The following is a 57,671-nucleotide window of genomic DNA, read 5'->3' as shown; positions in this document are numbered from 1 at the left end:
ATGTTTTCATGGGTGCGGGAAGACTGGATGGAGATGCGACAGCTGCGCTCCGATCAGCAGTGGATTTCGGTGCAGGACAATTATGTGCTGGAGCGCCACAATCCGAAGAAACTGCCGCTTGGCAACGGATTGGAGGCGTCAGTGCCTGTCGATTCCGCATCGATGGCCTATCGCGACTGGCTGCTTTCGAAGGATGTGCGCTACGGCGCGCTTCACGGAGGCGCATCATGAACCTGGTGAAAAAAACCACCATGTGGCCGGTTGCCCTGGAGCGCGAGGTTCTTCCGGCAAGCCTTGCGCGTGCCGGTTTTTTTGGCAAGGAGTTGGTCGTTTGGCGAGGCGACGACGATGTCATCAGGGTTTGGGAAGACCACTGCCCGCATCGCAGCGTGCGCCTCAGCGCCGGACGCAATCTGGGCGACAGTATTCAATGCATCTATCACGGCTGGCGTTATGGAAAAGATGGCACTGTTATCGAAATTCCCGCGCTGAACCATGAAGCGCGATCCGACATATCGGTGAATGTCATGTCCAGTGCCGTTGCAGGCGGGCTGGTCTGGGTCACGAAGAACGGCGGCAACTGTACTCCGGACAATGTGCAGGCTGGGAACGGTGCCGTTCTCCTCAGACCACTGCCGATCAATGTCGATGCCGATGCAGCACGGGCCGGACTTCAAGACGCATCCGACGGGCAGTTGTTCATCACGCCCGCGGACGAGAATGCCTGTACGGTGTTCGGCTATGCAATGGCGCGGGGCAAAGAGAGCGAAATCGAAACTGCGCGGCGGTGCAACGCACAGCTTTCAAGGTTACGACGACGATTGGAAGCTGGAGGGACAACATGATCCGGCTTTATGACTACGCCCTTTCGGGAAACTGCTACAAGGTCCGGCTGCTCCTGCGCTGGCTTGAACTCGAATACGAGACGGTGTGTGTGGATTTTTATCCGGGCTTCGAACATCGCGGCGAAGCATTTCTCGAGGTCAATCCGCTGGGTCAGATACCTGTCATCGAAGATGAGGGTGTGACCATTCGCGATGCCCAGGCGATCCTTGTTCATCTGGCGGGGAATTACGACAAAAGCGGTAAATGGTATCCGCTGAAACAGCCAAATCTGCTTGGTCCGATACACAGCTGGCTTGCATTTGCCGACGGGTTGACCGCCACATGTTCGGCAGCCCGGTTGCACGACGCCATGTTCATGGATGTCGATATAGACAAGGCGCGCAACGGTGCGGAGCGTCTATTACGTATTCTTGACGAGCATTTGTGGTTTCGCGAGCGGGACGGTGCCGACTGGCTGTGCGGCTCCGATCATCCGACTATTGCTGATATCGCGTGCTTTCCCTATGTGGCGTTGTCGGAGGAGGGCGGCATACCGCAGCTTCCGTATCCGGCCATTCAGCGGTGGATGGAACGGTTCCAGAGGATCGAGAAGTTTGAACCGATGGCCGGGATGATGCCACTGGCTATGCCGGCATCAGACAGGATTGCAGGAAATACTGGAGGTTGATCATGACGCTGACGGTCAGGATTGAGAAGATCTGGGACGAAACGGAGGAAATCCGCTGTTTTGAGTTGCGTTCCAACAACGGCATCGCGCTTCCACCTGCAGAGCCAGGCGCTCACATCGATATTCAGATCAGCGAAGGGCTGACGAGGCAGTATTCGCTGTGGAATGGACCCGAGGACACCGGGCGCTATTTCATCGGAGTTAAGCGGGAACCGGAGTCGCGCGGCGGGTCTTCCGCCATGCACGCCCTTGCTCAGGGGCAAAGTGTAACCATAAGCCCGCCACGCAATCATTTTCCACTGGCCGGTGGCGAGGGGCCGCACATCCTTCTGGCCGGCGGTATCGGAATTACGCCTCTCTTTGCCATGACGCAGCGGCTGGAGGCCGAAGGGCGGGATCATCATCTGCATCTTTTTGCCCGCAGCATCGATCACGCGCCCTTTGCTCAAAAGCTGCTGGCCAGTCCTGCCGCAACCATCCATCCCGGACTGGTGCCGCCGAAACTGAACACCGTTCTTGCGGACATTCTCAACAACGGGCAGGGCGGTGGGCATCTTTACCTGTGCGGGCCGGGACCTTTCATGGATCTCGTGCGAGAAACGGCGGCAAACAGCGGATGGCCGGAGAGCCGGGTGCATCTTGAGTACTTTTCCGCGGACCCGGATGCACTGCAGCTCGACGGCGACGCGTTCGAAGTTGTGCTGGAGAAGTCCGGAACGACGCTGGTGGTCGGAAGCGACCAGACGATCATCGAAGCGATGGAGGAGGCGGGGCTTGAAGTGCTGACCTCGTGTGAGCAGGGCGTTTGCGGAACGTGCGTCACAAATGTCATAGAAGGCGAGCCGGACCATCGCGATCTCTATTTCAATGCCGGTGAACATGCTTCCGGCAAGGTGATCACCCCATGCGTCTCGCGCTGCAAGGGCAAACGCCTTGTGCTTGATCTGTGACACGGGTGATGCCTTGACCACCCATGCGACCGTTCTGGCCATTCACGGACAGCTACAAAAAGGCGACTTTCCTGAATTCGCCGGGCTTTACGCGTCCCGACTGAACCTTTCGGGGCGCTTTTCCTTTGTCGCTGAAAATCAGATAGAGATCGTGCTCTCAGGCCCGCCCGAGTTGATCGATATGTTCGAGGTTGCCTGCTGGCTTGGTCCGAAGGAGACAATTGTCGATCGTATCGATGTCCGGCCGAGTGTTCCGTTGAACACGCCAATGAACGGATTCCGAATTTCTCCTGTTCAGCATCAATAGCAGGTTACTTGTCCGGGCTGATAAGCGAGTAACCCGGGTGCGTGATGAAATTGTTGAACTGGTTGCACAGTATGTCGACGACGACCATCACCCGCATGTTGCGATGCCGGTATGACGGATAAAGCGCATAAACGCTGGTCTCTTCAGACCGCCAGTCCGGCAACACCGGAACAAGCGCGCCAAGTTCCACTTCGTAGTGGACGAAAAAATCCGGCAGATAGGCAATAGTGTTGCCGGCGACGGCAAAATATTTTGCCATCCAATAGTCGTGGACGCTGAAGCGCGGATAGAAGTCCACCACAATGTCCTGTTTGCCGTTGGACAAACACCAGTCTTCCGCTATGCCGTGGCGGGTGTAGAGCACACCTGGAAGCTCGCGGATGGCTTCAACCGTGTCCGGTCTGCCGTATTTTTCATAGGTGCCGGGCGTGGCGTAAAGCCCGTAGGAAACCGTGCCCAGCTTGCGGCACATCAGGTTTGAATCGGGCGGCGTGCCCACATAGATGACGCAGTCGAAATCGGCGTCCTCGACGATCAGCGCGTCACTTGGATACATGTGAAGATCGAAATCAATCTGCGGATAGGCTTCCGATATGTAATAGGCCGCCGCGCCGATGATGCTGGTGCCAAACTCCGCGCTGGCTGCAATCTTGACTTTGCCGCTGATGGCAGAATGCGCACGCTGGGCGGCGCTGGCAGCGGATTCGCAGGTGTCGAAAATTCTCGAACAGGACTCCAGATAGGCAACACCGGCATCCGTCAGCGTCAGCCCTTTCGAGCCGCGCACAAACAATTCGACATTGAGCGCGTCCTCCAGCCGTCTGAGGTTGTGGCTGAGTGTAGCCTTTGGAATATTCGTCGCCGCAGCAGCTCTCGTCAGGCTCCCGGCCCGGGCAACCTGGACGAAGCAGTGGATATCTTTGAGTTCGTATGGATATTGCATGTAGTGTCCAAGATTTTGAACAAAGCGTCTTATCCATAAGTCTATTTTGAACCACTTAAATTTGCTAGTTCTTTTGAAACAAACAAATAAAAACATTTGAGGGAGCGTGCCCCATGGCACAGGGAGGAGCTTTGGACCGATGGGTCGCCATCGGTCTGAGTAGCGGTATTGCGCCGGAATCCGCGTCCGGTATCACGGTTGGTGCCTATGATCTCGCCCTTTGGAGAGGTGCAGACGGCAAAGCGCGTGTTTGGGAAAACCGCTGCCCGCATCGAGGTATGCGTCTTTCTTATGGTTTTGTTCGCGAGAACCGGCTTTCATGCATCTATCATGGCTGGTCCTATGACGGCGATGGCTCGTGTGCGGCGATCCCCGCACATCCCGGCCTCACACCCCCGAAGACAATCAAGACGCAAATCTTCGAATGCGTCGAGCAGGCCGACATGATCTGGGCTGCCGTTAAGGGAACAGACGATCCCGAGCCGGCAATTCCGGGCGACTGGACCGGTTGCCGCTCGATCGCGATCGATGCACCTTTTGACACCGTTGCCGGTCTCTTTACCCAGGTGGATTTCCAACTCACTCTCCCCGCGGGTAACGGTGCGGCAGGACCCTTAACCTGTGAGCTGCAAACGCTCGGCGACGGTGTCTACCTGATCCGGCCCGATGATGTGCGAACCTGCGATGCGCTTTTGTGTGCTGTGCAACCGGTCGCTACCTGCAAGGTCATGCTGCATGTTTCCGCCCTATTGACCGGTGCCACCGGCGAGCTGGGCGAAAACCTCAAGCTAATCAGCAATTGGGCAATATCCCTGCGCCGCATGGCCGAGGCGGAAACCTCATCTGCGGCCGCCTGAATCGGTCGCCTGAACAACTGGCAAACAAGGAAGAGAACGAATGGCAATGGATCCATTCACATGGTCGCACTGGTACGCGATTGGCAGGCTCGAAGATGTGCCTGAGGGCGGGACCCGCAAAACGCGCCTTCTGGGGATCGACATCGTTGCCCACCGAAGCAGCGGCGAAGTGACTGTCGAACGGGTAGAGGATCATGCGCCGCTTGCCGTTCAGGAACGATACGGCCACGTGTGGACAACGTTCAGCGACGAACCAAAGCCGCTCTACGACATGCCGGAATTCGATGAAGACGGGCGGCGGCTGGTGACGGCCGGTTGTGTGACGGTGCGCTGCTCGGGTCTGCGGGCAGTCGAGAACTTTCTCGATATGGCCCATTTCCCCTTCGTCCACACCGGCATCCTCGGCGAGGAAGATCATGCGGAGGTGGAACAGTACTGTGTGGAGATGCGCGCGGACGTCAACGAAGTCTGGGCGACCAAATGCAGGTTCTACCAGCCCAAGGCTGCAGCGACCGCGGAGGGCGGTCAGATGACGCATTATAAGTATCGCGTCCCGCATCCATTCTCAACGATCCTTTACAAGACCTGCCCGATCCGCGAGGGCGCATGGGATCTAGTCGGCCTTTTCATCCAGCCGCGCGATGAGGATCTGTGCGACGTGCATTCCTTTGTGCTTGTCTTCGATGAGGAAAACACAGACACCGGTCTCTTGCACTTCCAGCAAACGATCTTCCTTCAGGACCGGATGATCCTTGAAAACCAGGTGCCCGCTCTGCTTCCGCTGGATCCCCGGCGGGAACTGCCGACCCGGGCAGATGCTTCATCCATCGCCTATCGCCGCTGGCTGAAGGAAAACGGCCAGAGCTTTGGCGTGCTGGCTGAAGAAGCAGTCGGTTAGAAAGGCAGATCACGATGAAGCTATACGATTACGTTCTTTCCGGAAATTGTTATAAAATCAGGCTCTTGGCAGCCTTTTTAAAGCTGGATTACCAAACTGAGCCCGTCGATTTCTACCCAGGAAAACAGCACAAGAACGAGGAGTTTTTAACAATCAACCCGCTTGGGCAACTTCCAGTTCTTCGCGATGGCGATCTCGTGATCCGCGATGCACAGGCGATACTGCTCTATCTGGCCAACAAATACGATTCCGAACGGAGCTGGTGGCCGGCAAATAACGCCTTGCGTGTCGGAGAAGTTGCGATGTGGCTTTCCTTCGCGGATCAGATCACATCCACCGCATCGGCAGCACGATTGCACGACATGCTCGGTTACGAACTTGATGTCGATGCAGCGCGTTCGGGCGCCAATACACTGTTCCGGGTGCTGGAGGATCATCTGACCGACCGCGAATTCGATGGCGACGACTGGATTGCCGGCGACTGTCCGACCATCGCTGACATAGCCTGCTTTCCTTACACGGCGCTTTGCGGCGACGGTGGCATCAGTCTGCAGCCATTTCCGGCCATCCAGCGATGGGTCAGGCGGTTTACGGCCCTTCCGGGTTTTGTCGCTATGCCAGGGATCAACTGCATAAAATGATGAAGCACAACACATCATACCCTGCGCCTGTCGCAATCGAGAACCCCATGAGCGAGATGGCCACGCCACTATTGCAGCTCTCCGGCATCACCAAGCGGTATCCTTCGGTGGTCGCCAATGACGGCATCGACCTGACTATCCAGCCGGGCGAAATCCACGCGATCCTCGGGGAAAACGGCGCCGGCAAGTCGACGCTGATGAAGATCATCTTCGGTGTCGCCCATCCTGACGAGGGACGGATCCACTGGTGTGGCGAGGAAGTACGGATCGAAAATCCCGCGAGCGCCCGAACGCTCGGTATCGGCATGGTGTTTCAGCATTTCTCCCTGTTCGAGACGGTGTCGGTGGTGGAGAACATTTCGCTGACTGTGCCCGGGTCACTTGAGGAACTTGCAGATCGGATCCGGCAAAAGAGCGATGAGTTCGGGCTGCCTGTCAATCCGGGCGCGCTGGTTCACAACCTTTCTGTCGGCGAGCGACAGCGGGTCGAAATCATCCGCTGTCTGCTGCAGGAGCCACGTCTTTTAATTCTTGACGAGCCGACCTCCGTTCTGCCGCCACCCAATGTGGAGCAGCTATTTGCAACTCTGAGAAAGCTCGCCGAAAGCGGTGTTGCGATTTTGTACATCAGCCACAAGATGGACGAAATCAAAGCCCTTTGCAGCTCTGCGACCATATTGCGTCTCGGCCAGGTGACTGGCCGCATCGACCCGCGCACCACCGATGCGTCGGAACTGGCGCGGCTTATGATTGGTCGTGAGATACCGCATGCGACGCATGCTGAAGCCAATGGGGATGGGGAGGACCGTCTCGTCGTCTCGGGGCTTTCCTACGCCGACCCTGATCCTCATTCAGTCGATCTGCACAATATTTCGTTTTCTGTAAAATCCGGCGAAATCCTCGGTGTTGCCGGTGTGTCGGGCAATGGTCAACAAACCATGGCCCGGCTTTTTTCCGGGGAAGAGATATTGCCGCCGCAATTCCGCGAAGCCATTCAGATGATGGGACAGCCTGTTGCCCATATGAATGCGGAAAAACGTCGCCGTCTGGGGCTTTCGTTCGTGCCGGAAGAACGCCTCGGCCGTGGTGCGGCGCCCGGACTGGAATTGAAAAACAACGGACTTTTGACGGCGCACCGGCTTGGCATGGTACGGCGTGGCTTTGTGCGAAGGCCACAACGGGACCAATTCACCGATAAATGTATTACCGATATGGACGTGCGCTGCTCGGGCCGCAATGCGGCAGCCGCCAGCCTTTCGGGGGGCAATCTGCAGAAGTTTATAATCGGCCGCGAGATGATGCTCGAGCCGAAATTACTGATCGTGTCGCAGCCGACATGGGGCATCGATGTGGGCGCCGCTGCCATGATCCGGCAGCGGCTCGTGGACCTGCGCGAGACGGGCGCGGCCATTCTGGTGATCTCCGAGGAACTTGAAGAGTTGTTCGAGATCTCAGACCGGCTGATTGTCATGTATGACGGTCGGATGTCCGATCCGGTGCCGACCCGTGCAACGCATCCTGAAGAGATCGGCCGCATGATGATTGGTGATTTCGACGCCGTAGGCAAAAGCGGGGTGGATCAATCATGGGTGATCTGATTCCCTGGCGGATTGTTCCGCGTGAACATGCTTCGAGACAGGCAGTCATCCTGGTCCCGGCTATGACGATCGTTCTGACAATCCTGTGCAGCATCGTGCTGTTTACAGCACTGGGCGCGTCACCGGGCCTTGCTCTCTACGCTTTCTTCGTCGATCCGTTCAGCTCGGCCTATTCGATCAGCGAAATCCTGGTCAAGGCAAGCCCGCTGATCCTGATTGCGCAGGGACTGGCGATCGGTTTTCGTGCCAAGGTGTGGAATATCGGCGCGGAAGGCCAACTGATTATCGGGGCGATCAGCGCCAGCCTGATACCAATCACGTGGCCGCAGAGCACCTCGGTGCTGATGCTGCCGGCGATGATCTTGATGGGCGTTGTTGCAGGCATGGCGTGGGCCTCCATCGCCGCGTTCTTCAGGACGCGCTACAATGCCAGCGAAATCATCGTCACTCTTATGCTCAATCAGATCGCCTTCCAGATCCTCTATTATCTGGTGACCGGTCCGTTGCGTGACCCGCGGGGGTACAATTTCCCGCAATCCGTGCCTTTTCCCGATGCTGCGCTCTATCCGACGCTGTTCGGCGGAGCTGATATTCGCGCCAATCTGTCACTTGCAATCACTATCGCTGCGTCATTTGCCGCCTGGCTCTACGTGTCGCGCAGTTTTTCCGGATTCCGGCTACTGGTGGGCGGCATTGCACCGGCGGCGGCGCGCTATGCCGGATTTTCCCAGAAGCGGGCTATCTGGATTTCGCTTTTGGTCGGAGGCGCGGCTGCAGGTCTGGTGGGCGTTGGCGAGATAGCCGGTCCGATCGGCAAATTGCAGCCGATCCTGTCGCCGGGATACGGTTTTGCCGGGATCATCGTTGCCTTCCTCGGCGGTCTCAATCCCATCGGCATCGTCTTTGCGGGGCTCTTCATGGCGGTCATCTATGTTGGCAGTGACAGCGCGCTGCTGCTGGCCGATATCCCGTCATCGGCGCCCATCGTGTTCCAGGGTTTCATCCTGGTCTTTTACCTGGCGGCATCGCTTCTCATTCACTATGAAATCCGAGGCAAGGCTGCCGTCAAGAGCGGAGGGGCTGCTTGATGGATACCTTCGTTTTTGTCTTTGCCGGCGCATTTGCCACTGCCACGCCGCTGCTTCTTGCAGCTATGGGCGAATTGGTCGTTGAAAGGACCGGTGTCCTTAATCTTAGTGTTGAGGGGATGATGGCGATTTCGGCTGCGATTGCCTTCATGGTGGTTTACACAACGGGTTCGCACAGCCTGGGATTTTTGATTGGCGCGGTCTCGGCAGCGGCGCTTTCCGTGATCTTTGCAGTTCTGGTGCTGGTCTTCCTTGCCAATCAGGTAGCGGCAGGACTTGCCGTCGGCATTCTTGGTCTCGGCCTTTCTGCGCTGCTTGCTCGCTCGTTCGAAAGCGAGACCCTGATTCCACTGCGGGACATCAACTTACCTGTCCTTTCCGATCTGCCTGTGGTCGGTCCGATTCTGTTTACGCATGATCCGGTTGTCTATCTGACCATTGCGATCGGTCTTGTTCTTGCGTGGATGTTCACGAAGACACGGCTTGGGCTGATCCTGAGGGTGGTTGGTGAAAATCCCGAAGCTGCGCACAATCTAGGATTTTCGGTTTTAAGGACGCGGTTCTGGGCCATCGTCTTCGGTGGCTGCATGGCCGGCCTTGCCGGCGCCTATGCCTCGACCGTGCTGACGCCCGTGTGGTCGCAGGGCATGATCGCCGGCCGTGGCTGGATCGCTGTGGCGCTCGTGGTCTTCGGCACGTGGAAGCCATTGCGCGTGATGTTCGGGGCCTATTTTTTTGGCGCGGCGCTGCTTGCCGAACTTGCTGTGCAGTCGCTCGGCATCGATATCCCGTCGCAGATCATGTCCAGCATGCCCTACGCGCTGACGATCCTGGTTCTGGCGGCGGTTTCCAAAGACACAGTTCGCATCCGGCTGAATGCGCCGGTTTCACTGGGCGAAAACTACCGGCCCAGCGCCTGAGCCGGCAAAATATAAAACGGAGGAGATACTATGAAAACACCGCTGAAGGTCATTTTGACGGCTGCCATGCTGTCAATGGGCGCTTTGTCGGCCGCTATTGCCGATGACGCTTTCAAGATCGGTTTCATTGTGCCCAATCCCATTGGTGATGTCGGCTGGGACCATGAGCTCGACCGCGGCCGACAGGCGGTCGCTGAGCACTTTGGCGACAAGGTGAGCATTCAGGCGATCGACAGCGTCGGGGAGGGGCCTGATTCCACCCGGGTGATGAACAAAATGGCATCCCAGGGTGTCGACATGATCTTTCTGGGGTCGTTCGGCCACATGAATGACGGTTTGAAGCTGGCCAAGCAATATCCGGATCTGGCCGTTGTCCATGCCGGCGGGTATCAGCAGGCCGACAATTTCGCCACCTATGCCGTGCGCCACTATGAGGGTGCCTATCTGGCCGGCATGGCCGCGGGTTATGCAACCAAGTCCAATACGCTTGGCGTCATAGCCGCCTTTCCGCTGCCCGAGGTGGTCGGCATCATGAATGCCTATGTTCTTGGCGCGCAGAGCGTTAATCCGAACCTCAACGATGTGAAGGTCATCTGGATGAATTCCTGGTTCGATCCTGCCAAGAACAAGGCGTCGGCAGAATCGCTGGTTTCCCAGGGCGCAGATGTTGTGTTCTCGCTCTTTCCGGGAACCCCGTCGGCCGTTGCCGCATCCGAAGAGCTTGGCGTGTATACGACGGTGACGCTCAGCGACAACAGCGCATTTGCTCCGACCCGCCACCTCGCAGCCATCCAGGTTGACTTCGGGCCGATCATGATTGCCAAGGTTCAGGAAGCCATGGACGGCAAGTTTGTCGGCAATGACACATTTGCCGGCATTGGCGAAAACTCCGTCAGTGTGGCGGGCCTCAGCAAGGACCTGTCAGAAGAGCAGAAGTCCGCCATTCTTGCAAAGCAGGACGAAATCCGCAGCGGCGGTTTCCATCCCTTCCAGGGTCCGATCACCGACAACAAAGGCAAGGAAGCGGTGGCTGCCGGTAGCAAACTCGATGATGGTGCCGTCAAGGGTATGAACTTCCTGGTTCAGGGCATCGATACGAGCCTGCCGAACTGAGAACAAACATCCGGCCCGCCGTTCAGCATAGCGGCGGGTCGATCCTCAACTGTACGCAAATCAGGCCGTCGTCAAAAATCTGGTAAAGGTACTCAACCTGGAAGCGTGGAGCGCTTCGATGGTTTGCCAGACAGCTTCGCTCTTTTCCTCGCCGATAAGCGTGGCCGATTTTTTGCGGACTTTTGCTTCCCGGATAGGCGCGGGCAGTGGTTGTTCGAGGTCGTATTCGCCGTTCAGTGTGGCGCCGGATTGCAGGTTCACAGTGACACGGCTTGCCGTATCGGCGAGATTTTCATCGGTTTCGACACGAACCTTGTCTCGCAGGGCAGTGAGTGCGGGATCCCGGCAAATTTCATCCGTATAGGTCGTCAGTGCGCCCGTATTGATGCCGTGAAGTGCCATTGCCGCCGTCAGGCGATAGCTGAATTTGGCTTCAAGACCGGTCTCCGGCTCGGCAATGTTGCACACTTTCAGCCATTGAGGGTTGGTTGTGATCATCACACGCCCGATTGCGTCCGGTTCCGGCCGGCCGTTCCTGCGAATTACCTCCAGGGCCTCCAACGATGCGTGCAGCCCGTGGCAGCAGGCGTGGAATTTGTGCTGCACGTTTTCGAAGGTGAATGCCTCTCCGAGGCCGGCAAGCGCATTCGCGGGATCGCCGTATTCTGCGGCATGCGTATCGGCAAAGCCCTGCAGGCACTCAAGCCCGTCAGGGCGTGAGACAAATCCCGCCGCTGCAAGGAGCGCCGCTTCCACGCCGTTGGAGGCCGCTATGCCAGCATTGTAAGGTTTTCCCATGGTTCCGAACTGCGATTTCAGACCGGAAGCGCGGGTCGAGACGATGCCGAGTGCATGCTGTGCTTTTTCCCGGTCCAGTCCGAGCAGGCGGGCGCATGCCATCGCAGCGCCGAAAGCGCCGGACGTTGCAGTTTGGTGAAATCCTGCCTGATAATGCGACCGGCCCAGCCAGTCGCCAATCCGGCAGGCCGTTTCCACCCCAATGAGCGATGCGTCAAGAAAATCTGAGCCGCTTGCGCCGAGTTTCTGCGCTACGGCCAGTGCAGCCGACACGACGACGACACTTGTGTGTCCGATATGGATGAAATGGGTGTCGTCATAATCGAGTGCATGCGACGTCGCACCATTGGCAAGGGCCGCGCCGCGGGCAGGCGCCCTGGTATTCGATCCGACAATTGTCGCTTCAGCGTTGCCGCCTTCACTTTCGACAAGTGCCTGGACCTTGCGGGAAACCGGCTCGTTTCCGCCGGCAATCGCAACCGAAGCCCAGTCGAGCAGCGACAGGCGCATGATATGGCCGGCGCTCGCCGGAATTTTGCCTGTCGGCATTGCGGTGGCGAATTCGGCGATTTCAGCGGAGATGGAGGCGTGATCCGACATTTTTGCCTCTTTTCAAAACGAGCGCGGCAGATCCAGAACGTGCTCGGAAAGATAGCTCAGGATCAGGTTTGTCGATATCGGCGCCACCTGGTAGAGCCGCGTCTCACGGAACTTCCGTTCGACATCGTATTCTTCCGCAAAACCGAAGCCACCGTGGGTCTGCAGGCACATTTCCGCTGCCGCCCAGGATGCATCCGCTGACAGCATCTTGGCGAGGTTCGCCTCCTGGCCCGGGTTTTCGCCCGCCTCGTAGAGCCGGATTGCCTCTCGCAACATCAATTCGGCGGCGCGCATTTGCGCATAGGCCTTGGCAATTGGAAACTGGATGCCCTGGTTTTGTGCGATGGGCCGGTCGAATACGACCCGCTCCCTGGCATAGTTCGAGGCCGTTTCAATGAACCATTTTGCATCACCTATGCACTCGGCGGAGATGAGGATGCGTTCGGCATTCATGCCCGACAGGATGTAGCGGAAACCCTTGCCTTCCTCTCCGATGAGATTTTCGGCGGGTACCGGCATGTTGTCGAAAAAGATCTCGGTGGTTGAGTGGTTCATCATGGTGCGGATCGGGCGGATTGTCAGCGACTTGTCGCGTACCTCGCGCATGTCGACGAGGAAGACCGAGAGGCCTTCGGTTTTCTTGGTGACCTGATCGAGCGGCGTCGTGCGGCACAAGAGCACCATCAGGTCGGAATGTTCGGCGCGCGAAGTCCAGATTTTCTGCCCGTTGACAAAATATGTGTTGCCCTCGCGCTTTGCGGTGGTGCGCAGGGAACCTGTATCCGTGCCGCTGGTCGGTTCGGTCACGCCGAAGGCCTGCAGGCGCAACTCGCCTGAAGCAATGGCGGGCAGGTATTTCTGTTTCTGCTCGTCGGAGCCGTGCCGCAGGATCGTACCCATCGTATACATCTGCGCATGGCAGGCTGCGGCGTTGCCGCCTGTGCGGTGGATTTCTTCCAGAATGGCCGCAGCCGCTGAAATGGTGAGGCCGGAGCCGCCATATTCTTCCGGTATAAGGGCGGCCAGATATCCCGAACCGGTCAGAGCGTCGACGAATTCGGTCGGGTAGGCCTGTTCCCGATCGCATTTGCGCCAATAGGTTCCGGGAAATTCCGAACACAGGCGGTGAACACCCTCGCGGATATCTTCATTGCCGACTTCATATTTCATGGTTCACCTGTTGAATATTTCCCACTATCTATTTGCAAATTCGCGACGGATGGCCGAGCCGTGCGCATCTAACTTGGGCACGACGGAATTACGCGGCCCCGCTGTCAGCACCGGCAGGTCGGCAGCCATCAGCTCAGCACTGCCAAATCGAATGTCCGTCTGGCGCAGAAATTCATGGTTTGAGAGGTCCTCGACGCTAGAGAGCCTTGAACAGGCGATATGATGTTGGCGTAATATCGCCATCAGTTCATCCCTGCTTTTTTTTGAGAAAACGGCGTTGATTTCCTCGTCCATGGCCGTGCGGTTTTCGACACGGCTTGTGTTGTCGGCAAATCTTGGGTCGGTGCCGAGTTCGGCGTGGCCGAGCACCGTCTCGCAGAAGTTTTGCCATTCGCGGTTGTTTTGTATGGCGATCATGATCTGGTTGTCGTCGCCGGTCGCATACGGGCCGTAGGGCGCAATCACCGGATGGGTCAGCCCGGTACGGCCCGGCGTTCGGCCACAGTATCTATGGACAAGCAATGGCATGTTCATCCAGTCCGCCATGACGTCGAACATGGAGATGGACAGATCGAGGCCCGTGCCGGTTTTTCCGCGCTGAATAAGCGCGCGCAAGATTGCGGAAAATGCAGTGAGGCCGGTTGCGATATCGCACAGAGAAACACCGGCTCTTGAAGGTTGTTCTTCAGTCCCCGTGACCGAGCAGATGCCGCTTTCGGCCTGGACCAGCGTGTCATAGGCTTTCAGCTTTTGTGCCGGTCCGTGGTCGCCGTAGCCGGTGATCTGGCATGTGACGAGACCAGTGTTCGACGACCGCAAAGCCTCGCCGCCGAAACCGCGCCGTTCGAGCGAGCCGGGTGCCAGATTGTGCACGAACACATCGGCCTTTTTGAGCAGTCGGCGGAGCAAAGCCACATCTTCCGGCTGGTTGAGATCGATCGCAATCGATTCCTTGCCGCGATTGAGCCAGGCGAACCAGACGCTCTCGCCGTCGGCACTGTGATCGTAGATGCGTGCGAAATCGCCTTCCGGGCGCTCCACCTTGATTACTCTTGCTCCGGCATCGGCCAGCAGCAGGCCGCAATAGGGTGCCGCGACCGCCTGCTCCATCGACACGACCAGATGGCCATCCAGTTCCCGGTCCAGCATCGTCTTGCCCGTCATGTGTTGTTCCCTGTGATTGGAGATATTGGCGGTGGTGTTGGCGGCTCGCCGAACGGTTGAGTACTGTACTCTTATATGGGGTTTTCGAAACGTCAAAAAACTGCCATTTCTCGTTGGAGACTTCGAGCGAAGACAAGGCAAGGACAGGCTGTGGAATTGGATCTGGAATATTACCGAACATGGATTGGTCGTGAGGAAAGTGCTTCAGAACTTGTAACCCCGGAACTCGTGCAACGCTTCAACGCGACCCTTGATATTGCGTCCGGGGACCCGCAGCCCGGTGACGCTGTTGCACCACTTATTCATCTGTGTCTTGCACCCTCCGCTTCGCCGACAGCGGAGCTTGGACCGGACGGGAGTGCGGCGCGGGGCGAATATTTTCCGCCGGTTCCGCTGCCGCGCCGCATGTGGGCGGGCGGTGAACTGGTTTTTGAGCGCGATATATGCGTCGGTGATCAGGTGAAGCGAACCTCGCGCATAGAAGATGTTGTCTTGAAGGAAGGGCGGACCGGTACGCTTTGTTTTTTGACCGTGAATCACACGATGAGTGTTACCGGCGACATTGTGGTTCGGGAAAAGCAGGTTCTTGTCTATCGAGGCATGGAGGATGCGTCGCGCCTAGCCGCAGAGCCTTCTGCAGCAGAGCCCGGCAAACATCAGCGCCGCATTGCAGTTTCGACGCCGCTGCTGTTTCGTTATTCGGCGCTGACATTCAATGGACACCGCATTCACTACGACCGGCCCTATACAACCGGGGAAGAGGGCTATCCCGGTCTTATTGTGCACGGGCCGCTCCAGGCCACGCTGCTTGTGCAGTTTGCGGCAAAGCTCCGAGATGGGCGAACACCACGCCGGTTTGACTACAAAAGTCATACGCCACTGTTTGATGATCGTGACTTCAGTCTGCATGCCACTGATGACGGGGATCGGCTGAAGCTATGGACAGCATGTGAGGGCGGGCCTGTGGCAATGGCCGCAGAAGCATCGTGGTAATTGACGGCAGTAATGCGCCGACGGAGTTGAGAATGTCAGACGAAGCAAATCCGGATGAAAAAGGCGGCGCGGACATCATGTTCACACCGGCAGTGCGCGACGTTCAGGACCGGCTTGGAAGTCGTCAGAAGATGGAGAAGCTTGCCTCTCATGGCCGCTTCAGGACAAAGATCACCGACGATCTGGTGGAGTTCATCTCAGTGCGCAATTCGATCTATCTGGGTACCGCCAGCGCCGACGGGCAGCCCTATATTCAGCATCGCGGCGGGGAGCCCGGCTTCGTTAAAGTGGTGGATGAAAACCATCTTGAATTTCCGGATCTTCCCGGAAACCAGCAATATATCAGCCTCGGAAACCTTTCTGAAAACAACAGGGCCTTCATATTCGCAATGAATTACGAGGACCGGGTGCGCGTCAAGCTGTGGGGTAATCTCAGCGTTGTTGAACAGGAAGGCCCAACCCGACGGTTCAGGTTCCGCGTCACAGCATGGGATGTGAACTGTCCCAGGAATATTCCGAACCTTTATGCGATGCCTGCCGTTACCCGCCGCGTCGAAGAGCTGCAGAGCCGCATCCGCTTGCTGGAAGCAGAGATTGAACGGCTGAAATCCGCTGCTGAATAAACCGCGCTCAGCGCCAGTCCGGCGCCGGTATCGGATCGCTCAATGTGCTGAGCAATCGGGCAATGGCAAGCAGACGCCGGTCGTGATGCGGCCGGGCCTCGACAAGCAATCCCACCGGCAGGCCGTCGGGGGTGCATCCGATCGGAATTGTGATTGAGGGAACGCCGGCAACGCTTGCCGGGCTGGTGTTGCGTGCAAAAGTGGGAAATGTCGGTACCATCCTGCCATTCAGCTCGACTTCATTGTCCTCGCCGATACGCGCAGCGGCCCGCGGTGTCGTCGGCATCAGGATTGCGTCAACGCCGGCGCTGAAAACCGCATCGTAGGCACGCTGAAGGGCAGGGCGGGTGATATTCTTGGCGCGCTCATATGCGGAGCGGTCCTCCATGTCTGAGAGGCCCGCGAGAATGCCCCGAACGTCTGCGCTCGCAACACGGGCGACAAAGTCCTCGACATCCAATCCGATTCTCCCGGCCAGTTTACCGATTTCGCCTCTTGCCTCGGTGAGCGCTATCGTAAAGCCGCATTCGGCCTCCAGATCGTGGATCTGGCTGCTGCTCTCTTCGGTGACCGCCGCACCGGTCCGCCGGAGCTTGGCCAGGGAATCAGTCACGATCTGACGAACATCCGGGTCGATATCGGTCATATAGGGCTCTGTCAGCAGTGCGAAATGCAGTTTCGACAACTCCGGTACAGCCGGTTCTTCGCTGTCGCCGGTGAGAACCGCATCGACCAGCAGGGCGTCCTCGGCATGTCGGACAATGACCCCTAGTGAATCGCGGGTAGGGGAAACCTTGATCAGACCGTCATCCGGCCAGCGTCCGGTGGTGGGGCGAAAGCCGATGAGACCGCAAAGCGCTGCGGGGATGCGGGCTGAGCCGCCCGTATCGGCAGCCATTGCAAAGGCAACAATTCCGGCTGCAACGGCTGCGGCACTGCCGCCGGAGGAGCCGCCCGCAATGCGGTCCGGCGCATACGGATTGCGGACCGGACCGAAGGCGGCATTGTTGCTTGTCACGCCAAAGGAGAGCTCATGCATATTTGTTTTGCCGATCAGCCTCGCACCGGCGCTGTTGAGAAGCGTTATTGCCGCGGCATCTTCCGATACCTGAAGCGTTTGAAGCGCGGGAGATGCACCACAGGTCGGCAGGGATGCCGTTTTGATGGCGTCCTTGACGGCATAGGGTATGCCGGCGAGCGGGCCTTCAGAAAGTGAGTCCGCAGGCGTTGATAACGCTGTAAATATATTCAGTTTTTCCGCATCGTGCGCACGGCTCACGGCCTGTTCGAATAACGCTCCAGACTGGACGTTTCCGTTCTGCACGAGGGTTGCGATCTCCCGAAGCGGGCGCAAAAGGGTGTTGTCGGTCACGATTTGAAGGCATCCAGGTTCGAGGTGAGGAACATCTCAAGTGATTTCGGCGCCTTGCCGGTTATGTCTTCGATATCGGAGCTGCTGTTTTCCTGAGCTCCGGCGCGCAGGGCGGAAAGAAGATCAACCACCAGGTTCGATTTCCAGCGCGGCATTCCGGTGACGAAGGGCAGCACCAGGCGCGCCGCAAAAGCCGGCGGGCTGGTGTAGCCGACTTTTTTGACAAGAAGCTCGGAAAGCCGGCTCGTTACATCGGCGAAACTATGGGCCGATGGCCCCGTCAGCGTGTAGGTGCGGCCGAAATGTTCCTCGTTCGCAAGAACGACCGATGCCGCCTCAGCCACGTCGTCGACATTGACCATGGCAACCTTTCCCGAGCCGACCGGTGCGGTGATCTTGCCTTTGCTGGCGACGTCTTCGGCAAAAAGCAGCAACGATTGCTGGAAGAATGTCGGACGCAGGATCGTGTAGGGCAGGCCGCTTTCCTCCAGCACCTCCTCGGCGCGGCGATGGTAAGCCCCGAAGCTGACCGGTGGATTGAGCCCAGCGGACTGGGCCGAGAGCTTAACGACATGCGGGTTACCGTTTTGCGCGAACATGCCGACCAGGCCGCGTTCCATTGCGTCCTGCCGCGGATCGTCCGGAGTGGCGAGAAAGACGGCATCGACAGTTCCCATATGCAGCTCCAGCGATTGCGGAGTGCCTAAATCCGCAAGCACCGGCTCGACACCGCTTTGCCTGAGTGCCTGAACACCGTCCTGCCGGCTTGTGACTGCGAGAACTTCGTGTCCCGCCGCTGTGAGGCGCGGTATCAGTGCGGTGCCGACCCGCCCGGTGGCGGCTGTGACCAGTATACAAGCCATGTTATGACCTCCCGGTGCGGCTAACGCTGCCTGAGCGCTGCCTTGGCTTCTTCGGTCATGCGGGCGATGATTTCGCCGGCGGTCGGCAGATCGTCGATCAGTCCCAGCCCTTCGCCGGCAAGCAGGGGCATTTCGTCGAAGTCGCCGGTGGCGCCGGTCATCGGCACCATGTTGGTGAATTTGTGGAGCGGCGTCGGCTCGCCAAGCAGATCCATGTGGCCGATCACGGGTTCACCCGAATTGTCGACCGGGATATCGGCGACCCGGTCCTGCCATTCCGAGACGATCCGGTTGTTGATAACGCGGATCGGATTGAACTCGGGATGGTGGCGGCCAAAAACGTGCGTGACAACCGTCTCATCAGTGCCGGATGAAACAACGCGCCTCTTGTATTCGTCGGCGACGGCGCTCTCGGCAGTGGCGACGAAACGCGTCCCCATCCACACGCCATCCGCCCCCAGCATCAGCGCCGCCGCCAGTCCCCGGCCGTCAGCTATGCCGCCGGAAGCCAGTACAAGTGCCTGTTCGCCGACCGCGTCGACGACGGCCGGCGTCAGCGCAATGGTACCTGCGGTCCCGTAATTATGACCGCCGGCTTCGGTTCCCTGCGCCACAATGACGTCGACGCCATCTGCCACGGCAGCTTTCGCTTCGGCAACGGAGCCGATCTGTTCGATGACATCGATACCGGCCCCATGCAATTGCCCGATCCATTGCGCTGATGGATGTCCCCAATGGAAGGAAACTGCCCGGGGCCGCATTTCGCACATCAGATCGATGTGTGCCTGCGAGGTGTAGCAGGTGATGAAATTGACGTGGAAAGGGCGGGACGTTCCGGCCTGAACGCCGCCGACAAGGTGGCGCACGCCCTCCGGCGTGATGATGCCGACGCCGGCAATCGAGCCGAAAGCGCCGGCTTCGCTGACGGCAATGCAGAGCGGCGGCGTCATGCCGGCAAATGCCATGCCCGCCTGAACGATGGGGGTGGACAGCTCGTATTTTTCCGTCAGACGTGTTGCAATCTCGTTCGCCATGTTCTCCTCCCGTCTAAACCGATCCGACGACAGTAGGTGAAATCGCACGAGCTGCCTTGCCTCAGCGTGTTCCGGGTTTGCCCGAGAGTGCACTTTGGACGCCCGCCATTGCCCGCGTGGCCGTTCGGTGCCATATTTTTTCAATGGGAGTGATGCCAGCAGGATCGAATGTCTGGTCGACCGTGGGAAGCGGGGATGCCTTCGCCCATTGGCGCGAGGTGGTCTGTCAGGCCTTCACGAAACTGTCGCCGGAGCGGACCGGCGATCATCCGTTCGCCGGTGAAATACGCTTGTCCGAATTCGGCAGGATGGGCACGTTTTCGCAGATCACCGCCAGTCCGCAACTGGTCCAAAGACGCAAGCGGGACGTCAAAGATCGGCCTTGTGATGCTGTTTTCGTCAACATCCAGATATCCGGCACGAGTGTCGTTCGTCAGCGCGGCATGGAAACGCGATTGGGTCCGGGCACATTCGTCATGCTGGATGCACGCCAGCCTTTCGACATGCGGTTCGACGAGAGCTTCAAACAGGTCTGCATGCATCTGCCGTTGGCGCTGCTGGACGAGCACGATTTTGATCCGGCAGGTGCGGTTGCGCGCGCCGTCGGACGCGATCAGGTCTTTGGCGCAACGCTGCTGGATTGCGTGGGCTCGATCCTGGCGGGCGAGGATGCTGAGGGCTCGCCCGACCATCTGGTGCATCTGTTGCGGCTCAGCTACGAAAACGGCCGTTCCGACACGCTTGCCGACCGGCATTTGAAGCACATCAAGCAATTCATTGCGCAAAATTGCGCCGATCCGGCGACGTCACCGGCAGCGGTGGCCGGACATTTCCGCATTTCGGTGCGCCATCTGCATAAGCTCTTTGCCCGCTCGGGCATCACCTTCGGGCAGTTTCTTTTGCGCTGCCGTTTGCGCAAAGCCCGCATCGCTATTTTGTTGCATCCGAACCGGTCAATCCTGGAAATCGGTCTCGAGGCGGGGTTCCAGAGCTCCAGCCATTTTTCCCGCAGCTTTGCCCGCGAATTCGGCATGACGCCGTCGGCGATGCGGCGTTTGTGTTGAGGGGGCACCGGTGACTTGCACCGAACGCCGGTAAGCCTGCTCGGAAATGTGGATATCGTCCATCAGCTATTATGAATTTGGCGTGTTCCCGTGTCGTTCACGCTACGCGGATCACACCGATCAACACCTCGACCGACGAAAAACGACAAACTTTTCATGTACTCCCAACCTCTTTATTTTTCTGAGAATTCCTTCGGTTCTCCATTTGATTCGGTCTATTTTTGAACAGTCAGTTTGACCGATCGGTCATGTCGTATTAACCTAATGAAAAACAAGAGCCAGGGGATACTGAATGTCAGCGCGCGACGACCTCGCGACGTTGAAGGACCTTGAGCGCAAGGTTCTTTGGCTGAGTGCATGGACTATCCACAATGCCAACCACATCCGTCCCAACGATGACGGATTGAAGGTCGGTGGTCATCAGGCCTCCTGCGCCTCGATCTCCTCGCTGATGACAGCGCTCTATTTCTCGATCCTGCGCCCGCAAGACCGCGTTGCGGTCAAGCCCCATGCAGCACCCGTCTTCCACGCAATCCAGTATCTCCTCGGCAAGCAGCCGAAGGACAAGCTGATCGATTTCCGCGGCTATGGCGGCGCGCAATCCTATCCGAGCCGCACCAAGGATACCGACGATGTCGATTTCTCGACGGGCTCCGTCGGACTTGGCGTCGCAATCACCGCATTTGCGTCGATGGTGCAGGACTATGTCCGTGCCCGCGGCTGGGGGCAGGGCTCCGAAGGCCGAATGATCGCGCTTGTCGGGGACGCCGAGCTCGATGAAGGCAATATTTACGAGTGCCTCCAGGAAGGCTGGAAACAGGGCCTGCGCAACACCTGGTGGATCATCGACTACAACCGGCAGAGCCTTGACGGTGTCGTGCGCGAAGGGCTTTCCAAGCGGGTCGGCGGCATTTTCAGCGCCTTCGGCTGGGACGTGGTTCTGATGAAATACGGCGTTTTGCAGCGCGCAGCTTTCAAGGAGACGGGCGGTGAGGCGCTGCGGCGCTGGATCGATGACTGCCCGAACCAGCTCTATTCAGCGCTGACCTATCAGGGCGGCAAGGCCTGGCGCGAGCGGCTGTCGGCCGATATCGGCGGTGAGCCCGGCATTGCCGAACTGCTTTCGCGGCGCTCGGACGATGCGCTGGCGGAACTCATGGAAAATCTAGGCGGTCACTGCCTCTCGACCATCCTTGAGACTCTTGGCGGTATCGATCACGACCGGCCGGTCGCCTTCATCGCCTATACGGTCAAGGGATGGGGAACGCCGCTCGCCGGTCACAAGGACAATCACGCGGGGCTGATGACCGCCGCACAGATGGAAACGTTCCAGGCGGCGATGAACATCCGCAGCGGTCATGAATGGGATCATTTCGAGGGGCTGGCAACGCCGCCTGCCGACCTCAAGGCATTCCTGCAGGGAGTCCCGTTCAACAGCCCGGCGCGGCGCTATAAGGCTAACGAAGTTCCCGTTCCGCAGATCACGCTACCGGCAGATAAGGCGATGGCGACGCAGACCGCCTTCGGCAAGATCCTGAACGACATTGCAGCTTCGGGCAGCGCGCTTGCCGACCGCATCGTGACGACGTCGCCGGACGTGACCGTGTCGACCAATCTCGGTCCGTGGGTGAACCGGCGCAATCTCTTCTCGCGCACCGAAATCGCCGATACGTTCCAGGAGCAGCGTGTCCCATCCGCCCAGAAATGGCGGTTTTCGCCGGACGGGCAGCACATCGAGCTCGGCATTGCCGAAATGAACCTCTTCCTGCTGCTTGGCGCGGCGGGTCTCAGCCATTCGCTGTTCGGCGAGCGGCTGCTTCCGATCGGCACGCTCTACGATCCGTTCATTGCGCGCGGTCTCGATGCGCTGAACTACGCCTGTTACCAGGATGCGCGCTTCATGCTGGTGGCAACGCCGTCGGGCGTGTCGCTTGCGCCGGAGGGCGGTGCCCACCAGTCCGTCGGCTCGCCACTGATCGGCATGAGCCAGGATGGCATCGCCGCCTTCGAGCCTGCCTTTGCCGATGAGTTGGCGGTAATCATGGAATGGGCCTTTGCCTATATGCAGCGCGACGGCGATGCGGTGCTCAACGAGCGGACCTGGCTGCGTGACGAAACCGGCGGTTCGGTCTATCTGCGCCTTTCGACCCGCGCCATCGAGCAGCCGCCGCAGCGATACGACGATGATTTTCGGCAGAGCGTTATCGATGGCGCCTACTGGCTGCGCGAACCGGGACCCGGATGCGACGTCGTCATTGCCTATCAGGGCGTCGTGGCAACTGAAGCTATAGCCGCCGCCGGGACCATCGGCGATGCGCGCCGCAATGTAGGGGTGCTCGCGGTCACCTCCGCCGACCGGTTGAATGCCGGCTGGCAGGCGGCACAGCGCGAACGCATCCGTGGAAACGGAGCGGCGGCGAGCCATATCGAGCGGCTCCTGCAGCCCGTGTCGCGGGATGCAACAATCGTGACCGTGATAGATGGGCATCCGGCCACGCTGAGCTGGTTGGGTGGGGTCAGCGGGCACCGCACGGCCGGACTCGGGGTCGAGCATTTCGGCCAAACCGGAACTGTCGCCGACCTTTATGCGCACTACGGCATTGATGCCCATTCCATAGCCGCAACGGCGGCTCGGCTGCTTCCCGGCCGACCGGTGCGGCTGGCCATTTGAGCAGGGGACTTGGGACGAAGACCGAATTCGAGGCGGAACGGATGAAACTGCGATGAAACGATACTGGTCCGATTACACAAGTGAAGCTTTTTCCAGGCTCGATCATGAGAACCTGATTGCCGTTCTGCCGGTCGGGGCAACCGAGCAGCACGGTCCGCATTTGCCGCTCAGTGTCGATGCGGCGATCGCCGATGGCCTGGTTCGGGCGGTGGTTGAAAAACTGCCGGAAGATAACCCGGCGCTGTTTCTTCCAACCCAGGCCATCGGCAAGAGCGACGAGCACAGGCGCTATCCCGGCACGCTGACCCTCAGCGCCGAAACGCTGATACGGAACTGGCTGGAGATCGGCGACTGCGTTGCCGCAAGCGGCGTACGCAAGCTGGTGCTGCTCAACAGCCATGGCGGGCAGATATCGACGATGGATATCGTCGCAAGGGAGCTGCGCATTCGCCACTCCATGCTGGTTTTCTCGGTCAACTGGTTTGCCCTTGGCCTGCCGGACGGCCTTTACAGTGAGGAGGAACAGCGCTTCGGCGTTCATGCCGGCGACATGGAAACCTCGATGATGCTGGCGCTGGCCCCGGAACTGGTCGAGATGGAAATGGCGCGCGACTTCCGCCCGCTGATCGAGACGTTCGAGCGCGATTACAAACATATCGGCCTGTCTCGCGGGGCAAAGCCCGGGTGGCAGGCGCAGGATCTGCATCCGGCGGGCGCTGCCGGCAATGCCGCAGCCGCGACCGCGGAAAAGGGCAGGGCGACCATCGACCATGCGGCGGAGCGGATTGTCGAAGTGCTGGAAGACGTTCATAGGGCGCCGCTCTCATGGCTTGAAAACGAACCGGAATGGTAGGGATGGAACAGCAAAGAAACACGGATACCGGCAGTCCGCTGATTGAAATGGACGGCGTCCACAAGCGTTTCGGCAACGGAACACTGGCGGTGGAGGGCATGTCCGTTTCCATCCAGCCCGGCGAATTTGTCAGCTTTCTCGGACCGTCCGGGTGCGGCAAGAGCACGGCGCTTCGCATGATCGCCGGCCTTCTGTCTGCATCCGCCGGCTCGATCACCGTGAACGGCCATCCGGCGGGCGAGGGCGGTGACGGGCGTGACGTCGGGTTTGTCTTTCAGGAGGCGACGCTGATGCCGTGGGCGAATGTCTTCGACAATGTCTACCTGCCGCTGCGGCTTGCCGGAACGTCGAAGAAAGCCGCGACGCCCGAGGTCGAAGAGGCGCTCGCCATGGTCGGGCTGTCGAATTTCCGCAGTTCCTATCCGCGCGAGCTTTCCGGCGGCATGAAGATGCGCGTTTCCATCGCCCGCGCCATGGTTACGCGGCCGGCGCTGTTGCTGATGGACGAGCCCTTTGCGGCGCTCGACGAAATGACGCGCTTCAAGCTCAACAATGATGTGCTGAAACTATGGGAAGAGCACAATCTGACCGTCGTCTTCGTCACCCACAGCGTCTTTGAATCCGTCTACTTGTCGAACCGCGTGATGGTGATGGCGGCCCGGCCCGGCCGGGTCGTCAACGATATTGCGCTGCCGGGCGGCTATCCGCGCACCGACGCTTACCGGACATCGCAGGAATTTGCCGAGAACACGCGCCTTGTAACGAAGGCGCTGGAAGGAACGCTGAGCCATGCTGAAATCGATCACTGAAGACGACGATCAGGACGGCGTCGTTCTGAATGCCGAACTGATAAAGCGGGAACAGCGGGAACGCCGACTGCGCATCATCATGCCCGCGACCGCCCTTGCCCTGGCACTTTTGATCTGGGAGGCGCTGGTCATCTATTACGAGGTGCCGCACTACCTCATTCCTGCGCCGAGCCGTATCGGCGAGACGCTGATCACCGACGGGCCGTCGCTGATGACGTCGGCCTGGTTCACGGTCAAGCTGACACTGTTTTCGTTGGCGCTCGCCATTATCGGCGGCGTGGCGCTGGGCATGTTGTTCGCCCTGTCGCGCACCGTCGAGATGAGCCTTTTCCCCTTTGCCGTCATCCTGCAGGTCACACCCATCGTGGCGATCGCGCCGCTGATCCTCATCTATGTGCACAGCACATTTGCTGCGCTTTTGATCTGCGCCTGGATTGTTGCCTTTTTCCCGATCCTGTCCAACACGGTGATCGGACTGCGCAGCGCCGACCACAATCTGCGTGACCTTTTCACGCTCTACAAGGCAACGCCGTGGCAGCGTCTGCGCTATCTGCTGGCGCCGAGTGCGCTGCCTTATTTCATGGCGGCGCTGAAGATCGCCGGCGGTCTCGCGCTGATCGGTGCGGTGGTCGCGGAATTCGTCGCCGGCACGGCGGGCCAGAATTCGGGTCTTGCCTCGCGCATCCTTGAATCGAGCTTCCGCAACGAGATCCCGCGCATGTTCGCTGCACTCTTCCTGGTCTCGCTTTTGGGCATCGCGATTTTCCTCGCCACCAGCTGGCTTTCGAAACTCGTTCTCGGCAGCTGGCACGAGAGCGAAATCAAGAGGGAAAGATGAACACGCCGGTCAGACCAGCGGATGATCGCTCGGCGGGCTTTGGAACGGTCCTGCGGGGTGTGCAGATTGGCGGCGCGGCCGAGCCGGTCGACATCCTGATTTCTGGTGCGCACATCAAGGCAATCGAGCACTCGGCGGAAAATGGCGGCGGTGTTGTCCTGCCGCTGATGAGCGATATCCATGTCCATCTCGACAAGACATACACCGTGGACCGCACCGGCAGCGATGCATCGTCGCTGTTCGACGCGATCGACCGGATGGACGCAGACAAGGCGCACTGGACGCCACAGGATATCCGCAAGCGCGCCACACGGGCTCTGGAAAAGGCCTATGCGCACGGCGTCAGCGTCATGCGCACCCATGTGGACTGGACCGAGCCGGACGTGCCGCTGGCATGGAGCGTGCTCAACGAACTGGCTCAGGAATGGCGCGGGCGTATTCATCTTCAGCTCGTGGCGCTGTGCCCGCTTGACCTGATCGCCGAAGCGGGCGAGCCGATTGCGGTGCGCACCAGCGCGGATGGCGGTGTTTTGGGCGCTTTCGTTTACCGAAACGACGACCTCGTGGAAAAAATGCGACAGACGTTCGCACTCGCCGACCACAATGATCTGGCTCTCGATTTTCATGTCGACGAGGGGCTGGAGGACGAGGCGCGCGGTTTCGAGGCTATTGTTGCCGAGGCTGAAAAGCGCGGCGGCGACCGCCAGGTACTTTGCGGTCATGTCTGTTCGCTGTCGCTGCGCCCGCCTGACGAAGCCGCCAGACTGCTTGCCCGTGCGGCAAGGGCGAAAGTGGGGCTGGTGTGCCTTCCGACAACCAACAGCTACCTGCAGGACCGCAATGACGGACGCACGCCGCGGCTTCGCGGCCTTGCCCCGGTCAGGGAAGCGCGCGCTGCCGGAATGGATGTGTTCCTTGCGTCCGACAATGTGGCGGACGTGTTTTACCCCTATGGCGACTATGACCCGTTCGATGTGTTGCGGGCGGGTGTCATGGCCGCCCATCTGGAACCGAAAGACTGGCTTGACGCCATATCCGGTTCTGCCGCGCGCTGGTGCGGCGCTGAAACCGGCGATCTGGCCGTGGGCGCGAAGGCGGATTTCCTCCGCTTCGACGCAACGGATCTCCGCGATCTGATTTCCCGGCCAGGTACACCGCGCGAAGTGTGGCGCGATGGAAAAATAGATTTTGAAAGGACGAATCCATGAGTGAGGCGGCGACTGCAAATCGCACGATTGACTGGGACGCATTCCGGGCCGATCTGAACGGCATCTCGGTCGTCGACGACGAAAAAACGATCAAGGTGCGTTCCGGGGACTATTTCTGGTACAGCCCGATCCTCAACGACATGCTGAAGGACAAACGCGGCGAGCTGCTTGTCATTCCCAAAACCCAGGAAGAGGTACGGACCGTCGCTTCGGCGGTTGCGCGGCACCGCGTGCCCGTCACCATTCGCGGCGGCGGGACGGGCAATTACGGTCAGTGCGTGCCGCTTGAAGGCGGTATTGTTCTCGACCTCACCAAGCTCAACCGCATTATCGAGATCAAACCCGGCAGCGTCCGGGTTGAAGCCGGCGCCCGTATCGCCGTGCTTGACGACGCCTGCACCGAAACCGGCCAGCAACTCCTCATGTATCCGTCCACGCGGCGCATCGCCACGATCGGCGGTTTCCTGTCGGGCGGATCGGGCGGCATTGGATCGCTGCGCCATGGCATGCTGCGCGATCACGGCAATGTCCGCTACGTCAAGGTTATGACCGTCGAGGCGGAGCCGAGGATCATCGAGCTCTACGCCGACGACATTCAGAAGGTACACCATGCCTACGGGACCAACGGCATCATCCTCGAACTTGAACTGGCGCTGACGGCGGCGACCGACTGGATACACTGCGCGGTGCTGTTCGATGGTTACGATACGGCGCTGCGCTTTGCCATGAATGCACAGGAAAGCGGGCTCGACTGCTATCTGCTGACGACGGTGGAACGACGTTTTGCGCCCTATTACACCAAGTTCGGCGATCTGTTTCCGGACGATCGCGATGCGGTCTTTGCCATGGTCGCGCCGGATGAAATGTCCAAATTCGAGGCGCTGGCATCCGATTTTGGCGGGTCGGTTTCCTTTGCAATGAAAAAACCGGACCTACGGCAGGCCGGATTGCAGCCTGCCTATGAGTGCGGCTGGAACCACACGACGCTGCAGGCGCTGAAGGTCGACAAGAGCTGGACCTATCTTCAGGTCGCCTATCCGCATCCCTTCGATCCGGAGCTCGTCATGGAGCAGATGCAGCGCTACGGCGATGACGTCTACTGGCACCACGAGATGGCCCGCATGGATGGGCGCATTCAGATATTCGCGCTGCCGCTCGTCAAATATCGCGGGCGCGATGCGATCTACGCCATGATCGGCGAACTGGAAGACCGGGACGGTTGTACGATCTACGACCCGCATGTCGTCACCATCGAAGATGGCGGCATGAAGGAGATCGACACGGCGCAAATCGATTTCAAGAAACTGGCCGATCCGCACGGCCTCATGAATCCGGGAAAAACCCGGGGATGGACCGCCGATATGGCGGTTCAAGGCGAATAACAAAAACAAAAAACAGAGGGCAACAGGAGATAGAAACATGAAGGATACTCTGAAACTTGCAGCCGCTGCCGCATTGCTTGCAGCAAGCACCGGCCTGGCAGCCGCCGCCGACAAGGTGGTGATGGGAACGAACTGGCTGGCCCAGGGCGGCCACGGCGGGTTCTACCAGGCGCTCGCCGACGGCACTTACGAGAAATACGGGCTCGACGTCGAAATCAAGATGGGCGGGCCGCAGGTCAACAACCGGCCAATGCTTCCGGCCGGGCGTCTCGATTTTCTCATGGCGGGCAACCTGCTCTTGTCCTTCGACAATGTGCGCAACGACATTCCGACCGTTGTGGTGGCAGCCTTCTTCCAGAAGGACCCGCAAGTCCTGATGGCGCATGAGGGTGCCTATTCAAACTTCGGCGATCTGAAGAATGCGCCGACGATCCTGATTTCGAAGGACGGCCAGTTCAGTTTCTGGAAGTGGCTGGTGACCGATCACGGTTTCGCCAATGAGCAGTTGCGGCCATACGGATACAATCTGGCGCAGTTCCTGTCCGACGACAAAATGGTCCAGCAGGGTTACGGCACGGCCGAGCCGATCTACGCGGCAGCGGAAGGCGCAAAGCCCGTGGCCTATCTGCTTGCCGATCAGGGCTGGAACACCTATTCGACGACGATCGAAACACGGGCCGAACTAGTTGAAAACAATCCCGAACTCGTGCAGCGCTTCCTCGATGCCTCCATCGAGGGCTGGTACAACTTCCTCTATGGCGACCGGACGGCGGCCTACGAGCTGATCATGAAGGACAATCCGGAAATGACCAAGGAGAAGCTCGACAAGGAGATGGCGCAGTTCGAAAAACTCGGCATCATCGATGTCGGTGACGCGAAGGAAAAGGGCATCGGCGCCTTGAGCACCGAACGTATCTCGGCCTTTTACGACACAGCTGTCAAATCCGGGATCATCGAGGAAGGATCGGTGGATCTTTCGAAGGTCGCGACCGATCAGTTCGTCAATAAGGGCCACGGCCTCGATATCGCCAAGAAACTCCAGGGCAATTGAGGAGAAAGCGTGCGTATCCTGCTCATTTTCTGCCATCCCTATGAGGAGAGTTACGGCGCAGCTCTTTTTGATTGTGCGCAATCGGCGCTTGCAGCGCGTGGACATGACGTCCGCGCGCTCGATCTTTACCGCGACGGGTTCGAGCCGATACTCGGGCGCGAAGAATGGCTGACCTATATCGGCGAGACGGAAAAGAATATTGCGGCGGTCAAAAGCCATGTCGATGCACTGCAATGGGCGGAAGGCCTCATCCTGATCTATCCGACCTGGATGTACGGCCCGCCCGCGATGCTCAAGGGCTGGATGGAACGGGTGTGGCTGCCCGGCGTTGCCTTCGATGTCGCGCCCGGCAAGCATAAAAGGGCGGTCGGCGCATTGAAGAATATCCGTCTTTTCATCGGAATTACGACGTCCGGCTCGCCCTGGTGGTGGCTGCGGCTTGTGCGTGATCCGGGAAGAAGCCTGTTCATGCGGGCCCAACGGGTGTTATTCCACCCCTTGTGCCGCATGCGCTGGCTGCAGTTGCACAATATGAACCATACAACGCAAGAGGACCGGGCGCGTTTTTTAAACAAGGTCGAACGCGCCCTGTCGAAGGTCTGACCGGAGTTTTCGTGGCCGACGATATAGCCAAACCGCTGGCCCGATATTCCGCCTTCAAGCGGCGGGGCGATTTCATCTTCATGTCCGGCGTCATTGCCGTCGATCCGGATACGAAGCGGATCGTTGCAGGCTATGAAGACCTGCCCGATGCCGCCCGTGCGGCACTTGGCGAAACGGGCGAATTTTCCGTCGATTTCAAGGAAGGTCCGATCAAGGCGCAGAGCTGGTATGTGCTCGACCGCATCCGTTCGATGATTGAATTGAACGGCGGGCAGATGAGTGACGTTTTTAAACTCGTACAATATTTCAAGGACTTGCGTGATTTTCCTAACTATAGCCGAGTGCGCGGCCTGTTCTTCCCGGAAGAGCCGCCGGTTTCGACCGTCGTCGAGGTCAGCGGTATGATGCCGAGCACCGAAATCCTGATCGAAGTCGAAGCGACTGCCTACCTGCCGGAGAAACCATGAGCGCCCGTGAAAAAGTTCTCGACCGACGTCAGAAAATCCGCCAGGCCATCCACGAGGCGGCAATTGAGGAATTTTCGGCCAACGGCCTTGTCGGGGCCTCGACGCAGGCAATCGCCAGGCGCGCCGGCCTGTCGAAACCGCAGCTCCACTATTACATTTCTTCCAAGGAGGAGCTTTACGAGGAAACGCTGCTCTTCATCATCGACAAGTGGAAGGATCAGTTCTTCCTGTCGATCCAGTCGGACGATCCAAAGACCGTCATCTCGGAATATATCGCCATCAAGGTAAGGCACGCGCTTGCCGAACCGAAGCTCTGCCGCCTTTTCGCCAACGAGGTGGCGCGGGGCGCGCCGATCCTGAAGCGTCACTGGTCGGCATCGCGGGAATCGGTCGAAAAGGCCGCCGACATCATGCGGTCGTGGATCGCCGACGGGAAGATCAAGCCCGTCGATCCCTATCTCTTCCAGATGGAGATGTGGGCCGTGACCCAGCATTTTGCCGATTACGAGGCGCAGGTCCGCTTCATGCTCGATCTCGGCGAAGACCACCCGATTGACGAGAACCGCATCATCGCCGATGTGACGGCACTGTTCCTGCGCGCCTGCGGGTTGGAGCCGGACGGCTAGGCCGGTTTGTGGTTGCTGCCATCTGAGCGGGATGACATGTCATGTAATTCCGGCTTTAGTAGAGACCGGCCAGTCGATTCTTAGATAATTGAAATGGGCTGTTTCACATGAGGAGGGGACGTGCGGATACTGATTGTCTTTTGTCATCCTTATGAGGAAAGCAATGCCGCGTCGCTTTACGAATGCGCCAAATCCACGCTTGCCGGGCGCGGGCACGAGATCCGCGCAATCGATCTTTACCGCGATGGGTTCGATCCGGCACTGGGACGCGAGGAGTGGCTCACCTATTTCAACGAGCCTGAAAAGAATGTCGAGGCGCTGAAGAGCCATGTCGAAGCGCTGCAATGGGCCGAGGGGCTGGTGCTGATCTATCCGACCTGGATGTACGGCCCGCCGGCGATGCTGAAAGGCTGGATGGAGCGGGTTCTGCTTCCGGGGGTCGCCTTCGAGGTGGCGCCGGAGGAGGACAGCAGGATTATCGGCGGGCTCAAGAATATCCGGTTTTTCCAGGTGATCACCACATCGGGTTCGCCAAGATGGTGGCTGCGGCTGGTCCGCGATCCGGGGCGCAACATGATCATGCGCGCCCTGCGCATCCTTTTTCATCCGACCTGCCGCATGCGCTGGCTGCAGCTCTACGATATGGACCACGCGTCGAACGAAGACCGGGCGGAATTTCTGCGCAAGGTCGAGCGCGAATTGTCAAAGGTTTGACAATACTGCCCACTTCTTGTGCGCTGCACAAAAATTGAGCCTGATGCCTGAATTTTCACTTATCCGTCGATCATGCCTTCCGGGCCTGATTTGGTGCTTTTTCTCATAACCATCTGAAATACCTTAATAAAAATCTTCAGTTTCAAACTGGCACGCCGCTTGCAGTTGAAGGGGCAGGTCCAGAGGGGACCGTCACGAGGGCGCCGGGAAGGTGCTCCGGGACAGGCCGCCGGCCGAAAACCCATGTTCGGGGCTCATCGGGCAGGTGTTCAGGCTGGCGGCCGTCAAATCGTTCAACGGGGATCAGGACCGTCCCTCCCAACGGTCCAACCGGAGACTGACATGAAAACCGAAATGACCACCCGAAAGTTGCTTGCAGGTGCTATCGCGGTGCTGTCGGCGATGGCTGCCGCGCCCGCCGTGCAGGCCGAGATGCTCGACGTTGAAAAGGACGAGCTGAAATTCGGCTTCATCAAGCTCACCGACATGGCGCCGCTCGCGATTGCCTATGAGAAGGGCTATTTCGAGGATGAGGGCCTGTTCGTCACGCTGGAGCCGCAGGCCAACTGGAAGGTGCTGCTCGACCGGGTCATTACCGGCGAGCTCGACGGTGCGCACATGCTGGCCGGCCAGCCGCTTGCAGCCACCATTGGCTTCGGCACCAAGGCGCATATCGTCACGCCGTTCTCGATGGATCTCAACGGCAACGGCATCACCGTTTCCAACGAAGTCTGGGAAATGATGAAGCCGAACATTCCGGTCGGCGACGACGGCAAGCCGGTCCACCCGGTCAAGGCAGGCGCCCTGAAGCCGGTTGTCGAGCAGTTCAAGGCCGAGGGCAGGCCGTTCAACATGGGCATGGTTTTCCCGGTCTCGACGCACAATTACGAGCTGCGCTACTGGCTTGCCTCCGGAGACATTCATCCGGGCTTTTATTCGCCGACGGATGTTTCCGGTCAGATCAAGGCCGACGCGCTGCTTTCGGTAACGCCGCCGCCGCAGATGCCTGCAACCCTCGAGGCCGGCACGATCCACGGCTATTGCGTTGGCGAGCCGTGGAACCAGCAGGCGGTTTTCAAGGGCATCGGCGTTCCGGTCATCACCGATTTCGAAATCTGGAAGAACAATCCTGAAAAGGTGTTCGGCCTCAGCAAGGAGTTTACGGAGGAAAACCCGAACACGACCATCGCGCTGACCAAGGCGCTTATCCGCGCCGCCAAATGGCTCGATGAAAACGACAATGCCAACCGCATGGAAGCGGTCAAAATCCTGTCGCGGCCCGAATATGTCGGAGCGGACCCGGAAGTGATCGCAAATTCGATGACCGGCACGTTCGAATACGAAAAGGGCGATGCGCGCCCGGTGCCGGATTTTAACGTCTTCTACCGCTATTACGCGACCTATCCCTACTATTCGGATGCCGTCTGGTATCTGACGCAGATGCGCCGCTGGGGACAGATTGCCGAAGCAAAGCCAGACAGCTGGTACGACGAAGTCGCAAGGTCGGTCTACCTGCCGGACATCTACCTGCAGGCAGCCCGCGCGCTGGTCGAAGAGGGCCATGTGTCCGAGGCGGATTTTCCGTGGGATACGGACGGCTACCGCGACCCGACGCCTGCGGCCGACATCATCGACGGCATCGCCTATGACGGCCGCACACCCAACGAATACATCAATTCACTGCCGATCGGCCTGAAGGGCAAGCAGACCGTCAACGGATCGGAAATTGTCGGCGGCTGAGCAGATACCCTCGTGAGAAAAGCAGGCGGCCGGATGCGTTCGGTCGCCTGCGGAACCGGAATTCAAGGGTCAGAAAGAGAGACACATGACCACGAGCAACCCGACCATCGACGAACAGCGTTCGGAGCGGCGCGAGCGCCTGTTTACCTGGATCAACCGTGCAGCCGGATGGCTCGATGCGCTCGGCTTTTCCTGGCTGGTGCCGCTTTTGAAGATGGCGGCCGGCGACAACCCGCGCGAACAAATTGTCGAACTGCGGCGCGCGCTCATCATTCCGCTGGCCGGCATCCTTGTATTCCTGGCCGCCTGGGGCGTGCTTGCGCCGAAGGTGCAGACATCGCTTGGCGCCATTCCCGGCCCCGTTCAGGTATGGGAGCAGGCGCTGAACCTCGTCGAGGATCACAGGAACGAGCGGGCAAAGGCGGCAGCCTTCTTTGAGCGGCAGGATGAGCGCAACGCCAAGCTCGAGGCGGCGGGCAAGAGCGACAAGGTCAAATGGCGGAACTATACGGGTAAGCCGACTTTTTTCGATCAGATCCTGACCTCGCTGAAGACCGTCGGCCTCGGCTTCGTGATCGCGACGCTCATCGCCGTGCCGCTGGGCATCGCGTCCGGACTATCCAAGGCGTTCAACGGCGCGATCAACCCGCTGATCCAGATTTTCAAGCCGGTTTCACCACTCGCCTGGCTGCCGATCGTCACGATGGTTGTCTCCGCGCTCTATATCGATCCGGTTGATGCCTTTCCGAAGTCGCTGGTGGTTTCGGCCGTCACGGTGACGCTCTGCTCGCTTTGGCCGACGCTGATCAATACGGCGCTCGGCGTTGCGTCGGTCGACAAGGACCTGATGAATGTCGGGCGCGTTCTGCAACTCCCGACCCGCAAGACCATCACCAAGGTTGTCCTTCCGTCGGCTCTGCCGCTCATTTTCACCGGGCTGCGCCTGTCGCTGGGCGTTGGCTGGATGGTGCTGATTGCCGCCGAAATGCTGGCGCAGAATCCTGGGCTTGGAAAATTCGTCTGGGACGAGTTCCAGAACGGGTCTTCCCAGTCGCTTTCGAAAATCATGGTGGCGGTCCTGACCATCGGCCTTATCGGCTTCATGCTCGACCGGCTGATGTATGCGCTGCAGCGCGCCTTCACCTTCTCGACGAACCGGTAAGGGGTGCGTAATGTCATTTCTCGAAATATCAGGCCTTTCGAAGCACTATGGCGAGGGCGCGAGCCGCAACGACGTGCTTACCAATGTGAACCTGAAGGTCGAAGAGGGCGAGTTCATAGCAATTGTCGGCTTCTCCGGTTCCGGCAAGACGACGCTAATGTCGCTTCTTGCCGGGCTGATCCGGCCGGACGAGGGCGGCGTCATCTTCAGGGGCAAGGAGGTTGATCGCCCCAGCCGCGAAAGAGCGCTTGTTTTCCAGTCCTATTCGCTGATGCCGTGGTTTTCGGTGGCAGGCAATGTCAGCCTGGCTGTGGATACGGTGTTTGCCGACAAGCCGGGCAGCGAGCGCAGGGCAATAGCAGACACATATATCGAGATGGTCGGCCTTTCGCATGCACGCGACAGGCGGCCTTCGGAGCTTTCCGGCGGCATGCGCCAGCGCGTCTCTGTCGCCCGGGCCCTCGCCATGCGGCCGGAAGTTCTGCTTCTGGACGAGCCGCTTTCGGCTCTGGACGCGCTCACCCGCGCCAAGCTGCAGGACGAGTTCGCCGAGATCAGTCAGCAGGAAAAAAAGACCATCGTTCTCGTCACCAACGATGTGGACGAGGCGATCCTGCTTGCGGACCGGATCATCCCGTTGACCCCCGGGCCGAGCGCCACGCTCGGTACAGAATTCATCGTCGATCTGCCGAGGCCGCGTGAACGCGGTGCGATGAACCATGACGAGGAGTTCATCCGCCTTCGCTCCGAGATCACCAAATATCTGATGGATGTCGGTGCAGAGCGTGGCACCGATGCGGCCCGCGATATCGTTCTTCCGAACATTGTGCCGATCACGCAGAAATCGGAATTGCCGAAAGCCTATGCGCGTGCTGCCGAGAGCCGGAACGAGGAGCGTTTTCTCGAATTCAGCCAGCTGAAGAAGGTCTATCCGACGCCAAAAGGGCCGCTGACGGTCGTCGACGGATTTGATCTCAAAATGCGCAAGGGCGAGTTCATTACGCTCATCGGGCATTCGGGCTGCGGTAAATCCACGGTGCTTTCGATGGTGGCAGGGCTCAACAAGATCACCAGGGGCTCCATCATTCTCGACGGAACCCACGTTACCAAAGCCGGTCCCGAACGGGCGGTCGTGTTTCAGGCACCTTCGCTGATGCCCTGGCTGACGGCCTACGAGAATGTCGAGCTTGGCGTCGACAAGGTCTATCCGGATGCGAGTGCTCACGAGAAGCGCGATGTCATCGAATATTACCTTTCAAAGGTCGGACTTGGGGATGCGATGCAAAGGCCGGCAGCGGATCTTTCGAACGGCATGAGACAGCGTGTGGGCATAGCGCGGGCCTTTGCCCTTTCGCCGAAGCTGCTGCTGCTCGACGAGCCGTTCGGCATGCTCGACAGTCTGACCCGCTGGGAGCTGCAGGATGTGCTGATGGATGTGTGGAAACGCACACAGGTAACGGCGATCTGCGTAACCCACGACGTCGATGAGGCGATCCTGCTGGCCGACCGCGTGGTGATGATGTCGAATGGGCCGAATGCCAGGATCGGCAACATCATGGATGTCGATCTGCCGCGCCCGCGGTCTCGCAAGGCGCTGATGGCCCATCCCGACTATTACGCCTATCGCGAAGAACTGCTCGATTTTCTTGAAGCCTATGAGGGCGGTGCCGATCCCGACGAGGCACAGCTTGAATCGATCAAGCAGAAGCGGGCGGCGCGCATCGCGCGACAAAACGGAGACCCCATGGAGGCGGCGCAATGAAAAAGAAACTCGTCATAATCGGTAACGGCATGGCACCCGGGCGGATGATGGAGCATCTGTTCGACGAAGCACCGGATGCCTATGACGTCACGATCTTCAACGCGGAACCGCGCGTCAATTACGACCGCATCATGCTGTCACCGGTCCTTTCGGGCGAAAAGAGCTTCGAGGAAATCGTCATCCACGGCGATGGCTGGTACATCGAGCGCGGCATCACGCTCTACAAGGGCCACCGCATCGTCGGCATCGACAGGGCGGCGAAGACGGTCACCTCGGACCACGATGTCACCGAGAGCTACGACAAGCTGGTGATCGCGACCGGATCGGTTCCCTTCGTCATCCCCGTGCCTGGCAATGATCTGCCTGGCGTCCTGACCTATCGCGATCTGGACGATGTTAACGCTATGCTTCTGGCCGCACAGGCGCGCAAGAAGGCGGTGGTGATCGGCGGCGGGCTGCTCGGCCTTGAGGCGGCGGCTGGGCTAAAGGAGCGGGGCATGGACGTCACCGTCCTGCACCTCATGCCGACGCTGATGGAGCGCCAGCTCGACACGGCGGCAGGCCACCTGCTGCAGCAGGAGCTGGAAGGCAGGGACATCAAGATCATCACCAATGCCAACACCAAGGCGATTCTCGGCAGCAACTATGTGGAGGGCGTTGAACTCAGCGACGGGACCGTCATACCGGCGTCTCTCGTGGTAATGGCTGCGGGCATCAAGGCAAACTCAGCGCTTGGCAGCGATGCGGGGCTGGAGGTCAATCGCGGCATCGTCGTCGACGGCTGCATGCGCACCAGCGATCCGGATATCTATTCGCTCGGGGAATGCGCGGAAGTGGATGGCCAGGTCTATGGCCTCGTCGCGCCGCTCTATCAAATGGCAAGGGTCGCCGCCGGCCATCTGGCCGGCGTGCCGACGGAGGCGTTCCTGCATGCCGATACACCGACCAAGCTGAAGGTGACGGGCGTCGATCTCTTTTCGCTGGGCGATTTCGCTGAAGGCGAGGATCGCGAGGAGATCGTGCTGCGCGATGCCTGCGCCGGGATCTACAAGCGGCTGGTGCTGCGCGACAACAGGATCATCGGTGTTGTCCTCTACGGGGAAACCTCAGACGGTGCGTGGTTCGCCGATCTTCTGAAAAAAGAGACCGATATCAGCGAGCTGCGCGATACGCTCATATTCGGTCAGGCCTATCAGGGGGGCGCTTCCGCAGACCCTATGGCGGCCGTTGCAGCCCTGCCGGATGATGCGGAAATCTGCGGTTGTAACGGCATTTGCAAGAGCGCGATTACCGGTGCGATCAGCGAAAAGGGCCTAACGTCGCTGGACGATGTGCGTGCGCATACCAAGGCCTCGGCGTCCTGCGGCAGTTGCACGGGTCTGGTCGAACAACTGATGGCGCTGACCCTCGGCGACAATTACAATCCGGCGGCGGTTTCGCCCATGTGCAATTGCACCGAACTCGGCCATGACGATGTGCGCCGGCTGATCAAGGCGAAGGATCTGAAGACCATTCCTGCCGTCATGCAGGAACTTGAGTGGAAAACGTCCTGCGGCTGCGCCAAGTGTCGCCCGGCTTTGAACTATTACCTCGTCTGCGACTGGCCGGACGAATATGCCGACGACTACCAGTCTCGCTTCATCAATGAACGGGTTCACGCCAACATCCAGAAGGACGGGACCTATTCGGTCGTGCCGCGCATGTGGGGCGGACAGACGAGCGCTGCTGAATTGCGCGCCATTGCCGATGTCGTCGACCGTTTCGACGTTCCGACCGTCAAGGTGACAGGCGGCCAGCGCATCGACATGCTGGGCATCAAGAAGGACGATCTGCCGGCGGTCTGGGAAGAGCTTGGCAAGGCGGGTTTCGTCTCCGGCCATGCCTACGCCAAAGGACTGCGCACGGTGAAGACCTGCGTCGGCTCCGACTGGTGCCGTTTCGGCACGCAGAATTCGACCGGGCTTGGCGTGCGGCTCGAGAAATTCATGTGGGGCTCATGGACGCCCGCGAAGGTGAAACTGGCAGTCTCCGGTTGTCCGCGAAATTGCGCGGAGGCGACCTGTAAGGATGTCGGCGTGATCTGTGTCGACTCCGGCTACGAGATCCACTTTGCCGGCGCCGCCGGTCTCGACATCAAAGGAACCGAGGTGCTGGGCCTCGTGAAGACCGAGGACGAGGCGCTGGAATACATCGTCGCGCTCGTCCAGATGTACCGCGAGCAGGGGCGTTATCTGGAACGCATCTACAAGTGGGCAAAGCGCGTCGGCTACGACGAGGTCCGCAGCCAGATCATGGAAGATGCGGACAAGCGGCAAGCCTATTTCGACCGGTTCGTGTTCTCTCAGAAATTTGCACAGGTCGATCCGTGGTCAGAGCGTGTTTCGGGAGCCGACAAGCAAGAATTCCGGCCAATGGCAACGGTGACGATGGAGGCCGCGCAATGAACGCGATGACAAAAAGCTGGGTCGCAATCGGTTCGATTGACGACATTCCGAGGCGCGGCGCGCGCTGTGTTGAGAACGGTGATATGACGATTGCGGTGTTCCGCACGGCCGACGATCGCGTCTTCGCACTCGAAGACAAGTGCCCGCACAAGAAAGGCCCGCTGAGCCAGGGCATTGTCCACGACGGCTGCGTCACGTGCCCCTTACACAATTGGGTGATATCGCTCGAGACAGGCAAGGCGCAGGGTGCCGATGAAGGGGCAACCTCGCCGTTTCCGGTGCGGCTGGACGGCGAAACGGTCCTGTTGGGCATCGGGGAGGGGTGATGACGGCGGAAACTGAGCCGAACCTGTCCACTACGAGAACCACCTGTCCCTATTGCGGTGTCGGCTGTGGCCTTCTGGCGAAGAGGGATGACGATGGCGGTACGCAGATAAGCGGCGACCCGGAACACCCGGCCAATTTCGGCAGGCTGTGCTCCAAGGGATCGGCCCTCGGTGAGACAATCGGTCTTGAAGGAAGGCTTCTCTATCCGGAAATCGATGACCAGCGGGTGGATTGGGACGAGGCACTGGATCTCGTCGCCGAGCGGTTTTCCGAAGCAATTGCCGAGCACGGTCCGGACAGCGTTGCGTTCTATGTCTCCGGCCAGCTTTTGACCGAGGATTACTATGTCGCCAACAAGCTGATGAAGGGTTTCATCGGCTCGGCCAATATCGACACGAATTCGCGATTGTGCATGGCCTCGAGCGTTGCCGGTCACCGCCGCGCCTTCGGCTCCGACACGGTGCCCGGAACCTATGAGGATCTTGAACTGGCGGACCTGGTGGTGCTTGTCGGCTCGAATCTCGCCTGGTGCCATCCGGTGCTATACCAGCGCCTGCAGGCGGCCAAGGCAGAACGGCCTGAAATGCGGGTCGTGCTGATCGACCCGCGTGCCACGATGACTGAGCATATCGCCGATATGCACCTGGCGATCGCACCGGATGGGGACGCGGCGCTCTTCGGTGGCCTGTTGGCATATTTGGCCGAAACGCAAAATCTCGATCTTGCCTACATCGAACGGCACACCGAGGGATTTGATGGGGCAATGGCTTCGGCCCAGTCAATTTCCCTTGAGACAATTGCCGACCAGACCGGCCTGTCTGAAACGGAAATCGAGGCCTTTTACAGGCTCTTTGCCGAAACCGACAAAACGGTCACCGTCTACAGTCAGGGTGTGAACCAGTCGTCAATCGGCACCGACAAAGTCAACGCCATTATCAATTGCCATCTGGCAACCGGCCGGATCGGCAGGCCGGGTGCCGGGCCGTTTTCGGTCACCGGTCAACCGAATGCCATGGGCGGGCGCGAAGTGGGCGGTCTTGCCAATATGCTGGCGGCCCATATGGACATCGAAAATGCGGTGGATCGCGACATTGTCGGTCGTTTCTGGCGTGCGCGGAACCTTGCCGCAAAACCAGGTTTGAAGGCGGTCGAATTGTTTCAGGCCGTCGGCGAGGGGCGGATCAAAGCGTTGTGGATCATGGCCACCAATCCAGCGGATTCCATGCCGGATGCGGATGCGGTGGAAGCGGCGCTGCAATCGTGCCCGTTCGTGGTCGTCTCCGATGTGGTATCCGACACCGACACCATGCGCCACGCCAATGTAAAGCTGCCGGCACTTGCCTGGGGCGAGAAGGACGGCACGGTCACCAACTCCGAACGCCGGATCTCACGCCAGCGCGCTTTTCTGCCATCACCCGGAAAGGCACGTGCGGACTGGTGGCAGGTGGCGCAGGTCGCCACGCGCATGGGATTTGCCGAGGAGTTCGCCTATGACAGCCCGGCAGCGATCTATCGCGAATATGCGGCACTAACGGGTTTTGAAAACGCCGGCACCCGCGATCTTGATGTTGGCGCTCATGGCGATATCAGCGATGCGGCGTATGCGCAAATGAGGCCATTTCAGTGGCCTCTGGCGGCGGATAATGCGAAACCGGAGAAGCGTTTTTTTGCCGATGGTGGATACTACACGCCTAATGGCAAGGCGCAGTTCGTCGCCGTTGCGTTTGAAAGGCCGAAGCGTGCCGACAACGAATATCCGCTGACATTGAATACCGGGCGGCTGCGTGACCAGTGGCACACCATGACCCGCACCGGCAAAAGTCCGCGTCTTGCCGGCCATACGAGCGAGCCGCATTGCGAAATACATCCGAAGGACGCTGCCGATATCGGTGTGAATGACGGTGATCTCGCGCGTATCCAAAATGAGCACGGCGAGATGGTCGCCCGCGTCCATATCTCCGAGCGCCAGCGCATCGGTTCGGTCTTTGCATCGATGCACTGGACGGATCAGTTCGCGGCGAAGGGCAGGGTGAATGCATTGGTGCCGTCGGTTATCGATCTTGTGTCGGGCCAGCCGGCATTGAAACATGCGACCGTGTGCGTGACACCGATGCATGCGGCGCTTTTTGGATTTGCCGTTTGCGCCGCGCCGCCGGTCGATACCGGATTGGATTATTGGGCCATGGCACGCGCCGATGGAGGATGGCGGGTCGAATTCGCACGCGCGGAGCCGATGGCGGACATTGCCGAATACGCTCGTATGATGATTGCATCGACAGCCGAGATGGAAATGCTGACCTATTTCGATGAGGCCGGCGGGACGGCGCGCATCGCCTTCTTCGACGGCCGACGCCTTGAAGGAGCGTTTTTCTTTTCTCTTCGGCCAGTGGACGTTGCGCGCGTTCACATGACTGAAGAGTTGATGACCTCCTTTGACGATCCGCGCGCCCGTTTTCGCGTGGTTGCCGGAAGACCTAGCGCGGATCGCCCCGATCCCGGACCCGTCGTGTGTTCCTGCCTGTCGGTCGGCGCGAACGAGATCGCAATGGCTGCCGCCTCCGGCTGCGGTGATGTCGATGCCATTGGCACGGCACTCGGTGCCGGAACCAGCTGCGGCTCCTGCCGTGCTGAAATTCAAGGAATTATCAATGCCCAGCCACCCGTCGCTGCCCGCCAGTCCTGAATTGCGAGCAGACCGCCCTTTGCCCGCCCGCATACAACCGCTTGCCGTGCTGCCGGTCTTTTTCGACCTGAACGCAAAACGTGCTGTCGTCGTAGGCGGTTCCGAAGCGGCGGCGTGGAAAGCCGAACTGCTTGCGGCAGCCGGCGCGCGCGTTGAGGTGTTTTCCCCGGATCCGTCTGTCGGGGTGCGACGGTTGGCCGGATCAATCGCATCGAACAGGGTGACCATCCGCCAACGAAGCTGGATGTCGGCATGTTTCGCGGAGGCGGCGGTCGTCGTCGCCGACGCGGAAACGAACGAAGAGGCACAGGCGATAAGATGTGCCGCCCACGACGCCGGTGTTCCGGTGAACATCATAGACCGGCCGCGCTTTTGCGATTTCCAGTTTGGTTCCATCGTAAACCGTTCGCCCGCAGTCATCGGCATATCGACCGATGGTGCAGCGCCGATTCTTGGTCAGGCGATCCGTCGGCGTATCGAAACGCTGCTGCCACCGGCGCTTTCCGGCTGGGCTGCTCTGGCAAAGCGCCTGCGCGGGCAAATCAACGCCCGCCTGCAGCCCGGCATACAAAGACGGTTGTTCTGGGAACGTTTTTCCGATCTGGCTTTTGCCGGGGAGTGCAGCAGCGATGAGACGGAGCTGGCTTCCGCACTGGACACAATTCCGGAGGAGGGCGACCTGGGGCAGGGACGTGTCACCGTCGTTGGATCGGCGCATGGCGATCCGGACCTGCTGACGATAAGGGCGGCGCGTGCCTTGCAGGGCGCGGACGTTATCCTGTTTGATGATCCCGTCGCCGGGCCGTTGATGGAACTGGCACGGCGGGAAGCGCAATACGTGTTCGCAAATGGCGGACCACAGGAAACCGGACTAAAGCTGACCGATCTCGTTCGGCGCGGGAAAAACGTAGTGTGGTTGACGGCTTCAAACCCGTCGGACTGCATAAATACCAGACTTGTCACGGACCCCCTCATTGCCGGTGGTGTCGATGTTACTATCGTGCCAGACGTATCTGTTTCTATCCGGCAAGTTCCCCGTTCAGAAAGCCTGTCAGTGCATCGGCAACACGGGTGGTCTGCTCGATATGCTGAAAATGCCCGCAGTCTTCCAGAACAATGCAGTTGCCGCGTTTGAACGCACCAGCCATTTCCTTGCTCATATCGACCGGTACCATTCTGTCACCCGTGGAAGCGATTATCAGTACAGGGACTTCGACGTCGCCGAGACGGTCGGAAAGGTCGTATTGGCTGCAGGCGAAAAAGTCGTTGTAGACGACGTCGGCACCGGCTTCGATCATCCGCTGGCGGCCCTTCTGCTTGAAGAAGTCCGTCGTGTTCTTGTGCCAGGAATATTTGATGATGTTGTCGACGGTCGGTTCAAACGCGTTTTGCAAGCCGTCGAGGATCGCCGGGCTCACCGCCAGTTTGCTTGAGCCGCCGATCATGGAAATGGCGGCAAGTCGTGGATTGTGCCCGACGGCAAGGGTGAGGGCTATGGCTGCGCCCATGGAATGGCCGATTAGGAAAACGTTGTTCAGGTTCATCGCATCCATGAACCCGGCAATCTCCTGTGCGTAGGCGTCAACGGAGCGTTGGCTTGCTCCGCCGGATTCACCGTGGCCCGGAAGGTCCACCGCGTAGACGGGAAACTTGTCCAGTCCGCCATCGTGGGACTTGGGCGTCAGTCCGACAAGCCGCGTCATGTCGGCATTGCTGCGCCATGCAACGGGCCAGTCGGCGAGCTGGCCACCGGCGCCATGAACGAGCACCAGCGTCAGGCCGTCATCGCGGGTATCCACGCTGTTGAAGCTGTATGACAGTTCGTGGTCACCGACAGTAACTTTCGGCATTCCTATTTCCTTTCAGCGCTGCATTTGCAGCCTGTGCATCATTGAGGATCTTTCAGCGTCTGTTCAAGCAGATGGCGCTGGATTTTGCCACTGGTGGAGCGGGGAAAATCGTCGAAATCGATAAAGCGGATCTCGCGCGGCAGCTTGTAGCGTGCCAGCGACTGCGAGCATTTGGCCATCAGGCTTTCTTCGGTCACGCTTTCGGAGGAGCGGGATACGAACGCGATCGGCACCTCGCCCCAGCGGTCGTCGCCGGTGCGAACGACGGCGGCATCGGTGACGTCCGGGTCAGCAAGCAGCACCCGTTCGATCTCGGCCGGATAGACATTCTCGCCACCGGTCTTGATGAGATATTTCGCCCGGTCGACAAAATCCAGCGTGCCGTCGGGATTGCGGCGGAACATATCCCCCATATGAAACCAGCCGCCGCGGAAGCATTCTGCATTTGCCTCGTCGGCGTTCCAGTAGCCGGAAAAGAGCGTCGGTCCGCGCAGCGCCATCTCGCCGGGATCGCCGTCGGCCACATCCTCGTCCCCGGCATTGACGAGACGCACCTCGCAAAAGGCGGTCTGCTGTTTTGAAAGCCGCTCCGGAATGTCGCCCGGCTCGATCCTGCCACGCGATGCCGGTGCAAGGCCGGTTTCCGTTGCGCCGAAAGAGTTGGCATAGGGCGTATCGAGAATTTTGGTGATCTCGGCGATTTGCTGCGGCGGCACCAGATCGGCCATTGCACCGCATATGCGTATACCGCGCGGCTTTATAGCGGCCTTGTTACAGGCGTCGATGAAGCCTTCGATCATGCCAGGGATGAGGACCAGCCAGCCGATGCTGTGGCTTTCGATTGCTTCGATCATTGCGTCAGGCTGATAGCCGTCGACAACAATCACCAGTCCGCCGCGCATCAGAGTCGCAAGAGCATGGTCGGTGGAAGCCATGTGGAAGAGCGGTGCCCAGGCGACAAATCCGTCATCGGTCGCCAGGGCCAGTTCGGAGGTAAAAAGCAAGGCGCGCGCCATCATGGCGCGGTGGCTGACGACCGCTCCCTTCGGAAGGCCGGTGGTGCCGCTGGTATAGAGGATGATAAGGCCGTCTTCGGGTTCGACGTTTGTATCGGGCGTATCGTCGGATGCGGATGCCAGCCTGTCCTCATAGTCCTTGCCGATGACAAGAACCGGAACGTCGGTGATCTTGCCGAGATCCGAAGTGAATTCCTCTTCGGCAATCACGAGCTTTGGAGCGACCAGCGAAATACAGTGGGCCAGCTCGTCTTCGACAAGTCTCCAGTTCAAGCAGCATACGATTGCGCCAAGCGCAGCCGCAGCAAGTTCAAGTTCGATATATTCAGGCCTGTTGTGGGATAGTATGGCAACGCGATCACCTTTGCCTATGCCGTTTGCCTGCAGGGCATTAGCAAGTCTGTTCGCCCGTGCAAGCAGTTCGCCGTAGGTCTGGATGGCATCGCCATATTTGATGGCGGGGGAGCCTGGAGCAATGAGCGCCTGTGAACGAAACAATCTGTAGACTGTTGTCTGGCCGGCCTCGATTGAATTTTGAAACATCATTCACTCCTCCCATTCAGCGCGCCGGGATCGTACACAAAAAACAAATGAATGTTAGTTTTTTTTCGAAGCGGCGAGAGTTTGACCCTTTTCAGGCGCGTTCCCTGGAGTTTTTCCTGACCTGTACAGGCATATCGCAGCGGATTGACAGCGGAAAATGATCCAAATAATCTAACGTTTGTTAGATTATCATCAGCACTCAATCAAACACCGAGAGGACTGACGTGGACAACATAACGACAAGATCGGCGGCCGAAAAAGAAGGCTTTCTGCTTCCGGGCCATTACGTCGACAGCAATTCGTCGCAGGTGCGTGCCTTCACGCAACGCGCACTGTCCGGGCTCGGCGAAGATACCGAAACTGCCCGCGCAGTGAGGCTGTTTTACGCGGTACGGGACGACATCCGTTACGATCCTTACGCGTTTTCGCTGAGGGCGGATGACTATGTGGCAAGCACGATCACAGGTTTCGAAGCTGCGTTCTGTGTGCCGAAAGCCATATTGTTGACCGCCTGCCTGAGGGCGGCGGGCATTCCGGCGGCAGTCGGTTTTGCCGATGTGCGCAACCACCTCAATTCTCCGAAACTTGCCGAGCTCATGCAGTCCGATCTTTTTCTTTACCACGGCTATGTCCAGCTTTGGCTTGGGGATCGGTCCTTCAAGGTCACACCCGCCTTCAACATCGAGCTTTGCGAACGTTTCGGCGTGAAGCCGCTCGAGTTCGACGGTACCGCGGATGCGCTTTTCCATGAATTCGACACGGACAACCGGCGGCATATGGAATATGTCAACGACAGAGGTGTGTTCCAGGATGCGCCGATGGATGAAATGCTGAAGGCCTATGCGGCCTATTACCCGAAACTGGCCGAATTCACCGATCATGTGCGGACAGAGGGAGAGAACAGCCAGGATTCGGCGTTTTCCGGTTCTGCCTGAGCCTGGAGCCGGACACATTAAAGGATATCTCAATGACCGAGCGTTATGCGGCCTATTCAAACCTCAAGCTCGACGAGCCGGCCGAAAGGGTGCTGCGCATCACGTTCAGCAATCCGGACAGCTTCAACTCCGTCGATGGCGAGACCCATTCCCAGATTACCGAGATCTGGCGTGATATCGACAAGGATCCGGGTATCAATGCGGTGATTGTCACTGGCGAGGGCAAAGCGTTTTCCGCCGGGGGCGATTTCAAGCTCATCGAGGAAATCGCCAATGACTACAATACGCTGATGCGCGTGTGGAAGGAGGCTAAAGACCTCGTCTACAACATCATCAACTGCAACAAACCGATCGTTTCCGCGATCAACGGCCCGGCAGCGGGGGCTGGCCTGGTTGTCGGGCTGCTTGCCGATATCTCGGTAGCCGGCAAGGCCGCCCGCATCGTTGACGGTCACCCGCGTCTTGGTGTTGCCGCCGGCGATGTCGCCGCGATCATCTGGCCTTTGCTGTGCGGAATGGCGAAGGCGAAATATCATTTGCTGACCGGCAAGCCGCTGACAGGCGAAGAGGCCGAACGCATCGGCCTTGTCTCCCTGTGCGTCGATGACGCAGAGCTGCAGGAGACTGCTCTGGGCATAGCAACGGACCTTGCTAGCGGCTCGCAAAGCGCCATCCGCTGGACAAAATATGCGCTCAACAATTGGCTGCGGTCCGCCGGTCCGATATTCGATACGTCGACGGCGTTGGAGATGCTCGGCTTCATGGGGCCGGATGTGCGCGAGGGACTTGCCTCGCTGGTAGAAAAGCGCGATCCGAAATTCGATCCGGACTGCCCGGTCTGAGCAATCGGCGTTAGCCGCTCATCGTCAGGCCGCCGGAAACCGATATGGTCTGACCGGTGATAAAGCCTGCGTCATCGCTGGCGAGGAAACACACAATTCCCGGAAAATCACCCGGCTGTGCAAGCCGGCCCATGGGAATTGCCTTTTCGAGTGCGGTCTTGATCTTGTCGCCGGTTTCACCTTCAGCAAAACTCGAAAATAGCGGGGTATCGGTTGGCCCGGGGCACACCGCATTGAGCTGAATGCCGGAACGGGCGAGTTCGCGCGCCATGGTTTTGGTAAAAGCAATGATACCGCCCTTGCAGGCCGAATAGACCGCTTCTCCGGAAGAGCCGACACGCCCTGCATCGGAGGCAATGTTCACGACCCGTCCGTGGCGTTGCTTCTTCATCAGCGGTAATACCGCATGGTGCATGTGGAGCGGGCCGTAGAGGTTAATGTCAATGACCCTGGTCCACAGATCCGTGTCCGATTCGATAAATGGTACCAGCCGGTCCCAGCCGGCATTGTTCACGAGGACGTCGACGGGGCCGCCGCCGCTAACATCTTCGACCGCTGAAAAAACGGCATCCCTGTTTGTGATATCGACTTCGAAGGCGCCGGCCTCTCCACCACCTTGCTGAATTGCAGAAGCTGTTTCCCGTGCTGCATTTCCATCAAGATCAAAGACGAAGACATGGGCGCCTTCCTCTGCAAATCTGCGGCACGTGGCTGCGCCGATTCCGCTGCCGCCGCCGGTAAGGATAACCCTCTTTCCTTTCAGTCCTCTCATCTGCATACCTTTGAATTGTTTGAGCCTATTTCTGTTTAGGAAAATACGCTGCCCAGGCGAGAGTATCCGCGGTCTTTTTTCAAACGGTTGTTAGAAATATGACTATTTGCTAAGTATTTGTCCAGAGCATATCTGGTGACAAAAGGGGCTGTATGTCCACCACCGCACTGAATCAGTTTGATGACAGCACCCGTTCCAAACGGGACCGGACAAGACAGAGCATCCTTTATGCAGCCGCATGTCTTTTTCGTGACCGCGGATATGCGGCGGCGACCCTGCGGGACATTGCGGATGCTGCCCGGATGAAAGCCGGCAGCATCTACTACCACTTCAATTCCAAGGACGAAATCCTCATCGAGATTCTCGATCAGGGAGTCGGCAAAATGCACGACGCCGTCCGCGACGCTGTTGTAAAGTGCGGAAAAGATGGCGGCTACGAAGCGCGGATCGGGGCAGCGGTTTACGCCCACCTGTCCGAACTCCTTGTGCGCAGTGATTTCATATCTGCCAATATCCGCATCTACAGTCAGTTGCCGGAATCGATCCGGGAAAAACACAGGCCGGCCCGCCGCCGCTTTTCCGACCTGTGGGAGGAGCTTCTCCGTCAGGCGCAGGCAGCCGGTGCAATACGCCCTGACATCAAGATCAGACCGCTCCGCCAGTTTCTGGTAGGTGCTCTGAACTGGAGTGTCGAATGGTATGACGAGGAGCAGTTTCCGATAGACGTGTTTGCCGACAGGGCGACCAGGGTCATCCTCAATGGCATTATGCGCCATCACGGAACCGGGACAGTCGGGTATCTGGATGGAGCGGATGTTTTGCCGGCGCCCGCGCAGGAGATGCGGCGAAAATCGGACCGTACGCGCTACGAGATCTTAAGGGCCGCTGCGTGTCTGTTCCGGGACAAGGGCTATGGCGCCGCAACCTTGCGCGACATAGCCACAGTCACGCGAATGAAAGCCGGATCTATCTATTATCACTTTAACTCCAAGGACGAGATACTCGACGAAGTTCTGGATATGGGACTGCGTGACATCCATGAAGGGGTGCAGGCATCCCTTGCGGCATTGGGTAGCGACGCCGATCAGCGAACCAGGATCGCCACCCTTGTTCATGCGCATTTGCGTCTCTTGCTTGCGCGTAGCGAGTTCACGTCCGCCAACATCCGGATTTACGGCCAGTTGCCGGAGGAAATCAGAGCACGGCATCGCCCGCTGCGGCAAGCATATGTAGCCGTATGGGAAGATGTCCTTAGAGAAGCGCGGGATGCAGGGGCGCTGCGGGCCGATGTCAGCATTGTGCCGTTGCGGCAATTTCTGCTTGGAGCGCTGAACTGGACCGTCGAATGGTATGAGCCATCAAGGCACTCCGTTGACGCATTGGCAGAGCGTTGTACGAGGATAATTTTGGACGGTATTGCCGTGCGGTAGTTCGACGCTCGGAACCGTTACCATACAATCCACTTGATATATTCGAATGTTTGAATGTATAATCCCGATGGTTTTGGGGTAGCGACATTAGCCGTGGCATAATGACATGGATTGCCGATTGAAACGGTAGCCGACGGGAACAAAAAACAATACCAGCCACAATACCGTCAGGCCTGGGCCAAGGGAGGGATAGGCCGGTTTGAGTAATCATCTGTTGTCGATACAACGGTCTGCAATAATGGCGCTGTCGTTTCTTGGCGGACTGATTGCACTCAATTCGCCGGGTCTGGCGTTTGATGAGAAAGCAGCGCGTAAGACGTTCAAGAAATGCGTCGCATGTCATGCTATTGGCGAGGATGCACGCAACAAGGTTGGGCCACACCTCAACGGTATTGTTGGCCGTAGTGCCGCGTCATTGGATGACTACCGCTATTCCAGTGCCATGAAGGTGGCGGGCCAGGAAAAACTGGTCTGGTCCATCGAAAACCTGTCCGAATATCTGACAAAACCACGCGCATTCATCAAGGGAACGCGCATGGGGTTTGCCGGATTAAAGGATGCCGGCCAGAGGGAAAATCTTATCCAATGGATGGCCAGTTTCGACATGGACGGGAAGGCGACACGAGGCGAGACGAGCTATTTCATCGAGCTGCTGGGTCAAAGTGCAGCGGCGCTCGAGGGAGATCGGGAATACGGTGAGTACATTTCCGGCGAATGCGTTACCTGCCACCGGCTTTCGGGCCAGGATGACGGCATTCCATCCATCGTCGGCTGGCCCAAGGAGAACTTCATTCACGCACTCTATGAATACAAGACCAAGGTGCGTGAAAACCCGGTCATGCAGAGCGTGACGGCACAATTGGGAGATGAAGAGATGGCCGCCCTGGCTGCCTATTTCGGCACCGCTGGCGATAACTGAATTTAATCGGGAGGAAATTTCATGAACATCAACAGACGACATTTTCTAACCCTTTCGGGTGTCGGCGCCGCGACAGTGGCGATGCCGGCCATTAGTCTTGGGCAGGCAAAGCCAAAGGTTGTGGTAATCGGAGGTGGTCCCGGTGGCGCAACGGTTGCCCGATACATCGCAAAGGACAGCAAAGGGGCGGTGGATGTAACCCTCATCGAAGCGTCCAAACGCTACTATACCTGCTTTTTCTCAAATTTGTTCCTGGGCGGCTTCCGTGACTATGCCTCCATCGGGCACGGATATGATCAGCTTGCATCGAACCATGGCGTGAACGTTGTTCATGACTGGGCTTCGGCAGTGGACCCGGCTGCCAGGAAAGTGACACTCGCGTCCGGAGCATCTCTCGGATACGACAAACTCGTCCTGTCACCTGGCATTGACATGAAATACGACAGCGTTCCGGGTTACTCGGTTGAGGCCCAGGGCACCATGCCGCATGCCTGGAAATCGGGAACCCAGGTTCAACAGCTCAAATCGATGGTGGAGAATATGAAGGAAGGGGGCACGTTCGTCATGGTGCCGCCGCCCAATCCCTATCGCTGCCCGCCGGGCCCCTATGAGCGCATCTCGATGATTGCGCATATTCTCAAGCAGAAGAACCCGACCGCCAAAATCATCGTGCTCGATCCAAAGCCGAAATTTTCCAAACAGGCCCTTTTTCAGGAGGGTTGGGAAAAACACTATCCCGGCATGGTCGAATGGATCGCCCCGGATATTCACGGCGGCATCGTTAACGTCAATCCTTCAACCATGGAAATCGAAACGGACCTGGATATGTTCAAGGCCGATGCTGCTTCGGTTGTTCCGGCGCAGAAGGCCGGCTCGATCGCGGCGGCAGCCGGCGTTACCGATGGCGACTGGGCTCCGGTCAATCCGGCCAACATGGCTTCGAAAGCCGACCCCAATATCCATGTTCTGGGCGATGCTTCGGTTGCGTCGGCGATGCCCAAATCCGGGTTTTCTGCCAATAGCCAGGCCAAGGTTGTCGCCAACGCCGTCCGCGGTGAACTGACCGGTTCAAAGGTATTCGACCCGCGCTTTGCCAATACGTGCTGGAGCCTGATCGCAACCAATGACGGCGTAAAGGTGGGTGCGAACTACACGGCCGGGTCTGACAAGATCGAGCCCACGAGCAAGTTCATTTCACAGACCGGCGAAGATGAGGCACTGCGCAAGAAAACCTATGAGGAATCGGAAGGATGGTATCGCGGCATTACCGCTGACATGTTCAGCTGATCCATCGGGCAGTCCTGGCGAAACGGCGTCGCAGTCTAGCGGCGCCGTCTTGTCAATCAATCACAAATACTGCTCCACCTCTCGGCACTCCTTGACCAGAGCTGTCTGACATCTCCATATATAGAAACTGATTGTTCCGAAATCATTTGACCATAATCCAGGGACAATTCATGTTGACGGGGAGGGGGCATTGCCCTTGTATTATTAGGGTGGGTTGATGGACTTGTTGTTTCTTTGGGCGCTTGTTGGCCTGCAGATAAAACATTTTTTAGCTGATTATACACTCCAGTGGCCGTCTATGATTGCCGGCAAATGTCACTTCAACCGGTGGGGCGGATATCTCCATGCCGGCATACACGTGGTGATGACCTTGCTCATTCTTGTCTTTTGCGGTTTGTCGGCAACACTCATAGCAATGGTGTTGTTGTTCGAATTTGTCGTCCATTACGCAACGGACTATGCAAAGGGAAGTTATGATTGTGCACACAAGCTCGATATGCATACGCGTCACTACTGGGTCATTCACGGCTTTGACCAGCTTGTGCACCAGCTGACCTATGCCATCATTTTGGCGGTTATCGTTTATTTCAATCAGGTCTGAGACTTATACCAAATTTGCCTTAATGGGGTTTCGCGGCGTTTTGCTTGTCGAGAACATTTGCAAGGTCTGACGTCGTCAGCGCGAGACGCTTGGCGAGTTCCCGTATCACTTCAATCGCAACGTCCGGAAACTCCTGGATCAGCTCCAGCAGGTTTTCCCGTTTCAATTCCAACAGGGTCAGTTGGCCGCGTGCCCTTACCGATGCGGTGCGCGGCACATCGCAAAAGGCCGAGATCTCGCCGAAAAGCGCATTGGTGCCATGGACGGCAACAACAACCTGGTGACCGCCGCTATCGGAAAGGATATCCGCCTCACCCTTGACGATCAGATAGGCCGATGTTCCGTTCGAGCCTTGGGAAAACACCTCTTCGCCATCGTCAAACATAAGTTGGGATGATGTATAGGCAATCAGCTTCAGTTTGCTGGGATCCACGCTTTCAAACAGCGGAACCTTGCGCAGCATGGCCACATCATCATTCAGCGTGCTCATCAGTACCTCCTGCTAACTCCGTGCTGCTGCTATTGGGCTGCGGACTCGAGACGGTCGGAAATCTTGTCCGGCGTCCCCTCCGCGGCAATTCTTCCGTGCTCCATCAACAAGATGCGGTCGAAATCCTCCAGACCGTTATTGTCAAGTGGCACGTAGATAACACCCATTTGGCGCTGGCCATCATGAATTTCCATCGAAACGATATCGTGAATGATCTTCAACCGTTCCTTGGCATCGAGAGCCGAAAGTGCGCGGTTTAAAATAACAATGTCCGGTTTTTTCAACAATGCTCGCACCAGTTTCAGTTTTTGAGCCTGGTTGGTCGACAAATTGCGTCCGCCGGTACCGATGTCGAAGGAAAGGCCAATGCTGAAAACGGTATCGGACACGCCGCAGGATTCAATCAACGCCTTGATCGATTTAAGAACACGCTCGCGGGCGCCAATGCGTCTGGCGTCAATGCGCCCGAAAAGGATGTTGTCGAGAACCGTCAGCGAAGAATTGAAGCGTTCCGGATCGTGAAAGGCAATTGCGTCTCCATCCTGTTGTTTCACGGCTTCCTGCAGCTTGTTGCGGGCCGTCAGCAACCGTTCCTGCAACCCTTCGTCCACAAGACCAAAACGGGTTTGGGCTTCACAGTAGTCAAATGCCAGACCAAGCATCGCTTCAAGATGGCTGGAATCCGCAGTCGCAGCTGTTTTGCCTGCAAGGTCCTCAACCGCCTGTTTCATTTCCAGCAGATGTTCGGGAGAAGGACCGCCGGAACGCTGCAGCAGCAGGCTGTCCTCGGCAAGGTCGCCAAAGAGTTCGATATTGTTGCGCGCGATTTCCAGACCGACATCAAATAACGGTGCTAACAGATTATTATCATTCAATATTTTCCGTATGAGCACATTGGAGGGCAGCATTTTCGGACCGAAACTGTCATCGACTGGGGTGCCAAAGATCAGATTTTCGCCGATTGTGAGCTGGTGGCTGTATTTTTGCGGATCAAAGAATTCGACGGCTTCCGCAATCTTTTGGGTGGTCTTGTCGCTTGCAAAGCGGCTTCGCGCATCCATGATGCGGGCCTTGACGTCTTCGCCGGCATCGTCATCCAACTTGCGCAACAGGCCATATTCCAGGATATCGTCGTAAAGCCCTACGGTTTGCATGATCGAAAGCAGGCGCGGTGATGTCTCCTCATCGGGCCAGTTGCTGAACTCATCATATGCATCCGCCTCTTCGATCATTGTCTCCGGCTTGATGTTGAGATTTTCCATTTCAAAATGCTTGAAATCGGCACCGGAGCTGGCTGAATCGATGATTGGCGGTGTTTTTCCCGAAAACGGCAGGGTTTCAGCGAGCGTGGACTTGACTGTCCCGCCCGCAAAGAAGGTGCTGCTGTCGGCGTAACCGATACGCTGGCCGGTCAGGACTTCCGGCAGAGTCTCAAGGTTCTGATCGTCCAGCGATATTTTGCCAGATCCGGCCAAAAGCAAGCGCGCAAGCATTTCGGCGACCTGTTCTGCCCCGGAATCGGAACTGCCGACGATAGCCACAGCTTCTCGCCGCGTCACAGCGTTGGAGAAATTCTCGATGATAGGCTGATCGTGAGAATCGAGAACCGTTACGCCTTCCAGCGCAAAGCCGTCTTTGATGGGGGCGGGCGGTTTTTCGGTGTCCGCCTGTAGCTCGCTGCTGACGATTTTTGTGCTGGCAAAGTCGTCAATCGCCTGCTCATAGCGGATCTGGTTGAGCAGGCGTTTCTGATCCCAATCGATGATGCCCTTAATCGGTGAGGGCAAGTCCTTGTAGGCGGCGATCGAGGCGACGAGAGCGCCAATGTCGAGACGGCCGGTGATTACGAGGTAACCGCCGACGAGATAAAACAGAAACGCCAGGAACTGGATAAGGAAGTTGTTGAGGAACTTGACCTGAAACTTGCGTTGGTAAAGTTCGAAACGGATGACCAGAATCCGCTTTAACATACCCCAGATATTCGACCGGGCACGGTTGGAAACACCGTGCAGGTGAACGTCATCCATGCCCTGGACATATTCGCCGATACGGCCCGACAGCTTGCGGGCGCTTGCCTGGCGCATTCGGCCGAGTTCCAGCAATCTGCGGCGCAATCGGGGAATGATCCATGCCTGAAACAGCACAATTGCCAGCGTTATGACGCCGAACATGGTGCTTTGCAGGAACAGGAATGTCAGTCCGGTGAGCGCCTGGGCGCCCAGAAATACCGGTGCCGAAAACGCATCGCCGAAGAACTCGCCGAGCGGTTCAACCTCATCCTTTATCACGCTGGTGATTTCGGAAGGTTTTACCCGTCGCACCTTGGCGATCGGATAGCGCAGAACCCGATCGAACAGTTCATATCGCAACCGGCGCAGCAGCCTTTCGCCAAGCTTGCCCTTGAACGTGTTGATATAGAGCTTGAACCAGCCGTTCAGTGCGACAGCGACCAGAAATCCAAGGCACAGCACAATCAGCATTGCCTGCCTGTCCAGTTGCACGCCGTTGAAAAGGACTATGCTCTGCCCGAAGAAATACTCTGAAAAGGGCAGGTTGAAAGACAGGATGGTTTGCGTGGTGTTGGGCGTGTCGAAACCGACACCCTGGATCGGCCCGTTGACGATCAGCTTGGGCAGTTGCAGCATCTGGAAATAGACCGGCATCGATGCCAGGACCACAATGAAAATCCAGATCTGCTGCTTTCGCGAATGATTCCAGATATATCGAAGAAGATTACGCTGCAAAGTGTCTCTCTAGTCCCGTGGCCGGTAGCGCTGGCCAGATAGTTACTCCAGAACCTTCAACGATGGTTCGATTCTGTCAAGTCGGGCGCACGTTTCGCCCGTTTGAAAGCGGCAGCAACGGCCGGTGCCCGGGTTGTGCCGGAGTCATATAAGCCGAAAGGTGGCGTAATGTACAAAAGATTTGCGCCTGTGCGGACTGTTGGCCCCGGCCTGGCCGCTTTCGATGGGCCGGCGATCATGAACGCCGCGCAGCAGGAAGTTTCGACTTTAGAATGCTTCAAATCCCGTCCATCTCACTCTAAACAAGGAAATGGCGGCTTCCTGTTCGTGGTTAGTTGCAATCGTTTCGCCGGTTCCGGCCCGCAATCAAGGTGAATAACTGCATGAATGTTTCGGATGCTCTTGCCTCGCGCATAACCTGCCGGGCATTCCTTCCTGATCCCGTGAGGGAGGAAACCGTACGTGAAATCGTCGACAAGGCAAGATATGCCCCGTCCGGCGGCAATCTGCAGCCATGGCACCTTTTCGCGCTTTCAGGCAACGCACTTGCCGATTTACTGGCGGATGTAGCTGAAAAGATGCTGGAAACACCGCGTGGCGAAGTGCCGGAATACCGCGTGTATCCGCAAGATCTCAAAGACCCGTACGAGGCACGGCGGTTCAAATGCGGCGAGGACCTTTATGCCTCGATCGGTATTGAGCGGGCTGACAAGCGGGGGCGCATCGCGCAATTCCAGCGGAACTTCAAATTCTTCGGTGCGCCGGTCGGGCTTTTTGTCTATCTCGACAGGACCATGGGGCCGCCCCAATGGGCCGATACCGGCATGTTCCTGCAGAGTATCATGCTTGTGGCGCGTGAATACGGCCTCCATACCTGCCCGCAGGAAGCGTGGGCGCAATGGCACAAGACCGTTTCCAGCCATCTCAATCCACCGGCAGATTGGATGCTGTTTTGCGGCATGGGGCTCGGCTATATGGATAAAGAGGCACAGGTCAACACGCTGCGCACGGATCGCGCGTCGGTAGACGAGATCGCCACGTTCAAATTCCGATAATAGGCGAAGGAGCTTGGCGGACTAATCCTCCAAAGCAGCCTTGATCCAGCAGACAAGCGCCAGGGAGGTTTCCGCCTTCGGACCGGTTGTGCGGTACTGGGCATAATAGGCCGTATCGCGATTGCGTATCGCGGGGCCGATCTGCACAAGCGATCCATCTTCGATCATCCGGTCAACCAGGACACGCCATCCAAGTGCCACGCCGGCGCCGTTCTGAGCGGCGTGCAGGAGGAACGGGTAAGCGTCGTAAGCGGCAGATTTGTCGCTTGGCGGCGGCGGCACTCCGCAATGCGTGAACCAGGACTGCCATGTCATAAAGCCTGATTTGCCGATATCGAAATGAAGGAGCTGTGCCTTGGCGATGGCGTGCGGGTTGTCGGCAAGTTCCGGATGGTCTGCGAGGTAGTCACGGCTGCACACCGGAAAGACATCTTCGGCGAAGAGAGGCACGGATGTGCGGGAAGGATCATCAGAAGGGTCGGATACGATGGCGACGTCAATTTGCTCCATGTCCAGATGTTCCATCCAGTCGGACGTTGCAACGCGCACGCGTTTTCCCTTCAGCGCTTGTCGCAGTTCCGAAAAGCGCGGCATCAGCCACTGATCGGCAAAACCGAACGTACAGGCCATGACCAATTCGTCGCCGGGATCCTTGCGAGCGAGTTCGTCCCATACGGTTTCCGTATGGCCGATGCCAAGGGCAACGGCATCGGCCAGGCGCCTGCCGGCCTCAGTTGGCCGAATGCGATTGTTGTTGCGGTGAAACAACGCTTGTCCAAGGCGCTCCTCCAGCACCGTAATGTGCCTGCTTACGGTGGGTTGTGTCAGCGAAAGCTCGTGCCCGGCCCGGGTGAAACTCGAATGACGGGCTGCTGCCTCCAGAACCAGGAGAGCATGAAGGTATCCGGGTACATGTCTAAATTTGCGTTCCATACGCTTAATCTATGGAAAGCATAGAATACCGTCCAGTTGTTGCGTTTGATTGGCGTCCATATTGTTGCGGCCATGGGGCAATGTTGAAGACTGGATGTGTGTCTGTGAGCAAGGCGATATCGAGCGGCACTGAGCGGCCGTTGTCGGGGATCAGGGTCATCGACTTCGGTCAATATGTCGCCGGGCCCGCCGCCGCCATGATGCTGTGCGATCTTGGTGCGGAGGTTATTCACATCGATCCTCCGGGCGGGCCGCGGTGGAAATCGCCTGCTGCAGCCATGCTCAATCGGGGCAAGACCTGTGTCGAACTCGATCTGAAGTCCGGGGAGGGGCATGAGCAGGCCCTGCGCCTCATACGGTCGGCCGATGTCGTTGTCGAGAATTTCCGGCCCGGGGTCATGACGC

Annotated in this window: 54 protein-coding genes (2 of these 54 only partly in view); 41 read left to right on the top strand and 13 right to left on the bottom strand. The window is 58.5% G+C overall.

From position 1 onward, the window contains the following. The 5 genes in view from ABVT35_RS14505 to ABVT35_RS14485 are tightly spaced (at most 13 nt apart) and all read left to right on the top strand, a layout consistent with a single transcriptional unit that may run on beyond the window. Positions 1–231 carry the 3' portion of a hypothetical protein gene (locus tag ABVT35_RS14505; protein WP_368467301.1) on the top strand. It extends 615 nt beyond the left edge of the window, so 231 of the gene's 846 nt are visible here — the last part of the coding sequence; the start codon falls outside the window, past its left edge; it ends in the stop codon at positions 229–231. Continuing rightward, complete coding sequence (locus tag ABVT35_RS14500; RefSeq protein ID WP_368467300.1) at positions 228–845, top strand: Rieske 2Fe-2S domain-containing protein; 618 nt, start codon at positions 228–230, stop codon at positions 843–845. Before ABVT35_RS14505 ends, ABVT35_RS14500 begins: the two co-directional genes overlap by 4 nt. Further along, the gene (locus ABVT35_RS14495) at positions 842–1,513 is read left to right on the top strand and encodes a glutathione S-transferase N-terminal domain-containing protein (RefSeq protein WP_368467299.1); all 672 of its coding nucleotides are present in this window, start codon (positions 842–844) and stop codon (positions 1,511–1,513) included. Before ABVT35_RS14500 ends, ABVT35_RS14495 begins: the two co-directional genes overlap by 4 nt. Before the next feature lie 2 nt (positions 1,514–1,515). After that, the gene (locus ABVT35_RS14490; protein WP_368467298.1) at positions 1,516–2,463 is read left to right on the top strand and encodes a 2Fe-2S iron-sulfur cluster-binding protein; all 948 of its coding nucleotides are present in this window, start codon (positions 1,516–1,518) and stop codon (positions 2,461–2,463) included. A gap of 13 nt (positions 2,464–2,476) precedes the next feature. After that, complete coding sequence (locus tag ABVT35_RS14485) at positions 2,477–2,770, top strand: acylphosphatase (protein WP_368467297.1); 294 nt, start codon at positions 2,477–2,479, stop codon at positions 2,768–2,770. Positions 2,771–2,774: 4 nt separating this feature from the next. On the opposite strand, the gene ABVT35_RS14480 is transcribed toward ABVT35_RS14485, so the two are convergent. Beyond that, positions 2,775–3,713: a LysR family transcriptional regulator gene (locus ABVT35_RS14480; RefSeq protein WP_368467296.1), complete on the bottom strand. Its 939-nt coding sequence runs from the start codon at positions 3,711–3,713 to the stop codon at positions 2,775–2,777. Between the two features lie 113 nt (positions 3,714–3,826). Here ABVT35_RS14480 and ABVT35_RS14475 point away from each other — a divergent pair, with 113 nt between their 5' ends. From ABVT35_RS14475 to ABVT35_RS14445, 7 genes are read left to right on the top strand one after another with little or no spacing between them, the layout of a single operon-like run. Next, the gene (locus ABVT35_RS14475; RefSeq protein ID WP_368467295.1) at positions 3,827–4,570 is read left to right on the top strand and encodes a Rieske 2Fe-2S domain-containing protein; all 744 of its coding nucleotides are present in this window, start codon (positions 3,827–3,829) and stop codon (positions 4,568–4,570) included. Between the two features lie 40 nt (positions 4,571–4,610). Continuing rightward, positions 4,611–5,468, top strand: a complete 858-nt coding sequence (locus ABVT35_RS14470; protein WP_368467294.1) for an aromatic ring-hydroxylating dioxygenase subunit alpha — start codon at positions 4,611–4,613, stop codon at positions 5,466–5,468. 14 nt (positions 5,469–5,482) lie between these two features. Beyond that, positions 5,483–6,109, top strand: coding sequence for a glutathione S-transferase family protein (locus tag ABVT35_RS14465; protein ID WP_368467293.1), 627 nt, complete (start codon positions 5,483–5,485; stop codon positions 6,107–6,109). A gap of 56 nt (positions 6,110–6,165) precedes the next feature. Then, a complete protein-coding gene (locus tag ABVT35_RS14460; RefSeq protein WP_368467882.1) occupies positions 6,166–7,707 on the top strand; it encodes an ABC transporter ATP-binding protein in 1,542 nt (513 codons plus the stop codon). Further along, entirely contained in the window at positions 7,695–8,795 is a 1,101-nt protein-coding gene (locus ABVT35_RS14455; protein ID WP_368467292.1) for an ABC transporter permease, read from the top strand. The genes ABVT35_RS14460 and ABVT35_RS14455 overlap by 13 nt, the downstream gene beginning before the upstream one ends. Next, a complete protein-coding gene (locus tag ABVT35_RS14450) occupies positions 8,795–9,715 on the top strand; it encodes an ABC transporter permease (RefSeq protein WP_368467291.1) in 921 nt (306 codons plus the stop codon). Before ABVT35_RS14455 ends, ABVT35_RS14450 begins: the two co-directional genes overlap by 1 nt. Positions 9,716–9,745: 30 nt before the next feature. Further along, positions 9,746–10,828, top strand: a complete 1,083-nt coding sequence (locus ABVT35_RS14445; RefSeq protein ID WP_368467290.1) for a BMP family ABC transporter substrate-binding protein — start codon at positions 9,746–9,748, stop codon at positions 10,826–10,828. Positions 10,829–10,888: 60 nt separating this feature from the next. On the opposite strand, the gene ABVT35_RS14440 is transcribed toward ABVT35_RS14445, so the two are convergent. Genes ABVT35_RS14440 through ABVT35_RS14430 form a run of 3 tightly spaced genes read right to left on the bottom strand, consistent with a single transcriptional unit; the run spans position 10,889 to position 14,560 of the window. Further along, positions 10,889–12,226: an MmgE/PrpD family protein gene (locus ABVT35_RS14440; RefSeq protein WP_368467289.1), complete on the bottom strand. Its 1,338-nt coding sequence runs from the start codon at positions 12,224–12,226 to the stop codon at positions 10,889–10,891. 12 nt (positions 12,227–12,238) lie between these two features. Next, positions 12,239–13,396 (bottom strand): acyl-CoA dehydrogenase family protein, encoded by a 1,158-nt coding sequence (locus ABVT35_RS14435; RefSeq protein WP_368467288.1) that lies wholly within the window; start codon positions 13,394–13,396, stop codon positions 12,239–12,241. A gap of 24 nt (positions 13,397–13,420) precedes the next feature. After that, on the bottom strand, positions 13,421–14,560 hold the full coding sequence (locus tag ABVT35_RS14430) for a CaiB/BaiF CoA transferase family protein (RefSeq protein ID WP_368467287.1): 1,140 nt from the start codon (positions 14,558–14,560) through the stop codon (positions 13,421–13,423). 150 nt (positions 14,561–14,710) lie between these two features. On the opposite strand from ABVT35_RS14430, the gene ABVT35_RS14425 reads away from it, so the two are divergent. Both ABVT35_RS14425 and ABVT35_RS14420 read left to right on the top strand, forming a co-directional pair. Then, a complete protein-coding gene (locus ABVT35_RS14425; protein ID WP_368467286.1) occupies positions 14,711–15,553 on the top strand; it encodes a MaoC family dehydratase N-terminal domain-containing protein in 843 nt (280 codons plus the stop codon). Between the two features lie 32 nt (positions 15,554–15,585). Then, on the top strand, positions 15,586–16,176 hold the full coding sequence (locus tag ABVT35_RS14420) for a pyridoxamine 5'-phosphate oxidase family protein (RefSeq protein WP_368467285.1): 591 nt from the start codon (positions 15,586–15,588) through the stop codon (positions 16,174–16,176). A gap of 7 nt (positions 16,177–16,183) precedes the next feature. Here the strand turns inward: ABVT35_RS14420 and ABVT35_RS14415 are convergent, their stop codons facing one another. Genes ABVT35_RS14415 through ABVT35_RS14405 form a run of 3 tightly spaced genes read right to left on the bottom strand, consistent with a single transcriptional unit; the run spans position 16,184 to position 19,445 of the window. Next, a complete protein-coding gene (locus ABVT35_RS14415) occupies positions 16,184–17,548 on the bottom strand; it encodes an amidase family protein (RefSeq protein ID WP_368467284.1) in 1,365 nt (454 codons plus the stop codon). After that, entirely contained in the window at positions 17,545–18,411 is an 867-nt protein-coding gene (locus ABVT35_RS14410) for an NAD(P)H-binding protein (RefSeq protein ID WP_368467283.1), read from the bottom strand. Before ABVT35_RS14410 ends, ABVT35_RS14415 begins: the two co-directional genes overlap by 4 nt. Before the next feature lie 20 nt (positions 18,412–18,431). Then, complete coding sequence (locus tag ABVT35_RS14405; protein WP_368467282.1) at positions 18,432–19,445, bottom strand: NAD(P)H-dependent flavin oxidoreductase; 1,014 nt, start codon at positions 19,443–19,445, stop codon at positions 18,432–18,434. A 152-nt stretch (positions 19,446–19,597) separates the two neighbouring features. Here ABVT35_RS14405 and ABVT35_RS14400 point away from each other — a divergent pair, with 152 nt between their 5' ends. The 19 genes from ABVT35_RS14400 to ABVT35_RS14310 all read left to right on the top strand — a co-directional run bounded on the left by ABVT35_RS14400 (position 19,598) and on the right by ABVT35_RS14310 (position 42,984). Next, positions 19,598–20,509, top strand: coding sequence for a helix-turn-helix domain-containing protein (locus ABVT35_RS14400; RefSeq protein WP_368467281.1), 912 nt, complete (start codon positions 19,598–19,600; stop codon positions 20,507–20,509). Positions 20,510–20,801: 292 nt separating this feature from the next. After that, complete coding sequence (locus ABVT35_RS14395; protein ID WP_368467280.1) at positions 20,802–23,180, top strand: transketolase; 2,379 nt, start codon at positions 20,802–20,804, stop codon at positions 23,178–23,180. Positions 23,181–23,232: 52 nt separating this feature from the next. Then, positions 23,233–24,033 (top strand): creatininase family protein, encoded by an 801-nt coding sequence (locus ABVT35_RS14390; RefSeq protein WP_368467279.1) that lies wholly within the window; start codon positions 23,233–23,235, stop codon positions 24,031–24,033. Between the two features lie 2 nt (positions 24,034–24,035). Next, on the top strand, positions 24,036–24,842 hold the full coding sequence (locus ABVT35_RS14385) for an ABC transporter ATP-binding protein (protein WP_368467278.1): 807 nt from the start codon (positions 24,036–24,038) through the stop codon (positions 24,840–24,842). Further along, a complete protein-coding gene (locus ABVT35_RS14380; RefSeq protein WP_368467277.1) occupies positions 24,823–25,680 on the top strand; it encodes an ABC transporter permease in 858 nt (285 codons plus the stop codon). Before ABVT35_RS14385 ends, ABVT35_RS14380 begins: the two co-directional genes overlap by 20 nt. After that, positions 25,677–26,888, top strand: a complete 1,212-nt coding sequence (locus tag ABVT35_RS14375) for an amidohydrolase family protein (RefSeq protein ID WP_368467276.1) — start codon at positions 25,677–25,679, stop codon at positions 26,886–26,888. The genes ABVT35_RS14380 and ABVT35_RS14375 overlap by 4 nt, the downstream gene beginning before the upstream one ends. Further along, entirely contained in the window at positions 26,885–28,270 is a 1,386-nt protein-coding gene (locus ABVT35_RS14370; RefSeq protein WP_368467275.1) for an FAD-binding oxidoreductase, read from the top strand. Before ABVT35_RS14375 ends, ABVT35_RS14370 begins: the two co-directional genes overlap by 4 nt. Positions 28,271–28,307: 37 nt before the next feature. Then, positions 28,308–29,321 carry an ABC transporter substrate-binding protein gene (locus ABVT35_RS14365; RefSeq protein ID WP_368467274.1) on the top strand — a complete coding sequence of 338 codons (1,014 nt, stop codon included), beginning with the start codon at positions 28,308–28,310 and terminating at the stop codon, positions 29,319–29,321. Positions 29,322–29,330: 9 nt separating this feature from the next. Next, positions 29,331–29,924: an NAD(P)H-dependent oxidoreductase gene (locus ABVT35_RS14360; RefSeq protein WP_368467273.1), complete on the top strand. Its 594-nt coding sequence runs from the start codon at positions 29,331–29,333 to the stop codon at positions 29,922–29,924. Positions 29,925–29,935: 11 nt separating this feature from the next. Beyond that, the gene (locus ABVT35_RS14355) at positions 29,936–30,391 is read left to right on the top strand and encodes a RidA family protein (protein ID WP_368467272.1); all 456 of its coding nucleotides are present in this window, start codon (positions 29,936–29,938) and stop codon (positions 30,389–30,391) included. Beyond that, entirely contained in the window at positions 30,388–31,017 is a 630-nt protein-coding gene (locus tag ABVT35_RS14350; protein ID WP_368467271.1) for a TetR family transcriptional regulator C-terminal domain-containing protein, read from the top strand. The genes ABVT35_RS14355 and ABVT35_RS14350 overlap by 4 nt, the downstream gene beginning before the upstream one ends. Positions 31,018–31,137: 120 nt before the next feature. After that, entirely contained in the window at positions 31,138–31,731 is a 594-nt protein-coding gene (locus tag ABVT35_RS14345; RefSeq protein ID WP_368467270.1) for an NAD(P)H-dependent oxidoreductase, read from the top strand. A 402-nt stretch (positions 31,732–32,133) separates the two neighbouring features. Next, positions 32,134–33,471 (top strand): CmpA/NrtA family ABC transporter substrate-binding protein, encoded by a 1,338-nt coding sequence (locus ABVT35_RS14340; RefSeq protein WP_368467881.1) that lies wholly within the window; start codon positions 32,134–32,136, stop codon positions 33,469–33,471. A gap of 85 nt (positions 33,472–33,556) precedes the next feature. Then, positions 33,557–34,633, top strand: a complete 1,077-nt coding sequence (locus ABVT35_RS14335) for an ABC transporter permease (protein ID WP_368467269.1) — start codon at positions 33,557–33,559, stop codon at positions 34,631–34,633. Positions 34,634–34,643: 10 nt separating this feature from the next. Further along, positions 34,644–36,395, top strand: coding sequence for an ABC transporter ATP-binding protein (locus tag ABVT35_RS14330; RefSeq protein ID WP_368467268.1), 1,752 nt, complete (start codon positions 34,644–34,646; stop codon positions 36,393–36,395). Then, positions 36,392–38,839, top strand: a complete 2,448-nt coding sequence (gene nirB / locus ABVT35_RS14325) for a nitrite reductase large subunit NirB (protein WP_368467267.1) — start codon at positions 36,392–36,394, stop codon at positions 38,837–38,839. Before ABVT35_RS14330 ends, nirB begins: the two co-directional genes overlap by 4 nt. Continuing rightward, entirely contained in the window at positions 38,836–39,165 is a 330-nt protein-coding gene (gene nirD / locus ABVT35_RS14320; protein ID WP_368467266.1) for a nitrite reductase small subunit NirD, read from the top strand. The genes nirB and nirD overlap by 4 nt, the downstream gene beginning before the upstream one ends. Next, positions 39,165–41,849 (top strand): molybdopterin-dependent oxidoreductase, encoded by a 2,685-nt coding sequence (locus ABVT35_RS14315; protein WP_368467265.1) that lies wholly within the window; start codon positions 39,165–39,167, stop codon positions 41,847–41,849. Before nirD ends, ABVT35_RS14315 begins: the two co-directional genes overlap by 1 nt. Beyond that, positions 41,815–42,984: an NAD(P)-dependent oxidoreductase gene (locus ABVT35_RS14310; protein ID WP_368467264.1), complete on the top strand. Its 1,170-nt coding sequence runs from the start codon at positions 41,815–41,817 to the stop codon at positions 42,982–42,984. Before ABVT35_RS14315 ends, ABVT35_RS14310 begins: the two co-directional genes overlap by 35 nt. Here ABVT35_RS14310 and ABVT35_RS14305 read toward each other — a convergent pair. Together ABVT35_RS14305 and ABVT35_RS14300 are read right to left on the bottom strand one after the other, a co-directional pair. Then, a complete protein-coding gene (locus tag ABVT35_RS14305; RefSeq protein WP_368467263.1) occupies positions 42,869–43,699 on the bottom strand; it encodes an alpha/beta fold hydrolase in 831 nt (276 codons plus the stop codon). The genes ABVT35_RS14310 and ABVT35_RS14305 overlap by 116 nt on opposite strands. A 38-nt stretch (positions 43,700–43,737) precedes the next feature. Further along, entirely contained in the window at positions 43,738–45,261 is a 1,524-nt protein-coding gene (locus ABVT35_RS14300) for a class I adenylate-forming enzyme family protein (RefSeq protein ID WP_368467262.1), read from the bottom strand. A gap of 221 nt (positions 45,262–45,482) precedes the next feature. On the opposite strand from ABVT35_RS14300, the gene ABVT35_RS14295 reads away from it, so the two are divergent. Beyond that, complete coding sequence (locus ABVT35_RS14295) at positions 45,483–46,193, top strand: transglutaminase family protein (RefSeq protein WP_368467261.1); 711 nt, start codon at positions 45,483–45,485, stop codon at positions 46,191–46,193. Positions 46,194–46,225: 32 nt separating this feature from the next. After that, entirely contained in the window at positions 46,226–47,035 is an 810-nt protein-coding gene (locus ABVT35_RS14290) for an enoyl-CoA hydratase/isomerase family protein (RefSeq protein WP_368467260.1), read from the top strand. A gap of 10 nt (positions 47,036–47,045) precedes the next feature. Here the strand turns inward: ABVT35_RS14290 and ABVT35_RS14285 are convergent, their stop codons facing one another. After that, positions 47,046–47,807: a glucose 1-dehydrogenase gene (locus ABVT35_RS14285; RefSeq protein WP_368467259.1), complete on the bottom strand. Its 762-nt coding sequence runs from the start codon at positions 47,805–47,807 to the stop codon at positions 47,046–47,048. 152 nt (positions 47,808–47,959) lie between these two features. Here ABVT35_RS14285 and ABVT35_RS14280 point away from each other — a divergent pair, with 152 nt between their 5' ends. From ABVT35_RS14280 to ABVT35_RS14265, 4 genes are all read left to right on the top strand, one after another. Next, on the top strand, positions 47,960–49,237 hold the full coding sequence (locus ABVT35_RS14280; RefSeq protein WP_368467258.1) for a TetR family transcriptional regulator: 1,278 nt from the start codon (positions 47,960–47,962) through the stop codon (positions 49,235–49,237). 199 nt (positions 49,238–49,436) lie between these two features. Then, positions 49,437–50,156, top strand: coding sequence for a c-type cytochrome (locus ABVT35_RS14275; RefSeq protein WP_368467257.1), 720 nt, complete (start codon positions 49,437–49,439; stop codon positions 50,154–50,156). A 21-nt stretch (positions 50,157–50,177) separates the two neighbouring features. Next, positions 50,178–51,443, top strand: coding sequence for an FCSD flavin-binding domain-containing protein (locus tag ABVT35_RS14270; protein WP_368467256.1), 1,266 nt, complete (start codon positions 50,178–50,180; stop codon positions 51,441–51,443). A gap of 217 nt (positions 51,444–51,660) precedes the next feature. Further along, positions 51,661–52,044: a DUF3307 domain-containing protein gene (locus ABVT35_RS14265; RefSeq protein WP_368467255.1), complete on the top strand. Its 384-nt coding sequence runs from the start codon at positions 51,661–51,663 to the stop codon at positions 52,042–52,044. 19 nt (positions 52,045–52,063) lie between these two features. Here ABVT35_RS14265 and ABVT35_RS14260 read toward each other — a convergent pair whose 3' ends face one another. Together ABVT35_RS14260 and ABVT35_RS14255 are read right to left on the bottom strand one after the other, a co-directional pair. Next, positions 52,064–52,534: a cyclic nucleotide-binding domain-containing protein gene (locus ABVT35_RS14260; RefSeq protein ID WP_368467254.1), complete on the bottom strand. Its 471-nt coding sequence runs from the start codon at positions 52,532–52,534 to the stop codon at positions 52,064–52,066. Between the two features lie 29 nt (positions 52,535–52,563). Next, complete coding sequence (locus ABVT35_RS14255; RefSeq protein ID WP_368467253.1) at positions 52,564–55,278, bottom strand: ABC transporter transmembrane domain-containing protein; 2,715 nt, start codon at positions 55,276–55,278, stop codon at positions 52,564–52,566. 383 nt (positions 55,279–55,661) lie between these two features. Here ABVT35_RS14255 and ABVT35_RS14250 point away from each other — a divergent pair, with 383 nt between their 5' ends. Next, on the top strand, positions 55,662–56,333 hold the full coding sequence (locus ABVT35_RS14250) for a nitroreductase (RefSeq protein ID WP_368467252.1): 672 nt from the start codon (positions 55,662–55,664) through the stop codon (positions 56,331–56,333). 21 nt (positions 56,334–56,354) lie between these two features. Here ABVT35_RS14250 and ABVT35_RS14245 read toward each other — a convergent pair whose 3' ends face one another. Further along, a complete protein-coding gene (locus tag ABVT35_RS14245; RefSeq protein WP_368467251.1) occupies positions 56,355–57,266 on the bottom strand; it encodes a LysR substrate-binding domain-containing protein in 912 nt (303 codons plus the stop codon). 104 nt (positions 57,267–57,370) lie between these two features. Between ABVT35_RS14245 and ABVT35_RS14240 the strand changes: the two genes are divergently transcribed. Then, positions 57,371–57,671 carry the start of a CoA transferase gene (locus tag ABVT35_RS14240; RefSeq protein ID WP_368467250.1) on the top strand. The gene runs 2,207 nt beyond the window's last position, so 301 of the gene's 2,508 nt are visible here — the first part of the coding sequence; the start codon lies at positions 57,371–57,373; its stop codon lies off the right edge, out of view.

This window comes from Hoeflea sp. TYP-13 (assembly GCF_040932035.1).
GTDB lineage: Bacteria > Pseudomonadota > Alphaproteobacteria > Rhizobiales > Rhizobiaceae > Hoeflea_A.
Note: the sequence above shows the minus strand (reverse complement) of the source record. Positions and strands in the feature narration are given on the sequence as shown.

Excerpts from the sequence above, each read along its gene's own strand:
- ABVT35_RS14330 (WP_368467268.1), top strand. The coding sequence starts at position 34,644 with ATGTCATTTCTCGAAATATCAGGCCTTTCGAAGCACTATGGCGAGGGC.
- ABVT35_RS14480 (WP_368467296.1), bottom strand. The coding sequence starts at position 3,713 with ATGCAATATCCATACGAACTCAAAGATATCCACTGCTTCGTCCAGGTT.
- ABVT35_RS14445 (WP_368467290.1), top strand. The coding sequence starts at position 9,746 with ATGAAAACACCGCTGAAGGTCATTTTGACGGCTGCCATGCTGTCAATG.
- ABVT35_RS14385 (WP_368467278.1), top strand. The coding sequence starts at position 24,036 with ATGGAACAGCAAAGAAACACGGATACCGGCAGTCCGCTGATTGAAATG.
- ABVT35_RS14335 (WP_368467269.1), top strand. The coding sequence starts at position 33,557 with ATGACCACGAGCAACCCGACCATCGACGAACAGCGTTCGGAGCGGCGC.
- ABVT35_RS14310 (WP_368467264.1), top strand. The coding sequence starts at position 41,815 with ATGCCCAGCCACCCGTCGCTGCCCGCCAGTCCTGAATTGCGAGCAGAC.
- nirB (WP_368467267.1), top strand. The coding sequence starts at position 36,392 with ATGAAAAAGAAACTCGTCATAATCGGTAACGGCATGGCACCCGGGCGG.
- ABVT35_RS14430 (WP_368467287.1), bottom strand. The coding sequence starts at position 14,560 with ATGACGGGCAAGACGATGCTGGACCGGGAACTGGATGGCCATCTGGTC.
- ABVT35_RS14300 (WP_368467262.1), bottom strand. The coding sequence starts at position 45,261 with ATGATGTTTCAAAATTCAATCGAGGCCGGCCAGACAACAGTCTACAGA.
- ABVT35_RS14305 (WP_368467263.1), bottom strand. The coding sequence starts at position 43,699 with ATGCCGAAAGTTACTGTCGGTGACCACGAACTGTCATACAGCTTCAAC.
- ABVT35_RS14500 (WP_368467300.1), top strand. The coding sequence starts at position 228 with ATGAACCTGGTGAAAAAAACCACCATGTGGCCGGTTGCCCTGGAGCGC.
- ABVT35_RS14245 (WP_368467251.1), bottom strand. The coding sequence starts at position 57,266 with ATGGAACGCAAATTTAGACATGTACCCGGATACCTTCATGCTCTCCTG.
- ABVT35_RS14280 (WP_368467258.1), top strand. The coding sequence starts at position 47,960 with ATGTCCACCACCGCACTGAATCAGTTTGATGACAGCACCCGTTCCAAA.
- ABVT35_RS14260 (WP_368467254.1), bottom strand. The coding sequence starts at position 52,534 with ATGAGCACGCTGAATGATGATGTGGCCATGCTGCGCAAGGTTCCGCTG.
- ABVT35_RS14395 (WP_368467280.1), top strand. The coding sequence starts at position 20,802 with ATGTCAGCGCGCGACGACCTCGCGACGTTGAAGGACCTTGAGCGCAAG.
- ABVT35_RS14440 (WP_368467289.1), bottom strand. The coding sequence starts at position 12,226 with ATGTCGGATCACGCCTCCATCTCCGCTGAAATCGCCGAATTCGCCACC.
- ABVT35_RS14460 (WP_368467882.1), top strand. The coding sequence starts at position 6,166 with ATGGCCACGCCACTATTGCAGCTCTCCGGCATCACCAAGCGGTATCCT.
- ABVT35_RS14265 (WP_368467255.1), top strand. The coding sequence starts at position 51,661 with ATGGACTTGTTGTTTCTTTGGGCGCTTGTTGGCCTGCAGATAAAACAT.
- ABVT35_RS14315 (WP_368467265.1), top strand. The coding sequence starts at position 39,165 with ATGACGGCGGAAACTGAGCCGAACCTGTCCACTACGAGAACCACCTGT.
- nirD (WP_368467266.1), top strand. The coding sequence starts at position 38,836 with ATGAACGCGATGACAAAAAGCTGGGTCGCAATCGGTTCGATTGACGAC.
- ABVT35_RS14490 (WP_368467298.1), top strand. The coding sequence starts at position 1,516 with ATGACGCTGACGGTCAGGATTGAGAAGATCTGGGACGAAACGGAGGAA.
- ABVT35_RS14455 (WP_368467292.1), top strand. The coding sequence starts at position 7,695 with ATGGGTGATCTGATTCCCTGGCGGATTGTTCCGCGTGAACATGCTTCG.
- ABVT35_RS14475 (WP_368467295.1), top strand. The coding sequence starts at position 3,827 with ATGGCACAGGGAGGAGCTTTGGACCGATGGGTCGCCATCGGTCTGAGT.
- ABVT35_RS14285 (WP_368467259.1), bottom strand. The coding sequence starts at position 47,807 with ATGAGAGGACTGAAAGGAAAGAGGGTTATCCTTACCGGCGGCGGCAGC.
- ABVT35_RS14350 (WP_368467271.1), top strand. The coding sequence starts at position 30,388 with ATGAGCGCCCGTGAAAAAGTTCTCGACCGACGTCAGAAAATCCGCCAG.
- ABVT35_RS14450 (WP_368467291.1), top strand. The coding sequence starts at position 8,795 with ATGGATACCTTCGTTTTTGTCTTTGCCGGCGCATTTGCCACTGCCACG.
- ABVT35_RS14340 (WP_368467881.1), top strand. The coding sequence starts at position 32,134 with ATGGCTGCCGCGCCCGCCGTGCAGGCCGAGATGCTCGACGTTGAAAAG.
- ABVT35_RS14435 (WP_368467288.1), bottom strand. The coding sequence starts at position 13,396 with ATGAAATATGAAGTCGGCAATGAAGATATCCGCGAGGGTGTTCACCGC.
- ABVT35_RS14370 (WP_368467275.1), top strand. The coding sequence starts at position 26,885 with ATGAGTGAGGCGGCGACTGCAAATCGCACGATTGACTGGGACGCATTC.
- ABVT35_RS14380 (WP_368467277.1), top strand. The coding sequence starts at position 24,823 with ATGCTGAAATCGATCACTGAAGACGACGATCAGGACGGCGTCGTTCTG.
- ABVT35_RS14410 (WP_368467283.1), bottom strand. The coding sequence starts at position 18,411 with ATGGCTTGTATACTGGTCACAGCCGCCACCGGGCGGGTCGGCACCGCA.
- ABVT35_RS14470 (WP_368467294.1), top strand. The coding sequence starts at position 4,611 with ATGGCAATGGATCCATTCACATGGTCGCACTGGTACGCGATTGGCAGG.
- ABVT35_RS14495 (WP_368467299.1), top strand. The coding sequence starts at position 842 with ATGATCCGGCTTTATGACTACGCCCTTTCGGGAAACTGCTACAAGGTC.
- ABVT35_RS14270 (WP_368467256.1), top strand. The coding sequence starts at position 50,178 with ATGAACATCAACAGACGACATTTTCTAACCCTTTCGGGTGTCGGCGCC.
- ABVT35_RS14400 (WP_368467281.1), top strand. The coding sequence starts at position 19,598 with ATGCCAGCAGGATCGAATGTCTGGTCGACCGTGGGAAGCGGGGATGCC.
- ABVT35_RS14405 (WP_368467282.1), bottom strand. The coding sequence starts at position 19,445 with ATGGCGAACGAGATTGCAACACGTCTGACGGAAAAATACGAGCTGTCC.
- ABVT35_RS14250 (WP_368467252.1), top strand. The coding sequence starts at position 55,662 with ATGAATGTTTCGGATGCTCTTGCCTCGCGCATAACCTGCCGGGCATTC.
- ABVT35_RS14420 (WP_368467285.1), top strand. The coding sequence starts at position 15,586 with ATGTCAGACGAAGCAAATCCGGATGAAAAAGGCGGCGCGGACATCATG.
- ABVT35_RS14390 (WP_368467279.1), top strand. The coding sequence starts at position 23,233 with ATGAAACGATACTGGTCCGATTACACAAGTGAAGCTTTTTCCAGGCTC.
- ABVT35_RS14465 (WP_368467293.1), top strand. The coding sequence starts at position 5,483 with ATGAAGCTATACGATTACGTTCTTTCCGGAAATTGTTATAAAATCAGG.
- ABVT35_RS14365 (WP_368467274.1), top strand. The coding sequence starts at position 28,308 with ATGAAGGATACTCTGAAACTTGCAGCCGCTGCCGCATTGCTTGCAGCA.
- ABVT35_RS14290 (WP_368467260.1), top strand. The coding sequence starts at position 46,226 with ATGACCGAGCGTTATGCGGCCTATTCAAACCTCAAGCTCGACGAGCCG.
- ABVT35_RS14375 (WP_368467276.1), top strand. The coding sequence starts at position 25,677 with ATGAACACGCCGGTCAGACCAGCGGATGATCGCTCGGCGGGCTTTGGA.